The 43,723-nt window shown below is 71.1% G+C and carries 44 protein-coding genes and 1 tRNA gene; 18 read left to right on the forward strand and 27 right to left on the reverse strand.

The window, feature by feature from the left end; genetic code table 11:
- Nucleotides 1–72: 72 nt before the first annotated feature.
- Both ITJ69_RS18215 and ITJ69_RS18220 read right to left on the reverse strand, forming a co-directional pair.
- Nucleotides 73–537: a hypothetical protein gene (locus ITJ69_RS18215; RefSeq protein WP_194673592.1), complete on the reverse strand. Its 465-nt coding sequence runs from the start codon at nucleotides 535–537 to the stop codon at nucleotides 73–75.
- Between the two features lie 66 nt (nucleotides 538–603).
- A complete protein-coding gene (locus ITJ69_RS18220) occupies nucleotides 604–1,041 on the reverse strand; it encodes an NUDIX hydrolase (RefSeq protein ID WP_194673593.1) in 438 nt (145 codons plus the stop codon).
- Between the two features lie 42 nt (nucleotides 1,042–1,083).
- On the opposite strand from ITJ69_RS18220, the gene ITJ69_RS18225 reads away from it, so the two are divergent.
- Entirely contained in the window at nucleotides 1,084–1,314 is a 231-nt protein-coding gene (locus ITJ69_RS18225; protein ID WP_194673594.1) for a hypothetical protein, read from the forward strand.
- Here ITJ69_RS18225 and ITJ69_RS18230 read toward each other — a convergent pair.
- Nucleotides 1,311–2,267 carry a phosphotransferase gene (locus ITJ69_RS18230; protein WP_194673595.1) on the reverse strand — a complete coding sequence of 319 codons (957 nt, stop codon included), beginning with the start codon at nucleotides 2,265–2,267 and terminating at the stop codon, nucleotides 1,311–1,313. The two genes, ITJ69_RS18225 and ITJ69_RS18230, sit on opposite strands and share 4 nt — an antisense overlap.
- Before the next feature lie 62 nt (nucleotides 2,268–2,329).
- Between ITJ69_RS18230 and ITJ69_RS18235 the strand changes: the two genes are divergently transcribed.
- Nucleotides 2,330–2,569, forward strand: a complete 240-nt coding sequence (locus tag ITJ69_RS18235) for a hypothetical protein (protein ID WP_123291904.1) — start codon at nucleotides 2,330–2,332, stop codon at nucleotides 2,567–2,569.
- 4 nt (nucleotides 2,570–2,573) lie between these two features.
- Here ITJ69_RS18235 and ITJ69_RS18240 read toward each other — a convergent pair whose 3' ends face one another.
- On the reverse strand, nucleotides 2,574–2,822 hold the full coding sequence (locus ITJ69_RS18240; protein ID WP_123291903.1) for a hypothetical protein: 249 nt from the start codon (nucleotides 2,820–2,822) through the stop codon (nucleotides 2,574–2,576).
- Entirely contained in the window at nucleotides 2,819–3,325 is a 507-nt protein-coding gene (locus tag ITJ69_RS18245; protein WP_194673596.1) for a MarR family winged helix-turn-helix transcriptional regulator, read from the reverse strand. The genes ITJ69_RS18240 and ITJ69_RS18245 overlap by 4 nt, the downstream gene beginning before the upstream one ends.
- A gap of 92 nt (nucleotides 3,326–3,417) precedes the next feature.
- On the opposite strand from ITJ69_RS18245, the gene ITJ69_RS18250 reads away from it, so the two are divergent.
- A complete protein-coding gene (locus ITJ69_RS18250) occupies nucleotides 3,418–4,347 on the forward strand; it encodes an NADP-dependent oxidoreductase (protein WP_194673597.1) in 930 nt (309 codons plus the stop codon).
- A gap of 14 nt (nucleotides 4,348–4,361) precedes the next feature.
- Here ITJ69_RS18250 and ITJ69_RS18255 read toward each other — a convergent pair whose 3' ends face one another.
- The 6 genes from ITJ69_RS18255 to ITJ69_RS18275 form a co-directional block, all read right to left on the reverse strand.
- A complete protein-coding gene (locus tag ITJ69_RS18255) occupies nucleotides 4,362–5,225 on the reverse strand; it encodes a pentapeptide repeat-containing protein (RefSeq protein WP_194673598.1) in 864 nt (287 codons plus the stop codon).
- Between the two features lie 187 nt (nucleotides 5,226–5,412).
- Nucleotides 5,413–6,618: an acyl-CoA dehydrogenase family protein gene (locus ITJ69_RS18260; protein WP_194673599.1), complete on the reverse strand. Its 1,206-nt coding sequence runs from the start codon at nucleotides 6,616–6,618 to the stop codon at nucleotides 5,413–5,415.
- A complete protein-coding gene (locus tag ITJ69_RS18265; protein ID WP_323743150.1) occupies nucleotides 6,615–8,333 on the reverse strand; it encodes an ABC transporter ATP-binding protein in 1,719 nt (572 codons plus the stop codon). Before ITJ69_RS18265 ends, ITJ69_RS18260 begins: the two co-directional genes overlap by 4 nt.
- Entirely contained in the window at nucleotides 8,330–9,238 is a 909-nt protein-coding gene (locus tag ITJ69_RS20605; RefSeq protein WP_228506099.1) for an ABC transporter permease, read from the reverse strand. Before ITJ69_RS20605 ends, ITJ69_RS18265 begins: the two co-directional genes overlap by 4 nt.
- Nucleotides 9,235–10,173 (reverse strand): ABC transporter permease, encoded by a 939-nt coding sequence (locus ITJ69_RS18270; RefSeq protein WP_131880592.1) that lies wholly within the window; start codon nucleotides 10,171–10,173, stop codon nucleotides 9,235–9,237. The genes ITJ69_RS20605 and ITJ69_RS18270 overlap by 4 nt, the downstream gene beginning before the upstream one ends.
- Nucleotides 10,173–11,834, reverse strand: a complete 1,662-nt coding sequence (locus ITJ69_RS18275) for an ABC transporter substrate-binding protein (RefSeq protein WP_194673601.1) — start codon at nucleotides 11,832–11,834, stop codon at nucleotides 10,173–10,175. Before ITJ69_RS18275 ends, ITJ69_RS18270 begins: the two co-directional genes overlap by 1 nt.
- Before the next feature lie 174 nt (nucleotides 11,835–12,008).
- On the opposite strand from ITJ69_RS18275, the gene ITJ69_RS18280 reads away from it, so the two are divergent.
- Complete coding sequence (locus ITJ69_RS18280) at nucleotides 12,009–13,379, forward strand: NtaA/DmoA family FMN-dependent monooxygenase (RefSeq protein WP_131880588.1); 1,371 nt, start codon at nucleotides 12,009–12,011, stop codon at nucleotides 13,377–13,379.
- 56 nt (nucleotides 13,380–13,435) lie between these two features.
- Complete coding sequence (locus tag ITJ69_RS18285; protein WP_123938330.1) at nucleotides 13,436–13,627, forward strand: hypothetical protein; 192 nt, start codon at nucleotides 13,436–13,438, stop codon at nucleotides 13,625–13,627.
- Here ITJ69_RS18285 and ITJ69_RS18290 read toward each other — a convergent pair.
- Genes ITJ69_RS18290 through ITJ69_RS18305 form a run of 4 tightly spaced genes read right to left on the reverse strand, consistent with a single transcriptional unit; the run spans nucleotide 13,624 to nucleotide 17,334 of the window.
- Nucleotides 13,624–14,280: a response regulator gene (locus ITJ69_RS18290; RefSeq protein ID WP_123938331.1), complete on the reverse strand. Its 657-nt coding sequence runs from the start codon at nucleotides 14,278–14,280 to the stop codon at nucleotides 13,624–13,626. The two genes, ITJ69_RS18285 and ITJ69_RS18290, sit on opposite strands and share 4 nt — an antisense overlap.
- Nucleotides 14,277–15,563, reverse strand: a complete 1,287-nt coding sequence (locus ITJ69_RS18295) for a sensor histidine kinase (RefSeq protein WP_194673602.1) — start codon at nucleotides 15,561–15,563, stop codon at nucleotides 14,277–14,279. The genes ITJ69_RS18290 and ITJ69_RS18295 overlap by 4 nt, the downstream gene beginning before the upstream one ends.
- Nucleotides 15,560–16,426, reverse strand: a complete 867-nt coding sequence (locus ITJ69_RS18300; protein WP_194673603.1) for an ABC transporter permease subunit — start codon at nucleotides 16,424–16,426, stop codon at nucleotides 15,560–15,562. Before ITJ69_RS18300 ends, ITJ69_RS18295 begins: the two co-directional genes overlap by 4 nt.
- Complete coding sequence (locus tag ITJ69_RS18305; protein ID WP_131880578.1) at nucleotides 16,423–17,334, reverse strand: ABC transporter ATP-binding protein; 912 nt, start codon at nucleotides 17,332–17,334, stop codon at nucleotides 16,423–16,425. Before ITJ69_RS18305 ends, ITJ69_RS18300 begins: the two co-directional genes overlap by 4 nt.
- A gap of 113 nt (nucleotides 17,335–17,447) precedes the next feature.
- Between ITJ69_RS18305 and ITJ69_RS18310 the strand changes: the two genes are divergently transcribed.
- Nucleotides 17,448–18,443 carry an alpha/beta hydrolase gene (locus tag ITJ69_RS18310; RefSeq protein WP_159572306.1) on the forward strand — a complete coding sequence of 332 codons (996 nt, stop codon included), beginning with the start codon at nucleotides 17,448–17,450 and terminating at the stop codon, nucleotides 18,441–18,443.
- A gap of 9 nt (nucleotides 18,444–18,452) precedes the next feature.
- Nucleotides 18,453–19,019 (forward strand): GNAT family N-acetyltransferase, encoded by a 567-nt coding sequence (locus ITJ69_RS18315; RefSeq protein WP_194673604.1) that lies wholly within the window; start codon nucleotides 18,453–18,455, stop codon nucleotides 19,017–19,019.
- 105 nt (nucleotides 19,020–19,124) lie between these two features.
- Here the strand turns inward: ITJ69_RS18315 and ITJ69_RS18320 are convergent, their stop codons facing one another.
- From ITJ69_RS18320 to ITJ69_RS18345, 6 genes are all read right to left on the reverse strand, one after another.
- A complete protein-coding gene (locus tag ITJ69_RS18320) occupies nucleotides 19,125–19,685 on the reverse strand; it encodes a TetR family transcriptional regulator (RefSeq protein WP_194673605.1) in 561 nt (186 codons plus the stop codon).
- Nucleotides 19,682–20,533, reverse strand: a complete 852-nt coding sequence (locus ITJ69_RS18325) for an MBL fold metallo-hydrolase (RefSeq protein ID WP_194673606.1) — start codon at nucleotides 20,531–20,533, stop codon at nucleotides 19,682–19,684. Before ITJ69_RS18325 ends, ITJ69_RS18320 begins: the two co-directional genes overlap by 4 nt.
- Nucleotides 20,530–21,258, reverse strand: coding sequence for an alpha/beta fold hydrolase (locus ITJ69_RS18330; RefSeq protein WP_194673607.1), 729 nt, complete (start codon nucleotides 21,256–21,258; stop codon nucleotides 20,530–20,532). Before ITJ69_RS18330 ends, ITJ69_RS18325 begins: the two co-directional genes overlap by 4 nt.
- Before the next feature lie 38 nt (nucleotides 21,259–21,296).
- Nucleotides 21,297–21,668 carry a VOC family protein gene (locus ITJ69_RS18335; RefSeq protein WP_131921502.1) on the reverse strand — a complete coding sequence of 124 codons (372 nt, stop codon included), beginning with the start codon at nucleotides 21,666–21,668 and terminating at the stop codon, nucleotides 21,297–21,299.
- A 107-nt stretch (nucleotides 21,669–21,775) separates the two neighbouring features.
- Nucleotides 21,776–22,483, reverse strand: a complete 708-nt coding sequence (locus tag ITJ69_RS18340; protein WP_194673608.1) for a helix-turn-helix transcriptional regulator — start codon at nucleotides 22,481–22,483, stop codon at nucleotides 21,776–21,778.
- 108 nt (nucleotides 22,484–22,591) lie between these two features.
- Nucleotides 22,592–24,073 carry a mannitol dehydrogenase family protein gene (locus ITJ69_RS18345; RefSeq protein ID WP_194673619.1) on the reverse strand — a complete coding sequence of 494 codons (1,482 nt, stop codon included), beginning with the start codon at nucleotides 24,071–24,073 and terminating at the stop codon, nucleotides 22,592–22,594.
- Between the two features lie 184 nt (nucleotides 24,074–24,257).
- Between ITJ69_RS18345 and ITJ69_RS18350 the strand changes: the two genes are divergently transcribed.
- The 6 genes from ITJ69_RS18350 (at nucleotide 24,258) to ITJ69_RS18375 (ending at nucleotide 30,360) form a co-directional block, all read left to right on the forward strand.
- On the forward strand, nucleotides 24,258–24,896 hold the full coding sequence (locus tag ITJ69_RS18350) for a TetR/AcrR family transcriptional regulator (protein ID WP_194673609.1): 639 nt from the start codon (nucleotides 24,258–24,260) through the stop codon (nucleotides 24,894–24,896).
- Nucleotides 24,897–24,971: 75 nt separating this feature from the next.
- Complete coding sequence (locus tag ITJ69_RS18355) at nucleotides 24,972–27,674, forward strand: MMPL family transporter (protein WP_194673610.1); 2,703 nt, start codon at nucleotides 24,972–24,974, stop codon at nucleotides 27,672–27,674.
- A 295-nt stretch (nucleotides 27,675–27,969) separates the two neighbouring features.
- Nucleotides 27,970–28,410, forward strand: coding sequence for a MarR family winged helix-turn-helix transcriptional regulator (locus tag ITJ69_RS18360; protein WP_111086213.1), 441 nt, complete (start codon nucleotides 27,970–27,972; stop codon nucleotides 28,408–28,410).
- 52 nt (nucleotides 28,411–28,462) lie between these two features.
- Entirely contained in the window at nucleotides 28,463–28,675 is a 213-nt protein-coding gene (locus ITJ69_RS18365; protein WP_173169183.1) for a hypothetical protein, read from the forward strand.
- A 41-nt stretch (nucleotides 28,676–28,716) separates the two neighbouring features.
- Complete coding sequence (locus ITJ69_RS18370; protein WP_194673611.1) at nucleotides 28,717–29,805, forward strand: alkene reductase; 1,089 nt, start codon at nucleotides 28,717–28,719, stop codon at nucleotides 29,803–29,805.
- 396 nt (nucleotides 29,806–30,201) lie between these two features.
- Nucleotides 30,202–30,360 carry a hypothetical protein gene (locus tag ITJ69_RS18375; RefSeq protein WP_165918777.1) on the forward strand — a complete coding sequence of 53 codons (159 nt, stop codon included), beginning with the start codon at nucleotides 30,202–30,204 and terminating at the stop codon, nucleotides 30,358–30,360.
- 97 nt (nucleotides 30,361–30,457) lie between these two features.
- On the opposite strand, the gene ITJ69_RS18380 is transcribed toward ITJ69_RS18375, so the two are convergent.
- From ITJ69_RS18380 to ITJ69_RS18390, 3 genes are all read right to left on the reverse strand, one after another.
- Nucleotides 30,458–30,530 (reverse strand) — tRNA-Arg (locus tag ITJ69_RS18380).
- A 110-nt stretch (nucleotides 30,531–30,640) separates the two neighbouring features.
- Nucleotides 30,641–31,426 carry a dienelactone hydrolase family protein gene (locus tag ITJ69_RS18385; RefSeq protein WP_194673612.1) on the reverse strand — a complete coding sequence of 262 codons (786 nt, stop codon included), beginning with the start codon at nucleotides 31,424–31,426 and terminating at the stop codon, nucleotides 30,641–30,643.
- Nucleotides 31,427–31,454: 28 nt separating this feature from the next.
- A complete protein-coding gene (locus ITJ69_RS18390) occupies nucleotides 31,455–32,876 on the reverse strand; it encodes a glucose-6-phosphate dehydrogenase (RefSeq protein WP_194673613.1) in 1,422 nt (473 codons plus the stop codon).
- Between the two features lie 76 nt (nucleotides 32,877–32,952).
- On the opposite strand from ITJ69_RS18390, the gene ITJ69_RS18395 reads away from it, so the two are divergent.
- From ITJ69_RS18395 to ITJ69_RS18405, 3 genes are all read left to right on the forward strand, one after another.
- Nucleotides 32,953–34,110: a Gfo/Idh/MocA family protein gene (locus ITJ69_RS18395; protein WP_173169152.1), complete on the forward strand. Its 1,158-nt coding sequence runs from the start codon at nucleotides 32,953–32,955 to the stop codon at nucleotides 34,108–34,110.
- Nucleotides 34,107–35,030 (forward strand): sugar phosphate isomerase/epimerase family protein, encoded by a 924-nt coding sequence (locus ITJ69_RS18400; protein ID WP_194673614.1) that lies wholly within the window; start codon nucleotides 34,107–34,109, stop codon nucleotides 35,028–35,030. Before ITJ69_RS18395 ends, ITJ69_RS18400 begins: the two co-directional genes overlap by 4 nt.
- Before the next feature lie 111 nt (nucleotides 35,031–35,141).
- Entirely contained in the window at nucleotides 35,142–37,502 is a 2,361-nt protein-coding gene (locus tag ITJ69_RS18405; protein WP_194673615.1) for a bifunctional metallophosphatase/5'-nucleotidase, read from the forward strand.
- 329 nt (nucleotides 37,503–37,831) lie between these two features.
- On the opposite strand, the gene efeB is transcribed toward ITJ69_RS18405, so the two are convergent.
- From efeB to efeU, 3 genes are read right to left on the reverse strand one after another with little or no spacing between them, the layout of a single operon-like run.
- Nucleotides 37,832–39,133, reverse strand: a complete 1,302-nt coding sequence (gene efeB / locus ITJ69_RS18410; protein WP_194673616.1) for an iron uptake transporter deferrochelatase/peroxidase subunit — start codon at nucleotides 39,131–39,133, stop codon at nucleotides 37,832–37,834.
- The gene (gene efeO / locus ITJ69_RS18415; protein WP_194673617.1) at nucleotides 39,130–40,350 is read right to left on the reverse strand and encodes an iron uptake system protein EfeO; all 1,221 of its coding nucleotides are present in this window, start codon (nucleotides 40,348–40,350) and stop codon (nucleotides 39,130–39,132) included. Before efeO ends, efeB begins: the two co-directional genes overlap by 4 nt.
- Nucleotides 40,337–41,932, reverse strand: coding sequence for an iron uptake transporter permease EfeU (efeU, locus tag ITJ69_RS18420; protein WP_194673618.1), 1,596 nt, complete (start codon nucleotides 41,930–41,932; stop codon nucleotides 40,337–40,339). Before efeU ends, efeO begins: the two co-directional genes overlap by 14 nt.
- Nucleotides 41,933–42,001: 69 nt before the next feature.
- On the opposite strand from efeU, the gene ITJ69_RS18425 reads away from it, so the two are divergent.
- Nucleotides 42,002–42,787, forward strand: a complete 786-nt coding sequence (locus ITJ69_RS18425; RefSeq protein ID WP_123291876.1) for a trimeric intracellular cation channel family protein — start codon at nucleotides 42,002–42,004, stop codon at nucleotides 42,785–42,787.
- Between the two features lie 258 nt (nucleotides 42,788–43,045).
- Nucleotides 43,046–43,654 carry a TetR/AcrR family transcriptional regulator gene (locus ITJ69_RS18430; RefSeq protein ID WP_159573171.1) on the forward strand — a complete coding sequence of 203 codons (609 nt, stop codon included), beginning with the start codon at nucleotides 43,046–43,048 and terminating at the stop codon, nucleotides 43,652–43,654.
- The last annotated feature ends 69 nt before the right edge of the window (nucleotides 43,655–43,723 follow it).

Here is a 43,723-nt window from a genome sequence, read left to right on the forward strand (position 1 = left end):
GAACTCCTCCGGATAGGGCTTGGCCATGATCGACATCCTTCCACCGAGGACCAAGTCCTCAGAGGTCAGGAGTCAACCCAACCTGCAGCAGTCCCGGTTGTACCAACGTTGCCCGAACTTCACGAGCCCGGTGGCGATGTCATCGATGCCGGCCTTGAACGTGAACGGGTTGGAGGGGAGTCCGTCGCCGCCGCCGTCGTAGCTGACGGTTTCGGTACCGTACGGGTCGTAGGAGTGGGAGAACGCGGCTGCGTCGTCGACGAGGAGCGCGAACGGGTTCCCGGTCCCGTCGTAGGCGTACAAGCCGGTGACGTAGGACGGGGTTGCCAGGGCGATGGGTTGCCCGGTCTTGGCGTCGTTGACGATGTTCGACCGCTGCCCGTTCCGGGTGGAGGTGACCAGCGTCGGATTCCCGTTCTGGTCCGCGCTGCCGTACATGTACGTGCGGGTGGTTCCGCCGGCGGTGGACAGGGACAGCAGCGACTTCTGGTCAGCGCCGGCGTACCTGTACGTCGTCGTCTGGGATCCGTTGTGCACGGCGGAGGTCATCTGCTCGGCGGCGTTGTAGGTGAACGTGTACTCGGGTGCTGCGGTCTCGTGACATCAGCTGGCCGAGGACTTCATCGGGACGGTACCCGCGAGCAGATCGAGCACGCCGACCGGGAACACCGGCGCGTCCGTCTCGACGGGCACCCAGCGCACCGGGCTGCCCTCGTCCAGCACCACGAGTTCGGCGTCGAGCGGCACTTCGTCCAGATCGGCCGACCGGACGGCGAACACGTGGACGTACTCGTGCCCGGGCTGCCCCTCGTACTCGAACAGGTTCTCGAGGACGCCGAGCAGCCGGACCTCGTCGAGTGCGACGTCGAGCTCCTCGCGGAACTCGCGACGGAGCGCCTGGACGGCGGTCTCCCCAAACTCGATGCCGCCGCCGACCGCGCGGTGGAAGCGCAGGCCGCGCGTCTGGTCGAACGACTCGGACAGCAGCACGTGGCCGTCCTTGGTCGGCAGCCCGACCGAGATGTTCCGGATGCTCCCCATCACGCCACTCTGCCACCGGCGCGGGTTCGGTCGGTTCAGACCGTGCAACACATCCGCTCCATCGTCACCCTCGCGGTCGTCTTCCTCGGTCTGGGCTTCCTGCTCACAGCCGGTGGTTCGGTCTGGACGATCCTCACCCCGGACGGCACCGGCGTGAACTTCGCCGCGGGGTTCATGTACATGGGCGGCATGGTCGTCGGTATCGCCGGGATCGCACTCGGGGTCGCCGCGCTCGTGGCCGTCGCCCGGGCGGCGAAGCGCTTCGGCCGCTAACCGGCGAGCGCCTCGGCAGCAGCACCCCACCCGGTGGGGTCGTCCCCCGGCGGGATGAACAGCATCGTGTTCCAGAGCACCAGGACGTCCCACCACACGAGCTCGTCGGCAGTGAGCGCGCTCACCGAGCGGTAGCCGTCGAGCAGCTGCCGATGGACGGCTTCGGGGACCGGCCCCCATTCGTGGAAGAGCGTCCCGAGCAGGACGGCCGACCGCGCCAGTTCGACGATGCGGTGGTCGCGGCGCAGGTCCTCGAAGTCGATGACGGCGACAACGTCCGCGTCAGCGCACAGGACGTTCGCCGCCCGGTAGTCCCCGTGCACGATCTGGACCGGCAGGTCGTCGGACGGCGCGGCCGTCAGCAACCGTCGCAGCTCCACCCGGGCACGGTCCGGCACGTGCGTCGTCGCACCGTCGAGCCAGTCCTCGACCTGCTGCAGGAGCGGGGCCGGCGGCGGGCGCACACCGGCTGCGCGCTCCCGATCGGGGCTGTCGCGCAGGGCGTCGTGGAAGCGGGCGAGCGTCGCACCGGCGGCGCGGACCTGTGCCGGTTCACGGACGTCCAGCAGTGTTCCGTCGATGACGCGCTGGAGCCCCATCGAGACCCCGTCGTCCTCGACCTGCACCCGTCCGTCGGGCGTCGGCACCGGGGCGGAAACGGGCAGGCCGCGCTCCGCGAGCCACGTCGTGAGGTCCGCCGCGAACGCCAAGCGCTCGAACCCCTCCGGTGCGATGGACCACTTCAGGAGCATCCGGCCGTCAGCGGTCGACACCCAGGCGAGCGCGTTGTGGTCACTCATCACGATGCGCTCGCACACGACGACGTGCACGTTCCACCACCGGTCGAGCGTCCGGATGACCCAGTCCTCGGCAGCGGCGACGTCCGTGAACCCGAAGCGGCTCCGCAGCACCTGGGCGGGATCGGCACGTTCCCAGAGCATCTCGAGGGTCATCGCTCCACCCTCGCAGGTCGCGCTACCATCCGGTACCGGTCCACCCACGGAAGCGAGCCGCCATGACCTCCCAGAGCACGAGGGTCCTGCACGTGATGTGCACGGTGTTCCTGTTGGGCGCCTTCCTGTCGGTCGGGATCGGTGGGTGGTCGCTCGCGAACGACACCGGGGGCGGTGCGAACATCGGCGGCGGCATCCTGATGCTGTTCGGTTACCTGCTCGGCCTGATCGGGATCGCGCTCGGGGTCGCCACACTCGTCGTCGACACCGTGTCGCGGCGACGGTCACGCACGCGCAGCTGACGCCTCAGCGGCGGCGAGCGCGGAGCCGCTGCACGCCCACCCATCCGGCGACCGCGAAGCAGCCGAGCGCGAGGACGTACGAGACGAGCAGGTCGGCCCACGTGCGCGGGTTGATCGATCCGTCGGGCAACCGCTCCTGGAGTTGGAACGACGTCGGGAACAGCCAGTACGACGTCGCGTAGACGGTCAGCGCCAGTCCGACGACGACCGAGCCGACGATGATCCACCGAGCAGCGCGCGCTCCGACGGTCACGCGGACGCCCCCTTCACGGATCGTCGCGACGCCGACCGCGGTGGGTTCGCTCGCAGGTGTTCGCTGATGCGTCCGAGGATCCGGCCGAGGTCGGTCGCGTCGTCGTCCGTGATCGGTGCGAACAGGAGTTCGTGCACGGTGCCGATGTGGCCGGGGAACACCTCGGCAAGGACCTCGCGCCCCGCGTCGGTGATCGCGACGACGGTGCTGCGCTCGTCGTCCGGCGACGGGGACCTCGTGACGAGCCCGCGCTGTTCGAGCAGTTGCGCCTGGTAGGTCAGCCCGCTGCGGCTGTACACGACACCGTCGGCCAGGTCCGTCATGCGCAGGTGCCCCTCCGGAGCGTCACCCAAGCGCGCCAGGAGCTGGAACTGCACGGTGCTCAACCCGCCGACGTCGCGGAGCTGCTTCTCGACCGCGGGGCGCAGGAGTGCACTCACCTCGGTCAGCGCGAAGTAGGCGCCGAGCTGTGTCGGGGTCAGTGCGGTGGGGGTGTCGCTCATGCAGCCATCCTACCTGTTGCTTCGAGTTCGAAGCAGTGCTAACGTCTCCGACAAGCGCTTCGAATTCGAAGCAACTACGAGAGGGCAGCATCATGAAGGCAGTGCAGTTCCACGAAGTCGGCGGGCCCGAGGTCCTCCAGTACGGCGAGGTCGAGCAGCCGACCCCGGCAGCGGGTCAGGTGCGGCTCCGCGTCGCGGCGTCCGCGTACAACGCCGCAGACAACGGCATGCGGGCCGGCTTCCTGCCGATCCCGATCCAGCTGCCGCACGTCCCCGGCTACGACGTCTCCGGCACGGTCGACGCGATCGGCGAGGGGGTGACCGGGTTGACCGTGGGCGACGCGGTCATCGCGTTCCTGCCGATGGACCGCGACGGCGGGGCAGCCGAGTACGTCATCGCACCGGCGGACGCCGTGGTCGCAGCGCCGACGAGCATCCCACTGGCCGACGCGGCCGCGCTGCCGTCCGTCGCGCTGACCGCCTGGCAGGCCCTGTTCGACGACGGCCGGCTCACCGCCGGACAGCGGCTGCTCGTCGTGGGTGCCGGCGGGGTCGTCGGCAAGTACGCCGTCCAGCTCGCCAAGCGCGCCGGAGCACACGTCATCGCGACCGCCAGCCCCCGCAGTGCTGATGCCGTGCGCGCGGCCGGTGCCGACCAGGTCATCGACCACACCGACGTCGACCTGCTCGACGCCCTCGACGGTCAGGTCGACGTGCTGCTCAACCTGGCGCCGATCGAGCCCGAGCAGTTCGCGGCGGACGTCGCAGCGGTCCGCGACGGCGGGGTCGTCGTGAGCACCACGGCGTTCATGGCCACCCCGGGTGACGAGTCCCGAGACGTGCGCGCAGCGACCGTGTTCGTCCTGCCGAACCGCGAACGCCTGACGGAGCTCGTCGCGTTGGTCGACGACGGTGCACTGACGGTCGAGGTCACGCGGCGCATCCCGCTCGCCGAGCTCCCCGCACTGCACGCCGAGGGCGCAGCCGGGAGGATCGCCGGCAAGGTCATCGTTCTGCCCTGACCCGGATCACCGGATCACCGGAGCGACCAGTGTGACGGGCGGTCCAGGTCGTCGGGCAGCACCGTGGATGCGTCACCCTGGGCGGCGTTCACCTGCGGCTGGGTGAGGAACAGCGCGTTCGACAGGTCCGCTCCCCCGAGCCGGGCATCGCGCAGGTCCGCCCCGAGCAGGTCCACGCCAGACAGGTCGCCTCCCCGCAGGTCCGCGGCGATCAGGACCGCACCGCGCAGATCGGCGCCGACCCGGACGCGAGATCGCAGGTCGCGGCCGGCCAGGTCAGCCGACGGGTGCAGGTCACCGACCGCCTCACCGGCGGCGGGGTACCCAGCTCGAGCCTCGGCGCTGACGTCGATCAGGACGGAACGAACGTCGAACCGGAGCGACTCGACGTCCACCGCGATGACGTCGGCCAGCTCGCCGTCGAGGACCTGCTGAATGCGGCGCCCGAGCACGGTCGGTGCTTCCGCAGACCCCAGAACGGTCGATCGGGACACCGCCTCGGCCAGGTACCAGAGCATCTCGTGGAGCTGCCGGGCGACGGCGAAGGCCCGGAACATCTCGGGCTTCGAGTCGGGTTCGTCGACCCAGCTCGTGCCGTCGAACAGGACCTGCGAGACGTACTGGCCGGCCCCGAAGCAGTCGAAGGTGGTGCATCCGGTGAACCCCCGTGGACGGAGGGCCTGGTGGATCGTGCAGGAGAAGTCGTCGGCCAGGTTGCGGCACGGAGTCCCTGCGGCCTTGTCGATCGGGAAGTCGCTGGACCGCTGGAACCCGAAGGCGGTGCAGCAGAGCGCGAAGCAGTCACCGCACGAAGCGCGGAGGGCCGAGCGTTCGGCGGGAGAAGAGGGAGGAGGAAAAGAAGAAGAAGACGATGACATGGACGAACGGTCTCTCTGGAGTGGTCTCGACAGGGCGCCGGGGCGCTGGGGAACTCCGTCGGGAGTCCCCGTTCCGGGCGCACGAGACCACCGCCCCTCGTCCGAGGAGCGAACCGGTGCCGCTGGGTGTGCGGGAGGACGTGTCACTGTCCGCCAGCGTAGCTCCGCACGATGTCGGCCGGCGTGATCACCCGGTCTCACCCGTGGCCCAGAAGTAGGTCAGCGGGGAGCCGTTGACCAGGTGGTCGCCGATCACCCGTTGCTGGAACACCACCGGGTTGTGCGACGACAGGGTCCGCGCGTTCCGCCAGTGCCGGTCGAGGGAACGGTCACGGTCGGTGGCGCTGGCCCCGCCGACCTCGAAGAGCGTGGTCGCCGCCCGGAGCACGATCTCGACCACCACTCCCTGGAGGGCGATCGTCCGGAGTTCGGCCGCATCGATCAGCGCGTCGGCTCCGTCATCACCGGACTCGATCGCGCCGTGCGCAGCGTCGATGGCCGCGGCGGCGTCCAGGACGAGGGCCTCGGCGGCGATCGCGTCCGATGCGATGCGGCCGACGACGGACTGCACGAGCGGGTCCGTGGCCGCGGTCGCCCCGACTCCGTGCTGGTAGTGCCGGGTCCGTGACCGTACGAACGATGCGGCGTCGCGGGCGGCCGCGGCGCCGACCCCGGCGAGCGACGCCAGCAGCACGGTCTGCAGGAACGCCGGCAGCACGGTTCGCCGCTCCGCACGCTCGGGTCGGAGTTGCCAGAGCTCCACGCGGACGCCGTCGAACCTCGTCGTGCCGCTGCCGGTCAGCCGCTGCCCGAAGCCGTTCCAGTCGTCGCGGACCTCCACACCGGGGTCGTCGACCCGCACGGTGACCCCGACGGTGTGCCCGTCCGGTGTGCGCGCGGAGACGGTCGTCCAGTCGGCGAAGATCGTGCCGGTGCTGTAGTGCTTCTCACCGTGCAGGCGCCAGCCGTCGCCGTCGGGCACGATGTGCGTCGACAGGGATCCGACCGCGGCGGTCGAGCGCTCGTGGCTGGCGTTGCCGAAGACCTCGCCCGCGGCGATGCGGGTGAACCACTCGTCACGGCGGACGACGTCGGGTTCGAGCAGCAGTTCCTCGACGAACGCGAAGTGCGCGCGGAGGAGCTGCGGGATGTTCGAGTCGGCCTCCGCGAGACGGATGAGCAGCGCGAAGAGGTCGGTCGCCGACGCACCCGCGCCGCCGGAGGACGTCGGCACCGTCACGGCTGTGAAGCCCGAATCCGCCAGCCACCTGACCGCTTCGTGCGGCAGGGAACGGCTCTGCTCGCGCTCCACCGCCCCGGCCGCGATCCGCTCGAACACCGGCGCGAAGCGCTCCAGCAGGGAGGTGCGGGTGGGCAGTGTCGTGGTGGTCATGATTCCTCCTGGAACTTCCGGTGGGCGCTGACGCCCGGGATCGCGTCGAGCAGCCCCTGCGTGTACGGGTCGCGCGGCGAGCGGAACACCTGGTCGGCCGTTCCCTCCTCGACGACACGACCGTCGCGCAGCACGAGCACGCGATCGCTGACGTGGTGGATCACACCGAGGTCGTGCGAGATGAAGAGCGCAGCGGTTCCGTATTCCTGCTGGATGTCGGCGAGCAGGTCGAGCACCTGCGCCTGGACGGACACGTCGAGCGCGCTGACGGCCTCGTCGAGGACGAGCACGTCTGGATCGGTGGCGAGCGCGCGGGCGATGGCGACGCGCTGTCGCTGCCCGCCGGACAGCGTCGACGGGTGCCGGCGTGCGATGGACGGGTCGAGTCCGACGCCGGTGAGCAGCTCCTCCGTGCGAGCGGTGTCGGAACGACCGTCCTCGGGTTCGCCACGGGCGGCTCGCGCCCCGGTGAGCGCCGAACGGATCAGCTCACCCACGCTGCGGCGCGGGTCGAACGACGACAGGGGGTCCTGCGACACCGTTGCGATCCGCGGTCGATCACCGCGACGAGCACGCTCCGACAGTGCCGACCAGGGCCGTCCCTCCAACGTGACGGAGCCCGAGGACGGCGCGGTCAGCGCGAGGGCGATGGCAGCCGTCGTGGACTTCCCGGAGCCGGACTCCCCCACGATCCCGAGCGTCTCCCCTGCGCGCAGGTCGAACGACACGTCGTCGACCACGGTCCGGACGACCCGGTCGGGGCCGCGGTAGCGCTTGCTGACGTGCGAGACGGAGAGCACCACCGATCCGGCGACGGGCACCGGCCGCGAGGCCGGCCGCGGCGCGAGGGTGGCACGGGGAGCGTCGGACAACCGTGTGCCCGGCGCGTGCGCTGCGGGGATCGCCGAGAGCAGCCGCTTCGTGTACGGGTCCTTCGGGTCTCCGAGGACGGCGCCGACCGGCCCCTGCTCGACGACGACACCGTGCTGCATCACCACGACGTCGTCCGCGAGTCGTTCGACGACGCCGAGGTCGTGGCTGATGAGCACGAGCCCGGTCCCGCCTGCACGGAGCTCGTCGAGGAGAGCGAGGATCTGCGCCTGCACGGTGGTGTCGAGCGCCGTCGTCGGCTCGTCGGCGATGAGCACCGCGGGGTCGAGGGCGATCGCCGCGGCGATGAGCGCGCGCTGCCGGAGCCCGCCGGACAGTTCCGAGGGCAGCTGCCGCGCACGCAACGACGGCGACGGGATCCCGACGCGCTCGAGCAGCGAGAGCACCTGCCGTTCGCGCTCCGCCCGCGGTCCGACGCCGTGCACCCGGAGCGCGTCGGCGACGGACGCCCCGACCTTCCGGAGCGGATCGAGCGAGACGAGGGCGTCCTGCAGCACGTACCCGGCCTCCTTCCCGCGCACCTTCCGCCACGAGGCGTCGGACAGGTCGCGCAGGTCGCGTCCGCCGAGCGACAGCGTCGAGGCCGTGGTCGTCGACGTCGGACCGTTCAGCCCGAGCAGCGACCGGGCCGTGACGCTCTTGCCGGAGCCGGATTCACCGACGATCGCCACGCAGCGTCCGGCCTCGAGCGTGAAGGAGACGTCCTGCACGACGGTGCGGCCGCCGAAGGCGACGGAGAGACCTCGGACGTCGACGACGGGATCGTCGCCACCACGGAACGGGACGGACGCCGTGGCGGACGTGAGCTGCGATGCGGTGGTCACCGGGGGCCTCCAGGCTGGGTCAGGGTCTGCAGGGCGCGACCGACGGCGGTCAGTGACAGCGCGAGCAGGACGATCACGACGCCCGGCCAGAAGTCGAGCCACCACGCCTGCTGCAGGTAGTTCCGGCCGGCGTTGAGCATCGCGCCCCACTCCGGGGCGGGCGGCTGCACGCCCATGCCGAGGAACCCGAGCGCGGACGCCCAGACGATCGCCTGCCCGATGCCGAGCGTGACGAGCACGGTGAGCGGCCGGAAGGCATTGGGCAGCAGCGTCCGGAACAGCACGTGCGCCGAGGAGTGCCCGAGCGCGCGTTCGGCCTGCACGTACGCGGCCCCGCGGACCGCGAGCACCTGCCCACGCACCATCCGGGCGTACCCCGGGATCGTCGCGATGCCGACGGCCAGGATCTGTGTCCCGGCACTCGACCCGAAGACGGCGATCAGGATGAGCGCGAGCAGGATGCCCGGGAACGCGTAGAGCACCTCGATGACACGCGTCACCACGGCGTCGACCGCTCGGCCGCCGAGTCCGCCGAGGACGCCGAGGAGGACGGCCCCGGCGAGGCCGAGCGCGGTCGCGCCGACCCCGATCAGGACCGACTGGCCGGCCCCGTGCACGACACGCGAGTAGACGTCCCGGCCGGACTGGTCGGTCCCGAAGACGTGCTGCGCACTGGGTGCGTCGAAGCTCTTGCCCAGGTCGATGGCGAGTGGGTCCTGTGGTGCGAGCAGGGACGGCCAGAGGGCCGCCGTCGCGACGAGCGCGATGAAGGCGGCGGCCACCCAGAACGAGACGCGGCGCAACGGGTGGGAGGCTCGACGCACCGTGCGGACACCGGCCTCGGCCGGTGCCGGGTCTGGTTGCAGGGCACGGGGTTCGCTGGGTGCGATCGTTGCGGTGGTCATGCTGCGGCTCCGCTCGTGTGGCGCAGTCTCGGGTCCACCAGGACGTACGCGATGTCGGTCAGGATGTTCGCCACGACGTAGACGAGTGCCACGACGAAGGTGATGCCGATGACGAGCGGCAGGTCCTGCGCGCTCACGGCCGTGACCAGGACCTGCCCGATGCCCTGGCGGGCGAAGACGACCTCGGCGATGACGGCTCCCGAGACCAACGATCCGAGCCCCCAGCCGGACAGCGTGACTCCGGGGAGCGCCGCGTGCCGGAGTACGTACTTCCCGCGGATCGCACGGTCGGACAGACCACGGCTGCGGGCGGAGAGGACGAACGGCTGCTGCTGCTTGTCCTCGAACTCGTCGCGGGTGACCTGCCCGAGGAACCCGGCGAGCGGGATGGCCAGGGTCAGCGCCGGCAGGACGATGCCGAGCACGCCCGACCCGATGACCGGGAACCAGTGCAGCTGGACCGCGAAGACCAGCAGCAGCACGAGGCCGAGCCAGAACTGCGGGAGTCCGGCCGCGACCGTCTCGACGACCGAGCCGAGGCGTCCGACCATTCCGGGACGTCCGGCAGTGACGAGCGTCGAGGCGATGGAGAGCAACCATGCGATGACGAGCGCGGACACCGTCAGCGCCAGGGTCGGACCGATCTGTCCCGCGACGACGGTCGTGACGGACTGCTTCAGTGTGTAGGACTCCCCGAAGTCGAGCCGGAACAGCCCGCCGAGGAAGTCGCCGTACTGCACGATGAGCGGCCGGTCGAAACCGTACTGCTCCGTGACGGCGGCGACGGCTTCCTTCGTGGGGTGAGCGGCGGCACCACCGAGGATCGCGACCGCCGGGTCACCGGGCACCGCGTGTTCGAGGAAGAACACGATGGTGCCGACGGCGAGGAGCAGGACCACCGCCTCGACGAGGCGCCGTGTGACTCGGACGACCATCACTTGCCTCCGTCGATCAAGTAGGCGTCGGAGAGGACGGGCTCGCCCTCACTCGGCTCGATCCACACGCCGCTGACGCGCTCGGAGATCCCGAGGCGGGTCTGGATCGGGTAGAGCGGCAGCGACCAGGCCTTGGACGACAGCAGTGCCTGCGCCTTCGAGTACGCGGTCGCCTGCTTCGCCGGGTCGGTCGTCGCCGTGCCCTCGATGAGCAGCCGGTCGAGTTCGTCGTCGTAGGCGAAGGCCGAGTTCTGCCCGTTGTCGACGTCGTAGGTCGCCTTCGAGTACTTGATGTACATGACGTGCGGGGTCGGGCTGTTCCAGTAGTTCCCGAGCAGGTCGTAGGCCTTCGGGTCGCCCCACACGGCGTTCATCGAGGAGGAGTCGAGCGCCTGCAGCACGACCTTGATCCCGACGCGTTTCTCCATCGCCTGGATGTCCTGCAGGATCGTGACGTCCGCCGGTGGGGTCTCGGCGGAGTCCGCGTTGTACGGCAGCTTCACCGTGAGCGTCCGTCCGTCCTTCGTCCGGTAGCCGTCGGCGTCACGGCCGTTCCAGCCAGCGTCGTCGAGGAGTTCCTTCGCCGCTGCCGGGTCGTACGGGAAGGGCTCGTGGTGCGCGGCGTCGTAGTGCGGTGTGCCCGAGGAGACGTTGTTGCCCTCGTACGGGAACACGCCGTTGTAGGCGCTCTCGACGGCCTCCTTCGCGTCCGAGGCGTGCACGAACGCCTTGCGGACGCGGATGTCGCTGAAGACCGCGCTCTGCGTGTTGATGTCCAGGCTGAACGGCGATCCCGAGTGCACGAACGACTGCAGCTCGATCGACGGATCCGACTTCGCCAGGCCCTCGCTCTCCGGCGGCACGTTGAAGATGACGTCCGCCTCGCCCGAGCTGAGTGCGCCGTACCGGGTGGTGTTGTCCTTCAGGAACTTCCACGTGATACCGTCCAGGTACGCGGGGCCCTGGTGCTTCGCGTCGTCCGGCGCGCTGTTGTACGTGTCGTTCCGGACCAGTTCGACGTCCCGCTCGTGGTTCCACTTCGTGACCTCGAACGGCCCGGTACCGACCGGCGACTCGCAGTTCGCGGCGAGTCCCCGTGCCATGGCCTTCGGCGACTCCATGCCGAAGAACGCCTGCGACAGCGCGGCGAGGAGCGGGGAGTACGGCCGCTTCAGGGAGACCCGGACGACGTGGTCACTGATCGCGGTGGCCTTGTCGAAGTACCCCGTCAAGTACAGCAGATCGGTCGAGGACTGCGTCGCCGGGTCGAGGATCTGCGTGAAGTTGTCCACCACGGCCTGGGCGTCGAACGGGGTGCCGTCGGTGAACCGCACGCCCTGCTTCAGTGTGAAGTCGTACTGCTTGCCGTCGTCCGAGATCGTCCAACTGGACGCGAGCCACGGCTGCACGCTGCCGTCCTCCTGCAGCGACACGAGCGAGTCCAGGTACTGCCTGGCGATGTACGTCTGCGGCATGTCCCCGGAGTTGTGCGGGTCGAGGCAGGTCGGTTCGCGGTCGGTGGCGTACACGAGCGTGCCGCCGCGGACCGGGCCCCGGTCGCGGCCCGCGCCGGTCGACCCGTCGGCGCAGCCCGCGACCAGCGTCACGACGGCGACCACCGAGGCCGCGACCACGAACGGTCGGAGTGAGAGACGAACCATGGGGAAGGACGGTACGGCCGGGGTCCGTCGGCCGCGAGCGCCGGGCAACACTCCGCAACGGACGGACATCCGGCGTCACACCTGGTCCGCTCTGTGCCGTCGGATGACGTCGCCACGCACGTAGCACTCCGTCACGAACACCGGGGATCCGGCGTCGGTTCCTACGCTCGGGGGATGCCGAAACGCCTGCTGCTCAACGTGTTCGAGATGAACTGCGTCGGCCACATCACCCACGGGTTGTGGCGCCTGCCCGGCAACAACCGGCAGCGCTACACGGACATCCGGTACTGGACCGAGCTGGCGCGCACCGCCGAGGCCGGGCAGTTCGACGCGGTGTTCATCGCCGACGTCCTCGGGGCCTACGACGTGTACGGCGGTTCCGCTGCACCGGCGCTGCGCGAGGGGTTGCAGATCCCGAACAACGACCCGATGCTCGTGGTCCCGGCGATGGCGGCCGTGACGGAGCACCTCGGCTTCGGCATCACCTTCTCGACCAGCTACGAGCCACCGTTCGCGTTCGCGCGACGGATGTCGACGCTCGATCACCTGACGAACGGCCGCGTCGGCTGGAACGTCGTCACGAGCTACCTCCCGAACGCGGCCAGCAACTTCGGCCTGGCGACCGAGATCCCGCACGACACCCGGTACGAGATCGCTGACGAGTACCTCGAGGTGCTGTACCAGCTGTGGGAGGGCTCCTGGGAGGACGGCGCCGTCCTGCGGGACGCCGAACGCGGGATCTACACCGACCCCGCGAAGGTCCACCGGATCGACCACGTCGGTGAGCACTTCCGGGTCGCCGGCCCGCACCTGTCCGAGCCGTCGCCGCAGCGCACCCCGACCCTGTTCCTGGCGACCGGTTCGCCGGCCGGCATCGCCCGAGCGGGCCGGCACGCCGAGGTCGTCTTCACCGGCGGGCACGGCGTCGAGCGCACCGCTGACGCCGTCCGGGCCGCCGCCGAGTCGGCGGGCCGTGACCGTGACGACGTCAAGTTCGTGACGCAGGCCGCCGTGATCACCGCGCCGACGCAGCGCGACGTCGACGACAAGGTCGCCCAGTACCGCGCGTTCCAGAGCGAGGAAGGCCCCCTCATCCACGGGAGCGTGCCCTTCGACGCCCTCGCGCACCCGCGCACCCGCTCCGTCCGGGACGCACTCGATGCCGAAGGGGTGGAGGGCGGCGAGCGGCTGGTCGGCCGCGTTGCCCTGGACCAGACCGTGGGAGAGCTCCTGGACCGGGTGAACGAGGCCTGGCACGGCGCCTTCTGGGCCGCCGGTGTCCCCGAGGCCGTCACCGAACAGATCGAAGGCTGGCTGGACGACGACGGGATCGACGGCATCAACCTGCGGCAGTACCACTCGTTCGACACCGTGCGCGACTTCGCGACCCACGTCACCCCACTGCTGCGGGAACGCGGCCGACTGCCCGAGCGGTACACCGACGGTGAGACGCTTCGCCAGCGCGTTCAGGGCGGCGGGCCGGCACGACTGCCGAGCCGCCACCCTGCGGCACGGCACCGCCGCGGAGTCGACGCCCGAGCCTGATCGCCGGGCGCATCGGCGTCCCGCCCGTCCGCAGTCCCGACGCGTACGGTGCACCTGTGACCAGAACCCACCCGGCAAGACCGCACCGCCTCGTGCTGATCGCCGCCGCCGTCGTGCTGGTGATCGGCATCGTGCTCCTGTTCACACCGTGGGACGGCTTGATCCCCGTGCTCGCCTGGGTGCTGATCGTCGCGTCCATCGCCCTCGGCGCGATCACCCTGTTCTTCGCGAGGGCCCCGCGCAGCTAGGACCGCGGCACGAGACCGTGCTCGTAGGCGAAGATCACCGCATGCACCCGGTCGCGCAGGCCCAGTTTGCCGAGCACCCGCCCGACGTGGGTCTTGACCGTGGACTCGCTCGTCACCAGGTGTGCGGCGATCTCGGGGTTCGACAACCCGCGGGCCATCGCGAGCAGCACCTCGCGCTCCCGCGGGGTCAGGGGCTCCAGCGGGTCCGGACCCGCTGGCCGGTCGTCCGGCAGCACGGAGCCGAAGAGCTCGAGCATCCGCTGCGTCACCCGCGGTGAGACCGCGGCCTCGCCCGCTGCCACGGACCGGACGGCGTCGAGGAGCTGCGCGGCACTGACGTCCTTGAGCAGGAACCCGCTCGCCCCGGCACGCAGGCCACCGAACGCGTACTCGTCCAGGTCGAAGGTCGTCAGCACGAGCACCCGGGTCTCGGGGACCTGCTCGACGATCGCGGCCGTCGCCGTGACGCCGTCGACGTGGGGCATCCGGACGTCCATCAGCACGACGTCCGGACGCAGGGCACGCACGAGCCGAACACCCGCACCGCCGTCGCCGGCCTCACCGACGACCTCGATGTCGGACTGTGCCTCGAGCAGCAGTCGGAACCCCGTCCGGATGAGCTGCTGGTCGTCGACGATCGCCACGCGGATCACCGGTCCTCCGTCCTGACCGGGATCGTCGCCCGGATCTGCCAACCATCGGTGCCGTCGCGGGAGCCCGCGCGCACCTGCCCACCCAGCGCACGGATGCGCTCGTCGATCCCGATGAGCCCTCGACCCGACCCCGCTGGGGCGTGGGCCGATCCGCCCGGCCGAGTCGGGCCTCCTGTCCGTCCGTCGTCGGTGACGACCACGGTGACCTCGGTGGCGGACGCGGCCACGCGGACGTCGACCGATCGGACGTGCTGCGCGTGCCGGGCGGTGTTGGTGAGGCCCTCCTGCACGACCCGGTACACGGCGAGCTGCAGGGCGTCGTCGTCGGGGACGACGCCGACCAGTTCGAGGGCGACGGGGGCGCCCAGCGCGCGGAACCGGTCGACGAGCTGCGGGACGTCGTGGATGCCCGGTTGCGGCGCGAGCGCGGGTTCGCCGTCGCCTCCGAGCACCCCGAGCATGCGGCGCATGTCGCCCATCGCGCCACGGCCGACGTCGGCGACACCGCGCATGGCAGCGGCAGCGGACCCCGCCGAACCGGCGGGTGCACCAGCGGACGCCCCGGCCGCCGCGCCCTCGGCCAGCCGCACCATCACCGTGAGCGAGTGCGACACGATGTCGTGCATCTCCCGCGCGATCCGGGCCCGCTCCGCGGCGGTGGCGAGCTGCGCCTGCTGGTCACGCTCCCGGGCCAGCTGGTGCGCGCGGTCGATGAGCGCCTGCGTGTAGCGACGGCGGTTCGACACGTTGACCCCGATCAGGACCGCTGCCAGCAGGAACGTCGTGGGCTGCGGGTACAGGACGTCCGCGAGTCCTCCGGACCCCGGCGCGACCACGAAGACGCGCAGCGCCGTCGCCCCCGCCGCCAGCACGACGGCGACCGCGCCCGTCCACCACCCGGCGGCACGCGACCACCACGCGGTCGCGGCGTACACGGTGAAGAGCACCGGCGAGTACCCCGCTTCCGTCCACGTCATCGCGACGACGGACGCGAGCCCGAGCACCGCCGTCACCGCGGGGTGCGTGCGCCGGAGCGGGATGCCGGAGACGGCGATGACCACGAGGACGACGACCGTGCCCCGCGCGGCGGGGCTCCCGTCGACCTGCCACGCACTCCGGAACGCGACGACGACCTCGATCGCACCCCAGAAGACCATGAGCAGCGCGTCGGTCATGACCGGGTGGCGTGCCCAGAACCGCCGGAGCCGGCCGGGTGCGTCGGGCAGGGCGATGCCCCCGGCACCGTCCTGGACGGCACCGGGGGCGAGGTCGGCAGGGGTCACGCGTCCCGCTTCTCGACCAGGGCGAGCGCCGTCACCGAGGCGACGACCACCCAGGCCAGCAGTACCGCGAATCCGCTCCATCCCCCCAAGGCTAGGACGCCGTCGTGCCACCCCGACGTCACCTCGGTGCCGAACTGCATGAGCGGTTGGCCCGCGTTCTGCGGCAGCAGGTTGGTCAGCGTGCCGAGCCAGTCCGCCCCGGTGAACGACTGCACCAGCTGCACGACGACCGGGGCGACCAGCATCAGGCCGAGGACCCCGGCGATCGCGCCAGCTGTGGAGCGCAGGACCACGCCGACCGCGAAGGCCAGCAGCGCGATGAGCGTCAGGTAGACGGAGGCGCCCAGCAGCGGCATCGCGACGCTCGCGTCCAGCGACGCCTCGACGTTCCGTCCCGCGGCGATGGGCAGGGTGGTGAACGCGGTGGCCCAGACGCTCACGGCACTCGTGACGAAGACGGCCACGGCGAGGACGATCGCCTTCGCCGCCAGCGCGACCGACCGCCGTGGGACCGCCGCGAACGAGGAGCGGATCATGCCGGTGCCGTACTCGCCGGTGACGACGAGGGCGCCGATCACCGCGACGATCAGCGACGAGAGCATCGTGCCGCTCGTGCTGTAGAGGACGAACGCGTTCCGAGCCGCGTCACCCGAGAGCCCCTGACCGCCGTTGTCCGCGAAGGCCGCCAGGAGCACACCGATGCCGATCGGCAGGACGAGCACCAGCAGGAAGCTCCACGCCGTCGACCGCAGCGAGCGGAGCTTGATCCACTCCGAGCGCAGGACGCCGGAGAAGTGGACGCCGGACGTGTGGCTGCCGGCTCCGTCGTGCCGGGGCAGGGTGTCGCTCGTGACCGCGCTCACCGGGCCACCTCCGATCGGTACTCGACCTGGTCGTGCGTGAGTTCGAGGTAGGCCTGCTCCAGGCTCGCCTCGGTGGTGGCCAGCTGGTGCAGGACGATCCCCGCAGCACCCGCCGCCTCGCCGATCTGCTCGGCGCCGAGGCCACGGACCTGCAGCGACCCGTCGCCCTCGTAGCCGATGGTGACGTCCGGTCCGGCGATCGCGTCGAGGAGCCGCTCGGGCTCCGGCGTCCGCACGGTGACCGACCGCTCCGTGGCGGCGGCGACCAGGTCCGCGATGTCCATGTCCGCGAGCACCCTCCCGCGACCCATCACGACGATGCGGTCGGCGGTCAGGGCCATCTCGCTCATCAGGTGGCTCGAGATGAACACCGCACGCCCCTCGGCGGCCAGGCTGCGGGCGAGTCGACGCACCCACACGACGCCCTCGGGGTCGAGGCCGTTGACCGGCTCGTCGAGGATCAGCGTCTGCGGATCGCCGAGCAGTGCCGCCGCGATCCCGAGCCGCTGCCCCATGCCGAGCGAGAACCCGCCGACGCGCTTCTTCGCGACGTTCTCGAGACCGGTCATCCCGATGACCTCGTGCACCCGGGCCGTCGGGATCCGGTGCGTCGCGGCGAGCGCCGACAGGTGGTCGAAGGCGCTGCGTCCCTTGTGGACCGCCTTGGCCTCGAGCAGTGCGCCGACGCGACGCAGCGGGTCGCGCAGCTCGCGGTAGGGGCGTCCGTCGACGTGGGCGGTGCCCGAGGTCGGCCGGTCGAGTCCGACGACGGCGCGCATCGTGGTGGACTTGCCCGCGCCGTTCGGACCGAGGAAGCCGGTGACGACGCCGGGGCGCACCGTGAAGGACACGTCGTCGACGGCGACCTTCTCGCCGTAGCGCTTGGAGAGGTTCTGGATCTCGATCATGCGGCAACGGTACGGAGACGGCCGGGTCCGCCACATCGCCGTCGCAGACGATCTCCGCGGAGCGACCGTGGTACCCCGGTACCACCCGCAGCGGTGCCGGATACGGTGGGGTCATGGTCGTCCAGCGGTGGCACGAGGACGTCCTCGGAGCGCCCTACGAGCGACTCGAACTGCCGCTCGGCTCCGACTCCGAGGGGCCGGTCGTCGCCACCCTCGTCCGTCGTCGGCACACCCCGACGGACCTGCTGCTGCACGGGCGCGGGCCGCTGCACGGCGCTGACGTGCTGTACGTGCACGGGTGGTCGGACTACTTCTTCCAGACCGAGCTGGCGGAGCGGATCGAACGGCTCGGGGCCCGCTTCCACGCGCTGGACCTGCGGAAGTACGGCCGGAGCCTCCGCCCCCACCAGACCCCGGGCAACGTCGACGACCTGGCGGTGTACGACGAGGACATCGCCGCAGCGCTCGACGCCGTCTCGGCCGAGCACCCCGGCCCCGGCGAGCGGCGGCTCGTGCTGATGGGGCACTCCACCGGGGGGCTGACGCTGTCGCTGTGGGCTGCGCGCCACCCCGAACTCGTCGACGGCATCGTCCTGAACAGTCCGTGGCTCGAGTTCCAGGCGACCGCCGTGGGCCGGGCGATCGTCGCACCCGTCATCAAGCTCGGCGCCAAGCGGAACCCCCTCGCCCCGATGCCCGCCGTCGATCCCGGCTTCTACACGCGCACCGTGTCGGCCGCGGGCGAGGGCTCGTGGACGTACGACCAGCAGTGGCGGCCGGAACGCGGGTTCCCCCTGCACCCCGGTTGGCTCGCGGCGGTCTTCGCGGGGCAGGAGACGGTCGAGCACGGGCTCGACATCCAGGTCCCCGTCCTGGTCATGCTCAGCGACAAGAGCATGTTGCAACCCCGGTGGGACCCCGGCATGGCACACGCCGACGTCGCGCTGAACGTCGACACGGTGGCCCACCGAGCCCTGTCACTCGGCAACGAGGTGACGGTCCGCCGACTGCCGGGAGCCGTGCACGACGTGGTGCTGTCCGCGCCCGACGTGCGGGAGCAGGCGTACGACGCGATCGGACGCTGGGCCACCACGCTGCAGCCCCGCTAGCGTGGCGCGATGACCGACCGCTCCGTCCGGCTGACCCGGCTCGACCCGATCGGGATCGACCACGATGCCCTCGTCGACTTCCTGTCGACCGAGGACTTCCCCTTCCACGTGCGGCGGTCGTGGACCCGTGCGGAGGCCGTCGAGGCCGTGGCGTCCGGCTCCTACCGCGACGACGAGCACGACTCGTACTGGGTCGACCACACGGAGCACGGCCGAATCGGGTTCGTCCGGCTGGAGGATCTGGAAGACCCGGTCCCGCTCTTCGACCTGCGCATCGCCGGCGCGTTCCGCGGCCGCGGACTCGGCGTCCCGACGCTTCGCGCGGTCACCGACCACGTCTTCGGCATTCTGCCGTCGGTGACCCGCTTCGAGGGCCAGACCCGCGAGGACAACACGGCCATGCGCCGGGTCTTCGTGCGTGCCGGCTGGGTGAAGGAGGCGCACTACCGCGAGGGATGGCCGATCGAGGGCGGCCGCGCGGTGGCGTCGGTCGGCTACGGGATCCTGCGCCACGACTGGGAGACGGGCGAGACGACGCCGGTGCCGTGGGACGACGACGTGCTTCCTGACGACTGACGCGGCGCGGCGCGCGTCACGGTCCAGAGCGGACGGGAGGCTCGGGTCACGCCCGCCACGGGCCTCCCGTCCGCCTGGTGGCTGCGTCCACGGCATGACGCGCGATCAGCCGCCAGTCGCCGCCCTCCGCAGCGCGGCGCAGGTCCGACGGAACGCCGCGCTGAGCGACTCCCCCGCGCGGCGCTCCGCCCACTCGTCGAACGCGGCGCGCAGCGCGAGCAGGGCCAACGGCACCGCGAACCGATCGGCGCCGCCCCACGCACGGTGCAGCTCCAGCGTCTGCGCGGCGTCCCGTTCGAGGACCGCGGACAGCAGCACCGGATCGGCGACGAGCAGCGCGCGCACCCGGACCAGGCGGTCGAGGTCGTCGGGGCGGTCGCGTTCGAACGTCACGAGCACCTCGGCGATCACCTCGGTCAACGCATCGAACGGCACCGGGGCGGTCACGGCGGCGGTGACGGCGTCGTGGACGTCGCGCGAGACGAACAGGAACGCGTCGACCTTCGAAGCGCAGTACCGGAAGAACGTGCGCTCGGTGATGCCGGCCGCGGTCGCGATCTCGGCCCCGGTGACGACGTCGAACCCGCGCGCGCCGACCAGCGCGACCGCGGCGTCCTCGACGGCACGCTCCGTCGCCCGGCGGTTCTGCGCCCGGACCCCGGTCACGACGCCGACCGCGCGGAGACGGTCTCGCGCTGCCAGAGCTCCGGCAGCCGGAGGTCGACACCGTCGGCGTCCGCCAGGCGTGTGAACGCGCGCATCGTGACGTCGAGGCGGTCGAGCTTCTTCGGCAGCGGCCTGAGCGGACGGGTCAACGGACGCCAGAACGCGTCCCAGTGCACCGGTCGGACGACGCTCGGCCGCAGGGCGCCGACGGTCTCCTGCCAGTACTGCTCGATCCAGGCCGTCGGCTTCGCACCGGCGGCGCCCGCACCCAGGTAGACGGTGTCGGCGTGGAGCCCCGCGAACGCTCCGGGGATGAAGTTCGCCGTCGGGTGGACCAGCACCGATCCGTCCGGGTGCTCGAACAGGAACGAGGAGCACCCGCCGGTACGGAAGTCGCGCATCCGGGCCGGCAGGGTGACCGGCTCGGTGATCTCGCCCGGCACCGCATCGCCGTCGCTGTGCAGCGCGTGCAGCGGCGTGACCGTGAAGGCCCCCACCGCGAACGACTCGCGGTCGTGGAGCTCCCGGAAGGGCACGCGGTCGAGCCCGTACCCGGTGGCGATCATCCGGGTGGACGCCGAGCCGCCGAGTTCGGCCCCGGTCCGGTCCGCGACCACGGGCGCGTCGAGGGCGTGGTCGGCGTGCGAGTGCGAGACGAGCACGGCATCGAGGTGGTCGACGTCGAACCGTGCGAGTGCGTCCTCGATCCGGGTGACGTCCGGTCGGAGCCGGCCGAGCATCAGCCGTGGGAACGAGGGACGACTGAAGAAGCCGTCCACGAGCAGCGAGGTCGTGCCGTCGGAGACGAGGACGTTGGACACCCCGCCGAACACCGTGGTGACGCTCATGCGTGCGCCCCGCCGAGCACGTCGTCGAGGAGCCGCATCGTGCGCGCGGCGTCCTCCATCGCGAGGTCGTGGTGCACGCCGTGCACCCGTTCGACGTCCCACCCGAGGCGCTCGTAGACCGGCACCTCGGCCGCGGGCACGACGTGTCGACCGTCGTCGGTGAGCACGAGCGTCGACGGCACGAACGGGGCCGCCGGAGCGACCGGTGTCGTCGCGACCGCTCGCAGGACGTCGCGCAGCATCGTGCGGTCCCAGTGCCGATGGCTCTCCTCGGCCCGGGCGACGTTCGCCGGCCCCCACCGCGGATCGGTGCGGTCGTAGGCCTGCACGAGCAACGGCTGCAGCCCGGGCAGCGCCCAGAACGCCCGCCCGAGCACGCTCCGCCCCGGTGCCCGCAGGTGGAAGCCGGGGTCGAGGTACACCGCGCGGGCCGGGCGCAACCGGTCGACGGCGTCGAACAGCACCCGCCCGCCGAGCGAGTGTCCCACGACGGCGTCGAGCCCCTGCGGCAGCGTCTCGGCGAGGTCGTCGGCGAACGCGGCGAGTGTGCACGACGCCGCGCGGTCGCTCTCGCCGTGACCCCGCAGGTCCGGCACGAGGAACGTGTACCGGTCCGGATCGGCGTGGGACACGAGGTCGCGCCACACCAGCGCCGAACCGAGGATGCCGTGCACGAGTCCGACCCGGACCGGGCCGTGACCGTGGGTCTCGACGTGGAGCTGCATGTGCACTCGATTCTGTCAGTGACTGACAGAATACACGGTCAAGCGGGGCGGCTGAAGAGGTTCACGAGGTTGCCGTCAGGGTCACGGAACAGCGCCGACCGGTTGCCCCAAGGCATCGTCGTCGGCGGCAGCACCACGTCGTCGATGGCACCACGCAACCCCGCGAACGCGGCGTCGACGTCGTCCACCACGAACTCGAGGAACACCCCGCCGTTCGTGCGGGGCTCCGGCGCGGCCGGTCCGAGCATCGCCACGGTCGCCGGGGTCGCGAGGGCGAGCACGGCGCCGCCGGTCACGATCTCGGCGAAGACGGGTGCGGGCCGCCGCGCCTCGGTCCCGGTGACGCGTTCGTAGAACCGCACCATCCCGTCGAGGTCGTCGGTGATGATCCGGATGGATGCGAACTGCATGGGAAGCCCTCCTGGCCGGCCACCGTGACCGGACTCGTCGAGCATGCGCGACCACCGCGACACCGTCCTGTCGGTGTTTCGGCGAGTGAGCAGGCGGATCTGGCGGTTCAGTCCCCGAGCAGGTCTCCGAGCACGGGGCGCAGGACGCCGTGCGGGATGTCGAGTTCGTCGAGGTGGACCACCCGGGGCGGAGCCTGTTCGTCGGTCTCCTCGACCGCCAGCACCCGGTCTCCGCGGAAGGCCCGGACGCCGTCGCGCAACCGGCACCACGCGACCAGGTACCAGTCCTCGCCCTTCCCGATGTACCCGAGCGGCTCGACGACGCGATCGGTCTCCGCGCCCGCTGCGTCGCGGTACCGCATCCGGACGACGCGCCCGCCCGTCAGCGCACCGGCGAGCGCCGTGGGAGCCGGCGTGCGCTCCCCCGACTCGAGCAGGTGCACGCGGCTCGCAAGTCGCGCTGCCCGTCGGGCGTCGTCCTCGGCGAGCACCGCGGTGACCTTGCGGGCAGCGCTGCGCGCCGCGTCGCGGAACGGGCTGGAGCCGAGCGTGCCGAGGCCGATCGCCACCGCGAGCGCTTCGTCAGCGGTCAGTCCAAGCGGCGGGAGCGTCGCACGGACGTCGATCGTGTACCCGCCGGTCCGCCCCGGCTCGGCCCAGATCGGCACCCCGGCTTGCTGCAGGGACAGCAGGTCCCGCTCGACCGTGCGCACACTGACTCCGAACCGCTCGGCGAGTCGTCGCGCGCTCCGCAGCGCGGGCGCCGCGGCGCGGAGCTCCTCGACGAGCGCGTACAGGCGGTCGGTCCGGTTCACGACGCGACCCTAGCCCGTGACGCGACCGGGCACCGGACGGGAGGCGCGGTGCCAGCTGGCACCGGGCCTCCCGTCCGCCGTCTGGTCACGCGCAGGGCGCGACTCGCGTCAGGAACGCGACAAGCGTTCGACCGTGGCGTGGGCGCCGTCGGCGATGAGCCCGTCGAGGGCGTCGCGGTACGCCGCGACGAACCGGTCGTCGTCGATCAGGTCGCCGAAGACCTGCCGGTTCGCGATGAAGGCGAGCCGGTCGTCGCGCTGGGTGAGGGCGATGCGGTGCAGCGGTTCGGCCAGGCGGTCGACGATCTGGATCGGCTCGCCGGACTCGTCCGTGCCCTCGTCGTAGCGCGCCCACGACGCGACGATGCCGGCGGACAGCGTGACGGGCCGGCCGGCGGCGAGGTTGTCGCGGACCACCGGCAGCAGCCACTTCGGGATCCGGTCGCTCGACTCGGCACAGAGCCGGGCCAGGGTGTCGCGGACCTCGGGGTTCTGGAAGCGCTCGATGAGGGTGGACTTGTAGTCCTCGAGGTCGATGCCGGGCACGGGGTGCAGGGTCGGCGAGCCCTCTTCGTCCATGTAGCGGCGCAGGAACGTGGCGATCGCCGGGTCCTGCGTGGCCTCGTGCGCGTAGCGGTACCCCGAGAGGTACCCGAAGTAGCACAGGCCCTGGTGCGAGGCGTTGAGCAACCGGAGCTTCATCAGCTCGTACGGCTCGACGTCCTCGACGATCTGCACGTCGGCGTCCTGGTACGGCGGACGGCCGGCGGGGTGGTCGTCCTCGAGCACCCACTGGAAGAACGGTTCGGCGACGACGGGCCAGGCGTCCTCGATACCGAGCTCGTCGCGGACCCAGGCGCGGTCCTCGTCGGCGGTGACCGGGGTGATGCGGTCGACCATCGAGTTCGGGAACGACACGTGCTCGTCCATCCAGTCGGCGAACGTCGGGTCCTGCAGGCGTGCGTAGGCGGTGAACATGTCGCGGGCGACGTGGCCGTTGCCCTGGATGTTGTCGCAGGACATCACGGTGAACGGCTGCTCGCCGCGGTCACGCCGTCGGCGCAGGGCTTCGACGACCAGGCCGAACACCGTGCGGGGCGGTCCGTCGCCGCGCAGGTCGGCCGCGACGCCGGGCTCGTCCGCGACGAACTCGCCGGTGACGTGGTCGAAGTTGTAGCCACCCTCGGTGATGGTCAGGCTGACGATCCTGGTGTCCGGGTGCGCCATCTTCTCGACGACGGCGTCCGGGTCGTCGACGGCGAGCAGGTAGTCGACGATGCTGCCGACGACGCGGGACTCGCGGGTGCCGTCGGGGTGTTTGAGGACGAGCGTGTAGAGCCCGCCCTGCTCCGCCATGGCCGTGGCCATCCGGCGGTCCTGCTCGAGGACACCGACGCCGCAGATGCCGTACTCGCGCGCCTCGCCCTGCTGGAGCAGCCGGTCGATCACCATCGCCTGGTGCGCGCGGTGGAAGCCGCCGACGCCGAAGTGCACGATGCCGGCGGTGATCCCGCTGCGGTCGTAGGTCGGGACGGCGACACCGCTCGCGGCGATCTCGTCGAGGGTCTCCGGGGACAGGCGGACGGGCATCGGGTACTCCTTCGTACGGCGGTCGTTCTGGTGGTCGCGCCGCCGGTCGCACCGGCGGTCGTGCTGGGTGCAGTCAACCATGCGCACATCTGTTCAGAACCGAGTTTCCACCGCGGGGTACGAACCTGAAGATGTACTCCTGGTCGTTGCACCGAGTGCATCGATGCACCTAGTGTTCTCATTCGTGACCCTCACGACCGACCGCCGCGCCGCCCTCAAGGCGAAGCACCGTGCGGCGATCCTGCAGGCCGCACGCGACCTGGTCGACGAACGCGGCGGCCGTGAGTTCAGCGTCGACGACCTGGCAGCACGGGCCGACATCGCGCGGCGGACGGTGTTCAACCACTTCGCCTCGCTCGACGAGGTCCTGCTGGCCGTGTGCGAGCAGGAACTGTCCGTGATCATCGACCGGTTCCTGGTCGACATGGCGCGGACGCCGATCGGTGACGGCAGCCGGGCCTCGATGTTCGACGAGCTCGAGTCCGCCGCACGCGGAGCCGACCTGGCAGCCGCGATCTCGAGCATGTACCGGATCCTCGGCGACCCGGGCAAGGACGACCCGAAGGCCGCGGTCCTCACCCAGACGGCGTTCTCGCGGGTCACCGAACGACTCCGCGACGAGGTCGCACGCCGCTACCCGGCGGCGGATCCCCTCGACGCCGCCCTGCTCGTCGAGTCGCTCATGAGCGGCATCGTCGTGATCGCGGAACACTGGCTGGCCACCTCCGGCCCCGCGATCGACGAGCAGTCCGTCGCCGACTGGGACGCCCTGCTGGCACGACTCGTGCACAGCGTCCGCAGCGGCTACATGCCCACCGACTGACACTTCCCTCCCCAGGGGTCCACCGGCGCACCCCGCTCCACACAGCACCTGCAACGAAAGGAACGGGGCAACCGCATGGCCGGTCTCCTCTACCGTCTCGGACGGTTCTCCGCACGACGCCACTGGCTCGTGATCATCACCTGGGTGGTGATCATGGCCGTCGCCGGCGTCACCTACAGCCTGTTCTCGGGCACGATCTCGTCGGCGATCTCGATCCCGAACACCAAGACCAGTCAGGTGCAGGACGAGCTCGCCGACAAGTTCCCGTCGGCGAACGGCGGCAACGGCACGATCGTCTTCGAGACGACGAACGGCAAGGCGTTCACCGACGCGCAGAAGTCGGAGGTCGCGGACTTCCTGACCAAGGTCGAGAAGCTCGACGGCGTCAAGGGCGCGACGAGCGGCTTCGACACCCAGGACCAGCTCGACGAGCAGCGCCAGAAGATCGTCGACGGCCGCAAGGAGATCACCGACGGCCGCGCGAAGCTCGAGACCGGCCAGGACCAGCTCGACGCCCAGAAGGCGCAGCTGACCTCCGGCAAGCAGCAGATCGAGGACGCCCAGGCGCAGCTCGACGCCCAGAAGGCCCAGGGCGAGGCCGCCGGCGCAGCGCTCCCCGCAGCGCAGGCGCAGGCCGCAGCGGCGCAGCTCCAGCAGGCGCAGGCCCAGATCGACGCCCAGCAGGCGCAGATCGACGCCGGTGAGCAGCAGATCGCCGACGCGCAGAAGACGATCGACGCCAACACGAAGAAGCTCGACGACAGCGCCGACGAGCTGGAGCAGGGCTCGAAGCTCCTCGACCTGTCGAAGGACGTCCGCTTCGTGTCGTCGAACGGCAGCGCCGCCATCGGCACGGTCCAGTTCACGAAGTCGACCTACGAGGTCCCCGCCGACACGAAGACCGCCATCGCGGACGACGCCGACTCGGCCGACATCAGCGGTGTGAACGTCTACGTGTCGAACGACATCGCGCAGGGCGTGCCGTCGATCCTCGGCCCGGGCGAGATCGTCGGCGTCATCATCGCCGCGCTCGTGCTCTTCCTGATGCTCCGCACCGTCATCGGTGCGGCGATCCCGCTCGTCAGCGCCGTGCTCGGCGTCGGCGTGGCGTCACTTGCCTCGCTGTCGTTCTCCGGCCTGGTCGAGTTCATCTCGGTCACGCCGGTGCTGGGGGTGATGTTGGGCCTGGCGGTCGGCATCGACTACTCGCTCTTCATCCTGAACCGACACCGCACCCAGCTGAAGCAGGGCATGCAGGTGCACGAGTCCATCGGCCTCGCGAACGGCACCTCGGGCAACGCCGTGGTGTTCGCCGGTGCGACCGTCATCGTCGCGCTGCTCGCGCTGAACATCACCGGCATCCCGTTCCTCGGGCTCATGGGCACGGTCGGTGCGGTCGCGGTGTTCTTCGCGATCCTCATCGCCACCTCGTTCACCCCGGCGCTGCTCTCCCTGATCGGGATGCGGATCCTGCGGAAGAAGGAGCGCGCGAAGATCGGCAACACCGGCTCGACCCGGGTGCCGAACAAGCCGATGAAGACCTGGCGCGCGATCGTCACGCTCGTCGCCGGTGTCGCCGTGCTCGGTGTCATCGCACTCCCGGCGACGCAGATGCGCCTCGGCCTGCCGACCGGTGCGTCCGAGTCCGTCGACTCGAGCCAGTACAAGGCGTACAAGGCCCTCGACGAGGAGTTCGGTGCCGGCCAGAACGGCCCGCTGCTCGTCGTCGCGACCCTGCCGGAGTCGATCAGCAAGTCCGACGTCACCGCGACCGAGGTCACCATCGGCGAGGCCCTGGCGAAGAACGACGACGTCAAGGCCGTCCTGCCGATCGGTACCTCGTCGGACCGCGACATCATCGCATTCCAGGTGAAGCCCGGCGGCGGTCCCGACAGCATCTCCACCGAGAGCCTGGTCAAGGACCTGCGCGAGCAGACCGTCACGACCGACGACGGCACGGTCACGCTCGGTGTCGCGGGCAACGCGTCCGCCAACATCGACGTGTCCGAGAAGCTGTCGAACGTCCTGCCGCTCTACCTCGTGGTGGTCGTCGGCCTGTCGCTCATCATCCTGATCATCGTGTTCCGGTCCTTCCTGGTCCCGATCACGGCGACGGCGGGCTTCATCCTGTCCGTGATGGCGTCGTTCGGTGGCCTGACCGCGATCTACCAGTGGGGCTGGCTCGGCTCCGTGTTCGGCGTGCACGACCCGGCGCCGATCCTGAGCTTCCTGCCCATCATCGAGATCGGCATCCTGTTCGGTCTGGCGATGGACTACCAGCTGTTCCTGGTGTCCGGCATGCGTGAGGCCTACGCCCACGGCGCCTCGGCGAAGGTCGCGGTCCAGCGCGGGCTGCACGCCGGTCGCGCGGTGGTCACGGCAGCGGCGATCATCATGATCTCGGTGTTCGCGGGCTTCATCTTCTCGGACTCCTCCACCATCAAGCCGATCGGCTTCGGGCTGGCGTTCGGTGTGCTCATCGACGCGTTCGTCGTCCGCATGCTGCTGATCCCGGCCGCGATGCACCTGCTCGGCCAGAGCGCGTGGTGGTTCCCGAAGTGGCTCGACCGGATCGTGCCGGACGTCGACGTCGAGGGCGCGAAGCTCGAGCGGTCGCACCCGGTCGCCGGTCAGCCGGGCCAGCCGGGCCAGCCCGGCCAGCCCGGCCAGCCCGGTCAGCCCGGCCACGAGGAGGCCCACACGGGGTCGCACGCCCTTCCCGTGGCGCCGGATGCCAACGCGCACGAGTCGGGGCACCCGCCCGCGCACCGCGCGTAGTCGACGCACCCAGCCTGGAGGCCCGGGGCCGGTCCACGAGACCGGCCCCGGGCCTCCCGTGCGTGCGCCCACCCCGCGCGACCGGACGCATGCGTCCGCACCTTCCGACGATCCACCCGTTGATCGACGCGTGGAACGTCGGAACATGCGCACGCACCTGATGTGTCAGCATGGTGCGACAGAACACGCGTTGATCGACTGGTGTTCTGTCGGATCCTGCTCACGCATGGAAGCGCCCGCGCGGCATCGTGAGAGGACCCCGGAACACTTCGTGGGCGAACGGTATCGTGGGCGCATGACCTCCGCACCCGACCCGCTCGCGCTCGACCGGCAGCTCTGCTTCGCCCTCGCGGCCACGAGCCGGAGCGTCATCGGGCTGTACCGCGACCTGCTCGAACCGATGGGCCTGACGCATCCGCAGTACCTCGTGATGCTCGCACTCTGGGAGCAGGACCCCCGGTCGGTGCGCGAGATCGCCGGCGAACTGCGGCTCGACTCGGCCACCCTCAGCCCATTGCTCAAGCGACTCGAGGCCTCCGGCTACGTCCGCCGGACCCGCAGCGCCGCCGACGAACGGCAGCTCGAGGTCTCGCTCACCACGGCCGGGCGGGCCCTGCGCGACCGCGCACGAGCGGTCCCCCTGGCGGTCGCGGACCGGCTCGGATGGCCACTGGAACGCCTCGAAGCGCTCAAGGACGACCTGACGGAACTGCTGGAGCGGGTCGACCAGGTGTGATCCCGGGGCCGATGGTGCCATAATGGTTCGTGCACGAACGAAAGGACGCACCGTGGGGCGCTTCGGCAAGTGGTACGAACGGTGGAACACGACGCTCATCAACAAGATGGGACCGTCGCAGATCGGCGCCGGACACCCCGAGGGGGTCGACGACCGGTCAGTGGACCGCGGCTGCCCGATCTGCGGCAAGCCCCTCTCCCTGCACCAGGTGATCCGCCCCGAGGGCCAGGTCCGTTCGTCGACCCTGGTCTGCCCGCGCGACTGACGGCGGGAATTGCACCGAGCAACACGACGTTCCACTCCCTCGTGAAGCTCTTCGAACCCACCTCCTTCGGCGCCCTGCGCCTGTCGAACCGCGTCGTCATGGCCCCCCTCACGCGCACCCGCGCCGGTGAGCACGGCATCCCGAACGACCTGCTCGTCGAGCACTACCGTCAGCGTGCGGGCCTCGGCATGATCATCACCGAGGGCACCTGGCCCGTGCAGGAAGGCCGCTCCTACCCCGGGCAGCCGGGCATCGAGACCGACGAGCAGATCGCCGGCTGGCGCCGCGTCGCCGACGCCGTGCACGCCGAGGGCGGCACCATCGTGATGCAGCTCATGCACGGTGGCCGTGTCTCGCACCCCGACATCTCGCAGACGCCGCGCATCGTCGCCCCGAGCGCCATCGCCGCCCCCGGTCAGACCCACACCGCGACCGGCAAGGCCGACATGCCCGTCCCCCACGAGCTGACCACCGCCGAGGTGCAGGACGCCGTGCAGGGCTTCGCGCAGGCCGCCCGCAACGCCATCGCCGCCGGACTCGACGGCGTCGAGGTCCACGGCGCCAACGGCTACCTGGTGCACGAGTTCATGTCCCCGGTGTCGAACACCCGCACCGACCAGTACGGCGGCTCCCCCGAGAACCGCGCCCGCTTCGCGATCGAGGTCACGACCGCCGTCGCCGAAGCCGTCGGCGCGGACCGCACCGGCATCCGCCTGTCGCCCGAGCACGGCATCCAGGGCGTCATCGAGGACGACGCGGCCGACGTCCGCGCGACCTACACCGCGATCGCCGAGGGCCTCGCGCCGCTCGGACTCGCCTTCATCGACGTCCTGCACGCCGAGCCGACCGGCGATCTAGTGCAGCACGTCCGCCGCACCGCGGGTGCACCGTTCGTGGTCAACTCCGGCTTCTCGGCGCTGACCACACGCGACGAGGCCATCGCACTCGTCGACGCCGACCACGCCGACGCCGTCGCCGCTGGCCGCCCGGCCATCGCGAACCCGGACCTCGCCCACCGCTGGGAGCAGGACGCGGAGCTGAACGAGCCCCGCCCCGAGCTCTTCTACGGCGCGGGCGCCGAGGGCTACACCGACTACCCGTCGCTGGCCGAGGTGCGCGCGACCGTCTGACGCTGCGCGCGGATCCACGACACGCGGCGCGCTGCGCGTCGAGGTTCCACGACACCCCGCGTGCGTTCCGTCGAGGTTCCGATCAGGACGGCGCGTGCCCGCGAGGTTCCGAGATCTCGGAACCCCACGGGGTGGGGGCGAGCGAACGACGGACGGGAGGCCCGTGGCGAGACCGCCACGGGCCTCCCGTCCGTCCCGGGGATGGTTCCGATGCGTGACGTGCTTCTCGCAGGATCGTGGCAGTGCCGCGCGCTTCGTGAGCAGAAATGGTCGGGTCCCGCCGACGAACCCGACCATTTCTGCTCACGAAGTCGGCCCGACTGATCAGCAGCGCCACCAGCGGGTGCGCACCGAGGGCCGCGAACACCGACCTCGTCGTCGTGCTTCACTCGGACCATGACCACGACCACCGTCCTCGCCTCCTGTGCCGTGGGAACCGTCGAGTGCCACGACACCGCGTCGATCGACCTGCTTCCCCTGCTCGCCGTCGTCGGGCTCGTCGTCGTGGCGCTGGTCGTACTGGGGATCGCGCTGCTCGGGCGTCAGCGCCGGTGAAACACGACTCGCGCACGAACCACCAACGACGAAGGGCCCCGGCGGAATCCGCCGGGGCCCTTCGTCTGTTCGGTGTCATGCCGTTCAACCGGCACTGTGCGCTCGAAGGGACTCGAACCCCCAACCTTCTGATCCGTAGTCAGATGCTCTATCCATTGAGCTACGAGCGCGTGGCCTTGCGGCCGTGGAAGACTCTACAACAGCTCCGGCCCGGGCGCCAATCGAGGCCGCCCGGCGGCTCCACCCGGCGTGTCGCGAGGGGACAGCCGAGCCCCCGACGTCACAGCGCCGCGGCCTCCTCGCCGAACACCTCGGCCAGGAACACCCGCAGCGCCTGCCACGATCGGCGATCGGCGCGCTCCTGGTACTGGGCGCCGTGGTCGGGCGCGTCGGTCCCCGGCACGGCGAACGCGTGCATGGCACCCGCGTAGGTGACGACCTGCCAGTCGACGCTGGGCTCGGTGCGCATCTCGTCCTGCCAGGCGTGCACGGCGTCGTCGGGCACGACCGGGTCTGCTCCCCCGGTCAGCACGAGCAACTTCGCCTGGATCGCCGAGGCGTCGGCGGGGTCGTGCGTGATGAGGCCGCCGTGGAACGACACCGCACCGACGAGGTCCGCTCCGGTTCGCGCGAGCTCGATCGCGGTGGAGCCGCCGAAGCAGTAGCCGATGACGACGATGCGGGCGAGGTCGACGTCGGGGTCCTGTCGCAGCCGCTCGAGTCCGGCGGTCGCACGTGCCCGGAGCAGCGGCAGGTCCTGGTAGTACGACCCGGCGACCTGGCCGGCGGTGTCGTCTCCGGGCCGCACGCCGGCACCGTAGATGTCCGCGCCGAACGCCACGTAGCCGAGGCGGGCGAGCATCGTCACGCGCGCTTCGACGTGCTCGTTCACGCCGTGCCAGTCGTGCACGACCAGGACGGCCGGGCGGGGTCCGGCCACGGCAGCGTCCTTCGCGAGCACGCCGAGCAGGTCGGTGCCCTCGTGGTCGTAGTGGACGGGCTCGACACGGATGTCGGTGCCGGCGGGTTCGGGAACGGTCTGCAGGACGTCGTCGATGGTGGTCACGTCGTCCGACGCTACGCCGCCGTCCGGCTCAGGCGTCGATGTTGTCCCAGTCCGCAGGACCGCTCGACCCGGCCGGGTACTCGTCGAGCGGCGTCGTGCCGGCCTTCCACGCCTCGAGGAACGGTCCGACGACCTTCCAGCCCTGCACGGCACTGTCACCGCGGACCGACAGCGTCGCATCGCCCTCGAGCACACCGGCCAGGACCTCGCCGTAGGCGCTGAGTCGTCCGGGGTTGAACGTCGTCTCGAGACTCGTGCGGTCGATCGTGTACGGGTCGCCGGGGCCGTTGACGTTGAGCTCGAGCTGCATCTCGTCCGGGGCGATCCAGATCCGGAGCCGGTCCGGGTGGGCGGCGCCGGACAGGCCGACGGGCACCTGCGGGGAGTCCTTGAACGTGATGACGATCTCGCGGCGCTGCTTCGCGAGCGCCTTGCCGGAACGCAGCGTGAAGGGGACGCCGGCCCATCGCCAGTTCGCGATCTCGAGGGTCAGCTGGGCCAGGGTCTCGGTGCCGAGCGACGGGTCGACCCCGTCCTCGTCGGCGTACGACGGCAGCTTGCGGTCGCCGACCGTGCCCGCGGTGTACCGGGCGCGCTTGCCGGCGGCGACGACGTCCCCGCCCCACGGCCGCACGGCGCGCAGCACGAGTTCCTTCTGGGTCCGCAGGTCGTCGGCGTCGATCGACGCCGGCGCCTCCATGGCCACGACGGCCATGACCTGGAGCAGGTGGCTCTGGATCATGTCGGTGAGGGCGCCGGCCTTGTCGTAGTAGCGGGCGCGTCCCTCGAGCCCGAGGGTCTCGTCGTACACGATGTCGACGCGTTCGACGTGCTGCGAGGACAGCAGGGGCTCGATGATGCGGTTCGCGAAGCGCAGCCCGATCAGGTTGAGCACCGTCGAACGCCCGAGGAAGTGGTCGACCCGGTGGATCCGCTCCTCGGGGATGAACGAGTGCAGCAGGTCGTTCAGGTGCTCGGCGCTGGCGGCGTCGGTACCGAACGGCTTCTCGAGCGCCAGGCGGGTGCGCTTCGGCAGGTCGAGGTGGGCGAGCTGTTCGCAGCTCTTCTCGGTCACGGCCGGGGGCAGCGCGAAGTAGATCGCGGGGTCGTGGTCGCAGGCCCCGAGCAGCGCGCGCAGGTCGTCGGCGCTCGTGACGTCGGCCTTGCGGTACGAGGACGCGTCGATCACGGCCTGCAGCCGCTCCGACAGCGACGACTCGCCCTCCGCCCCTTCGTCGCCCTCGTTCTTCGACGCCTGCGCGTTCTCGAAGGACTCGCGCACCTGCGCCTTCCAGTCGGCGTCGGAGAGCTCCTCGACACCCGCCCCGATGAGCTGGACGTCCCAGTCGTCCTTGACCTCGAGCAGGGTCGCGAGACCCGGCAGGAGCAGGCGCTTGGACAGGTCGCCGCTGGCTCCGAGGATGAGCAGGCTGGTCTGGAGGCTCGACATGCCTCCGACCGTACTCATCGGCCCCGGTGGACGGCCGGGCCGCTACGGTGGTGACAGTTCGGCGCGAGGGAGCACCATGAGCAGTGGGTACGAAGGACGACGCCTCCGCGTCGTCGTGATCGGCACCGGCATGATCGCGGGGGTCCACGCCCGCGCGGCCCGGGCCGCTGGTGCCGAGGTGCTCGGGGTGCTCGGCCGGAACGCATCGCGCTCCGAGCAGGTCGCGGCGCAACTCGACCTGCCTCGTGGGTACGCCTCGCTCGACGACGTCATCGCGGACGCCCCCGACGTCGTGCACATCTGCACGCCGAACGACCAGCACCACCCGCAGGCGATGGCGGTCATCGCCGCGGGCATCCACGTGGTGTGCGAGAAGCCCCTCGCGATCGACCCGGCGCAGGCCGCCGAACTCGTCGCCGCGGCGGCGGACGCCGGTGTCGTCGCCACGGTGCCGTTCGTGTACCGCTACCACCCGATGATCCGTGAGATCCGCGCGCGCATCGCCGACGGCGACCTCGGTCGACTGCTCGCCGTGCACGGCCACTACCTGCAGGACTGGATGCTCGACGAGGACGCCTCGAGCTGGCGGGTCGACCCGACCTCGAGCGGGTTGTCCCGCGCGTTCGCCGACATCGGCTCGCACTGGTGCGACCTGGTCGAGTTCGTCACCGGTGAGCGCTTCGCCTCGGTGTCCGCGGCGACCGACATCGTCTACCCGACCCGCCCCGCGGCCTCGGGGCCGTCGTTCTCCGGCTCGCCGGACCCCGACCCGGTCGCCGACGCCGCGGAACGGGCCGAGGTCACCACCGAGGACACCGCGGTCGCGACGTTCCGCACCGGCACCGGGCGCATCGGCAACGTGGTGATCTCGCAGGTGGCGTCCGGTCGGAAGAACCGCCTGTGGTTCGAGGTCGACGGCACCCGGGGCAGCGCCGCCTTCGACCAGGAACAGCCCGAGTCCGCGTGGTTCGGCAACGAGCGTGGTGCGCAGATCGTCGTGCGCGACCCGTCGCAGGGGTACCCGGACCAGCGGCGTCTGGCGATCGTGCCGTCCGGGCACCCGCAGGGCTACCTCGACGCCTTCGCCGCGTTCGTCGCCGACACCTACACCGCGGTCCGCACCGGTGTGGCCCCCGACGGCCTGCCGACCTTCGCGGACGGCGCACGTTCCGCCGACATCATCGACGCCGTGATCACCAGCGCGGCCGAGACCACGTGGCGGGAGATCCGGTGAAGCTCGGCATGCTGACGGCCTGCCTGCCCGGCTGGACCCTCGACCGCATCGCGGCCTTCGCTGCCGAGCAAGGGTACGAGCGGCTCGAGGTCGGCGTGTGGCCCGGCACTGGTGGCCGCGACTTCGAGGCGGCGCACCTGCCGGTGGCGACGTTCACCGACGAGGACGCTGCGGCGACCCGTGACCTGCTCGACCGCACCGGTCTCGAGATCTCGGCGCTCGCGTACTACGAGAACAACCTGCACCAGGACCTCGACCGCCGCGAGGAGATCCGCACCCACCTCAAGCACGCGATCGATGCCGCACAGGTGCTCGGCGTGCCGTACGTCGGCACGTTCATCGGCCGTGACATGAGCCGCAGCGTCGTCGACAACATGCGGATCGGCGACCGAGTGCTCCCCGAGCTCGTCGACTACGCCGGCGAGCGCGGCGTGCGGTTGATCATCGAGAACTGCGTGATGGAGGGCTGGCACCCGGACGGCTACCCCGGCAACCTGGCGTACTCCCCCGAGCTCTGGGGTTGGGTCACCGGCCTCGGCTTCGGTCTGAACTGGGACCCGTCGCACCTGACCTGGATCGGCATCGACCCGGTCGAGACGATCCTGCCGTTCGCCGAGCACATCGTGCACGCGCAGGCGAAGGACCTCGAGCTGTTCCCCCGGGAGCGCAACGAGTACGGCTTCTTCGGCAAGGTCGACAAGGGCGGCGACCCGTGGGACATGGGCTGGTGGCGCTTCCGGGTGCCGGGCCGTGGCGTCGTGGACTGGCCGCACGTCGTCGACCGCCTGTACGAAGCGGGGTTCGACGGCACCCTGTCGGTCGAGCACGAGGACCCGCTCTGGGGCGGCACCGACGAGAAGGTCCTCGAGGGGCTGCGCATCGCCCACCGCACGCTCCGCCCCCTCATCGCCGCGGAGTGACGGCACGTCGAGCAGCACGCAGCACGACGGGTGTTGCTCATGTGAACGTCGTGTGACGACTTCGACCCGACACTGGCGGGTCGGCTGTGCGTCCTCATAGGTTCTCCGACGATGAACCTCCACTCCTCTCCGCGCCGCCGACGGCGCATCATCAGCGGCGCGGCCTTCGCCACCGCGGGTGTGCTCGTCGCACTGTCCGTCCCCTCCACCGCCGTCGCCGCCGAGGGCGACACGACGATCGACATCATCGACGTCAACGACTTCCACGGCCGCATCGAGTCCGAGGGCACCGCCGTCGACAAGGCCGCCGGTGCCGCCGAGCTCGCCGGTGTCGTGCAGTCGTACCGCGAGGCCAACCCGAACACGATCTTCGCCAGCGTCGGCGACAACGTCGGTGCCTCGACGTTCACCTCGCTGATCCAGCAGGACGCCCCGACGATCGATGCGCTCAATGCCATGGACCTCGACGTCAGCGCGATCGGCAACCACGAGCTCGACAAGGGCCAGGACGACCTGACCGGGCGCATCGAGGACCGGGCCGACTGGCCCTACGTCTCGGCGAACATCGTCAAGCAGGGCACGACCGACCCCGCGTTCGAGCCGTACTCCATCGTGGAGAAGGGCGGCGTGAAGGTGGGCTTCATCGGCGCGACCACCGAGGACCTCATCCCGGGGCTCGTCAGCCCCGGCGGTGTCGAGGGCCTCGCGATGGCCCCGATCGTCAGCCAGGTCAACAAGTACGCCGACCAGCTCACCGACGGTGTCGACGGCAACGGCGAGGCCGACGTGCTCGTCCTGCTGGTGCACGAGGGTGCTCCCACGAACGCCCTCGCCGACGCGACCGGGTCCGGCGTGTTCGGCACGATCACCTCGGGCGTCTCGTCGAAGGTGTCCGCGATCGTCTCCGCACACACCCACGCGACCTACAACCACCAGATCGCGGGTCCCGACGGTACGACCCGCCCGGTGATCCAGACCGGTTCCTACGGCGTGAACTACGGACACCTGCAGCTCACCGTCGACGCCGACAAGCAGCTCACCGGCATCACGTCCGAGGTCAAGTCGGTCAACGGTGAGAACCGCGTGCCGGCCGACTCCACCTCGGTGGACGCGGTGGCCGACATCGTGACGGCTGCGAAGGCCGTCGCCGACGTCGAGGGCAGCAAGAAGCTCGGCGAGATCACCGGCGACCTGCGTCGTGCGGTGCAGTCGGACCGCACGACCGAGAACCGCGGCGGCGAGTCCGTCCTGGGCAACTCCATCGCCGAGGTGCAGCGCTCCGCGACCGAGCGCAACGGCTCGCAGATCGCCTTCATGAACCCCGGCGGGCTGCGCACGGACATGGTCTACGCGTCGAGCGGTGCCGGCGACCCGGACGGCACGGTGACCTACAAGGAGGCCGCGCTCGTCCAGCCGTTCGCGAACACCCTCGTCACCGAGGACATGACCGGCCAGCAGATCAAGGACGCCCTCGAGCAGCAGTGGCAGCCGGACGGCCTGCCGCGTCCGTTCCTCAAGCTCGGCGTCTCGGACGGCTTCGCGTACACCTACGACCCCGCGAAGGGCCGTGGCGAGCGCATCACCGGCATGACCTTGAACGGCGAGTCGATCGCCCTCGACGACACCCTCAAGGTGACGGTCAACTCGTTCCTGTCGACCGGTGGCGACAACTTCGCCGCCTTCGCGACCGGCGCGAACATCGCCGACTCGGGCCAGGTCGACCTGCAGGCGCAGGTGGACTACTTCCTGGACAACCCGACGGTCACCCCGCCGTCCGACCAGCGTGCCGTCGGCACCACGGTCACGCCGACCCCCGAGGGCGGGTTCCAGCCCGGCGACGAGATCACGATCGACCTGTCGTCGCTCGTGTTCAGCAGCGACGACCCCGCTGCAGCCGGCACCGTGTCGGTGAGCGCCGGTGACGTCGAGCTCGCCACCGCCGAGATCGACCCGACGATCGTCGACACGAACGACGAGCAGGGTCGTGCGACGCTGACCTTCGCCGTGCCGACCGTCGAGTCGTCCGCCGACGCAGCGACGGTCCGGACGGCTGCACGTGCCGCCGCGACGACGGACGAGCCCCTCGTCGTCACCCTGCCGGGCGGCCAGACGATCACGCTCGCCGTGACCATCCCGCTCGCCGCGGCCGTCGACCCGACGGACCCGACCGAGCCCACGGACCCGACCGACCCCACGGACCCGGCTGACCCGGGCGCGGGCAACGGGGACGCCCCGGGTGCCGGCAACGGCAACGGCAACGGCAACGCTCCGGGAACGGACACGGGCACCGGCACGGACCTGGCGGGCGACCCGTCCGACTCGACGAACGCCGGCGGTGACCTCGCCTACACGGGCGCGGACCTGACGGTGCCGGGGATCGCAGCGGGTCTGCTCCTGCTGGCGGGCATCACCGCACTCGTCGCCGTGCGTCGGAAGCGCGCACGGACCGACGCGAGCGTCCAGACGGACTGACACCGCGCCTCCCGTCCGACACGAACGGGCCGTCTCACCACCGTGAGGCGGCCCGTTCCGTCACGCCGGGAGGCACGGATCGCGTCCGGCGCGCACCGCGCGCCGATCCGCTGCCGCGCTCCCTGTCCCATAGCGGCGCTCGCACTGCGGATCCGGGGACCGGCGGGGTACTCTCGGGGCTGTCGCATCGCGACGCGTCGCGCCGGGTCGCCTCTCAGGTCGGCGGTGGTTCCGTTCGACGAGACCCCGCGGCGCGGGTGCCCTCCGCCTCCAGGGAAACGGCGGAGGGCGCCCTCTCCCCCAGCGGCGTCAGCGCGCTCCGGACACCGTCAGCGGAACAGCTGCTCGCCGATGTACGACCCCTTGCGCGGTGCCGGCGGGATCGCGAACACCGCGGACCCGATGTGCGAGATGTACTCGTTCAACCGGTCCGAGGCGCCGAGCTTCCGCTGCAGCCGGGTGAAGTGCTCCGGGTCGTTCATGTACGCCAGGAACAGCAGCCCGGCGTCGAGCTGGCCGTACTCGTTGAGGCCGTCGGTGTAGTTGTACGGACGACGCAGGATCTTCACGCCGCCGTTCGCCTCGTGGGCGGCCAGGGCGATGTGGGACGTCGCGTCGATCTTCGTGGCACCGTCGCCGTCGGTCGCCGCGAAGTCCGGCGTCGTGTGCTCGGTCCCACCGGACAACGGTGCGCCCTCGATCTTGGTCCGACCGAACACGCGCTGCTGGTCGCTGACGACGTCGGCGTCCCAGATCTCGATGTTCATCCGGATCTTCCGCACCACCTGGTAGGTGCCGCCGGTCATCCACGCCGCACCGTCGCCCGGGTCGTCGACCCACACGAAGCGGTCGTGGTCCTCGTCCGTCGTGATGTTCCTGGTGCCGTCCTTGAAGCCCATCAGGTTGCGCGGCGTCGTCTGGTGCGGGCCGGCCGACGCACGACCGAAGCCGAGCACGGTCCACCGCACGGTCGCCGTCCCCCGCGCCATCCGGGCCAGGTCGCGGACCGCGTGGTACGCCACCTGCGGGTCGTCGGCGCAGGCCTGCAACGACAGGTCGCCGCCGGTTAGTCCGGCCTGCAGGTTGTCGCTCGGCAGCCGAGGCACGTCGGCGAGGTCCGCCGGACGCTTGTCGGCCAGACCGAAGCGTTCGTCGAACACGCCGGGGCCGAACCCCACCGTGACCGTCAGGGACGCCGGGCCGAGGTCGAGCGCCTCACCGGTGTCCGCGCCGACGCCGTCACCGTGCGCGGGCTCGACGCTGCCGACGGTCTTGCCCGCCTGCAGCTGCGCGATCGCCGCGGACCAGCGGGCGAGGAGCACCTGCAGCTCGGTCGCGACGCTGGTGGACAGGTCGAAGGTCATGAACACGCAGTACCGCTGGGGGGCGGTCTGCACCCCGCCCTGCGGCTGCCGTGCGGCGGTCGCGTAGAACGGGTGGCTCTGGGACAGGTCGATGGACTCGTCACCGTTGGCGGCCGCCGTGAACGGGTTGACCCCCGTCGCGACCGTCGCGCCGCCGATGCCGACCGCGGCGCCCGCCCCGGCTCCGGCCGCGGCGAGTCCCGCGCCGAACAGCCCGCGCCGGGAGACCCCGGTACGGGCTGCGCGGTCGTCGTCGGGCTGCGTCACGCGGTGGCGACCTTCTCGGCGAGGCGGGACAGCGGGTCCTGCAGGGCCTGGATCTGCTGCGAGATGCGGTTCGCGTCGGACTTCTTGGTCGCCGCGTCCCACGTGTCGAAGCCGCCGAGGTCGTCGGCGTTGCGGTAGCCGTCCATCATCGTGTTCGTCGCGTCGAACTGCTTCGCGATCTGATTCGTCAGGGTCGGGTCGAGCTTCGTCAGGCCCGGCTTGAGGTACGCGAAGGCCTGACGGGCACCCTCGACGTTGGCGGCGAGGTCGACGAGGTCGATGTGGCTGTACGCCTCTTCCTCACCGGTGACCTTGTTCGACTGGACCTCCTCGAGCAGGCCGGCGGCGCCGTTCGCCAGGTCCTCGGGCTTGTAGTCGAGCGTCGGGACGAGCTTCGCGAGCAGCTGCACGTTCTCGGTCAGGTCGGCCGCGGTCTTCTTGGTCGACGCGGTGATCTCCCCCGCCTGGAACAGGTCCTTCTCGACGGCGTGGAACCCGCTCCAGCCGACGGCCGGGTCGAGGTTCGAGGCGCGCATGTCGATCAGGTAGTCGAGGTTGCCGGCGTTGTCGGTCGCCTTGTGGCCCTTCTTGACGAAGCCGTCGACGTCGCTCTCGACGTGCTCGTAGAACGGGCGGGCGTTCGCGTAGTCGGTCTTCGCGGCGTCGAGGTCGCCGGCGTCGACGTCCTTCTGCAGGAGTTCGACCGCGGTGACCATGTCGGTGACCTGGCCGTCGACGTAGTCGGCGTAGCCCTTCGTGCCCTCGTCGAGCAGGGTGGCGGCGCTGCTGTTCGCGGTCGAGGTGACCTTGCCCGTGACCGTGAAGTCGGTGAGCTCGGTGTCGGCCCCGGGGCAGTACACCTGGTACTTCCCACCGGTCAGGGTCGCGGTGAACTGCACGGCGTCGAGGCCGGGTGCGAGGTTCTCCTTCTCGCCCAGGATCCGCTGGTCCTGCAGCAGTTCGACCTCGGTGATGGCGGTCGAGGACTCGTTCTTCACCGAGAACGTGACCGGCCCGGCGGGGACCTTCGTCTCGGAGACCTTGCACTGGTCCGAGCCGTCGTTCGTCAGGGTGATGGTGACGCGCGAGACCTTCGCGGCGTCGGTGGAGCTGTCGGAGGCACCGTAGGAGCTCGCGCAACCGGTCAGTGCGAGGGCGGTGACGACGCCGAGGGCGCCGAGGGTGATCAGGGGTCGAACGGGCTTACCGAACGGCATAGTCGTTGCTCCTTGCAGGGTCCCCGGCGGGTGGGCCGCGTGTCGGGACGGTTTCGGGGGTGGGGTTCACGGGTGCCGTCCGACGACGGCGGTCACGGAGCGCGAGCAGCGCCTGGGCGGCGGCTGCGACGCCGAGGGCGATCGGCAACCATGCCTTCCAGAGCAGCAGCTCGGCAGCCCGCGTGTCCGCGGTCGCCACCGCAGTGGCGGACCGCTCGACGCGGGAGTCGGGGACGGACCACACGGAGCGGTCCAGGGTCGTGGTGCGGGCGGACGGGAGGCCCCCACCGCTCAGCGTCAGCACGGTGCGTTCGTCGCGGGTGGCGTCCAGGACCCCACCACGGACCGTCCAGAGGGTCACGGTGTCGCGCACCGCCCAGCGGGCGGTGAACGGACCGGGGTTCGTCGACGGCGAGACGCCGACGGGGATCCGGCCGAACAGGTCGACGAGGTCGTCGAGCGTCAGCGTCGCCGGGCGGTCCGCGGCGGTGGCCGACGTGCGGATCCGCCACCGGTCGGCGGCCACGCCCGCGCGGGTCACGCGGCGGTGGGCCGATGTCGGCAACGTCAGCCGTGCCTCCTGGCCGGTGGTGGTGCCGGCGACGCGCAGGACGCCGGACGCGCCGTGGACGTCCGCCGAGACGGAAGTGGCGTCCCCGCTGACCGCAGCGGTGCGCGGCAGGTCGACCCCGCCCGTCGGCACGGCGATCGCCAGTGCTGCGGCGGCGACCGCGAGCGCACCGGCGACCGTCGCGCGGATCGCGGGGACGCGTGCAGCCAACGGACGCCAGGCGCGGGGCCAGAGCGTCAGGGCGAGGACGGGCACGACGTAGAGGACCCAGCCGAGCACCTCGATCACCCGGGGATCCGGCGGGATGCCGAGCACGCCCGTGACGAGCGCACCCTGCACCGAGCCGTTCGGGGCGAGCCAGGACAGGTCGACGGTCCGCTGCTGCCCGATGACGATCCACCCGGCCTCGTGCGCGCGCCGGAGCACCGTCAGCACGAGCCCGCCGGCGACGAACACCAGGAAGACGCCGGTGCCGGTGAAGAACTTCGACAGGTTCAGCCGGACGCCGCCGGTGTAGATGCCGTAGCCGATGACGACGGCGCCCGCGATGCCGATGACCGCGCCGAGGGCGGCGAGACCGGTGTCCGACGACGCCTGGAAGGTGGCGAGGAGGAAGACCGCGGTCTCGAAGCCCTCCTTGAGCACGGCGAGGAAGGCCATGCCGGCCAGTGCCCACGCGGTACCGCGGCCGAGCGCCTCGGTCGCGCTCGCCTCGAGTTCCTTGGTCAGGGTGCGCGCGTGGGTGCGCATCCAGACGATCATGCCGGTGACGAAGACCACGGCGACGATGCCGATGATCGCCTCCATGCCCTCCTGCTGCGCCTGCGGCAGGGCCTGCTCGACGACCTGCAGGCCGAACCCGACGCCGATGCTGAGCACGACGGCGACCCCGACGCCGAACCACATGGGGGCGAGGGGGACACGGTTGCGACGCAGGAACGCGGCGATGATGCCGACGATGAGCGTCGCTTCGAGGCCTTCACGGAGGCCGATGACGAGAGTGGCGAGCATGACGTAGGTGAGGCTAACCTAACCGCCGTTCGGCCCGCCAGTCGTTCGGCGTGGGGTTTGATGGTTCTCATGAACCTGCTGTCCGTCGATGGCCTGGCGTCGGTCACGAACGTGCTCGACCTCGCCGGGGTGTTCGCGTCCGCCCTCCTCGGTGGATCGATCGCCCGCGCGATGGACTTCGACCTGTTCGGGTTCCTGGTCGTCGGCTTCGTCTCGGGGCTCGGCGGCGGCATGCTGCGCGACACCCTGCTGCAGAACGGCCCCCCGGTCGCACTCGTCGACCCGCTCTACGTGCCGGTCGCCCTGGCCGGGGCACTCATCGCCTTCTTCGTGTCGTTCTCCGAGATCACCTGGGACCGGTTGTTCACCGTGCTCGACGCCGCGGTGATCGGGTTCTGGGCGGTGGTCGGGGTGCAGCGCACCTACGACGCCGGCTTGGAGTGGCCCGCCGCGATCATCATGGGGACGATCACCGCGGTGGGCGGCGGCGCGATGCGGGACCTGCTGCTGCGCCGGGTGCCCGCGGTGTTCGGTGGGAACGCGCTGTACGCCACCGTGGCCGTCGCGGCGTCGGTGGTCATGGTCGTCGCGTCCGCCCTCGGGTCGCCGTCGATCGGGATCGTGGCCGCGATCGCGCTGTCGCTCGGTCTGCGCTGGGGTGCGGTCCGCCGCGGCTGGGGACTGCCCAACGGTCGTGACTGGCAGCCGAAGTCGACGCTCGGCTCGCTGCTGCGGCGCGGGCGGAGCCTGCGACCCGACGCGCTCCGGCTGCTCCGACGCCCCGGACGGCGGACGGGAGCGGGCAGTGTCCGCGAAGAACACGACACGGCAACGGATTCCTCGTTCGACGACTGAGGGGTGTCATCTGTCGGTGCTCCGGCGTAGCATCCCTACCGTCGGGTATCGACCCGGCTCATGTCGTCCGCACCGAACCGACGCGACCCGAACGCGCCGGTTCCGCGCAGACGTGGTGATGGGGGCTTCGCTGATGCCGCGCGTGATCAGACGCGCGGCGCGGCAGGTCTCCCACCCCAAACTCGCCCGCCCCAAGCTCGCCCGCCCCCAGCTCGCCCGCCCGGGTTCCAGCCCCGGTGCCCCGCCCCGGCAGGAACGATGAACGACGACGTCTCCGACTCCCCCACGCCGCGGACACCACGGGCCGAGGTCCGAGAACGTCTGCTCATCGCCGGCGCTGCCGTCTTCGCCGAACAGGGCGTGCACGGAGCCCGTCTCGACGAGGTCGCCGCACGCGCCGGGTTCAGCAAGGGCGCGGTCTACTCGAACTTCTCGTCGAAGGAGGACCTGCTCGCGCAGGTCATGCAGCGCGGGACGAACCTGGTGCTCGGGTCGCTGCAGGAGCTCATCCGTGCCGACATCGCCGCGGCGGACATCGCGGACGTCGTGCGGGCAGCCTTCGGACGGCACGACCAGCGCGCGCAGTTCGCCCTGCTGTCGGAGTTCCGCGCCTACGCGATCCGACACACCGATCTGCTGCCCGAGTTCGTGCGGCAGCGACGGGTGCTGCAGGACGGCGTGCACGAGCTGGTGCGACTGTGGTTCGGGGCGCACCCGGAGGTCGACGCCGGCATGCCGCTCGACGCCTTCGCCACGGCGCTCGTCGCCGCCAACGTCGGGGTCGTGTTCGACGGGCCTGCGCTGCCGGGGGTCGACCCCGGCGAGGTCATCGCCGCCCTGGTCGAGGCGGTCGTCCGCCGCCGCTGACCGGGCGCGGCGCGGCGCGGCGGCGCACGGCGCGGCGCGGCGCGGCGGCGCACGGCGCGGCGCGGCGCG

It is taken from the genome of Curtobacterium sp. VKM Ac-2887 (assembly GCF_015350935.1).
GTDB lineage: Bacteria > Actinomycetota > Actinomycetes > Actinomycetales > Microbacteriaceae > Curtobacterium.

What these genes read in the sequence shown, in the direction of transcription:
- ITJ69_RS18220 (WP_194673593.1), bottom strand. Translation starts at nt 1,041, where the DNA reads ATGGGGAGCATCCGGAACATCTCGGTCGGGCTGCCGACCAAGGACGGC.
- ITJ69_RS18230 (WP_194673595.1), bottom strand. Translation starts at nt 2,267, where the DNA reads ATGACCCTCGAGATGCTCTGGGAACGTGCCGATCCCGCCCAGGTGCTG.
- ITJ69_RS18235 (WP_123291904.1), top strand. Translation starts at nt 2,330, where the DNA reads ATGACCTCCCAGAGCACGAGGGTCCTGCACGTGATGTGCACGGTGTTC.
- ITJ69_RS18245 (WP_194673596.1), bottom strand. Translation starts at nt 3,325, where the DNA reads ATGAGCGACACCCCCACCGCACTGACCCCGACACAGCTCGGCGCCTAC.
- ITJ69_RS18250 (WP_194673597.1), top strand. Translation starts at nt 3,418, where the DNA reads ATGAAGGCAGTGCAGTTCCACGAAGTCGGCGGGCCCGAGGTCCTCCAG.
- ITJ69_RS18255 (WP_194673598.1), bottom strand. Translation starts at nt 5,225, where the DNA reads ATGTCATCGTCTTCTTCTTCTTTTCCTCCTCCCTCTTCTCCCGCCGAA.
- ITJ69_RS18260 (WP_194673599.1), bottom strand. Translation starts at nt 6,618, where the DNA reads ATGACCACCACGACACTGCCCACCCGCACCTCCCTGCTGGAGCGCTTC.
- ITJ69_RS20605 (WP_228506099.1), bottom strand. Translation starts at nt 9,238, where the DNA reads ATGACCACCGCAACGATCGCACCCAGCGAACCCCGTGCCCTGCAACCA.
- ITJ69_RS18270 (WP_131880592.1), bottom strand. Translation starts at nt 10,173, where the DNA reads ATGGTCGTCCGAGTCACACGGCGCCTCGTCGAGGCGGTGGTCCTGCTC.
- ITJ69_RS18275 (WP_194673601.1), bottom strand. Translation starts at nt 11,834, where the DNA reads ATGGTTCGTCTCTCACTCCGACCGTTCGTGGTCGCGGCCTCGGTGGTC.
- ITJ69_RS18280 (WP_131880588.1), top strand. Translation starts at nt 12,009, where the DNA reads ATGCCGAAACGCCTGCTGCTCAACGTGTTCGAGATGAACTGCGTCGGC.
- ITJ69_RS18305 (WP_131880578.1), bottom strand. Translation starts at nt 17,334, where the DNA reads ATGATCGAGATCCAGAACCTCTCCAAGCGCTACGGCGAGAAGGTCGCC.
- ITJ69_RS18310 (WP_159572306.1), top strand. Translation starts at nt 17,448, where the DNA reads ATGGTCGTCCAGCGGTGGCACGAGGACGTCCTCGGAGCGCCCTACGAG.
- ITJ69_RS18315 (WP_194673604.1), top strand. Translation starts at nt 18,453, where the DNA reads ATGACCGACCGCTCCGTCCGGCTGACCCGGCTCGACCCGATCGGGATC.
- ITJ69_RS18325 (WP_194673606.1), bottom strand. Translation starts at nt 20,533, where the DNA reads ATGAGCGTCACCACGGTGTTCGGCGGGGTGTCCAACGTCCTCGTCTCC.
- ITJ69_RS18330 (WP_194673607.1), bottom strand. Translation starts at nt 21,258, where the DNA reads ATGCAGCTCCACGTCGAGACCCACGGTCACGGCCCGGTCCGGGTCGGA.
- ITJ69_RS18335 (WP_131921502.1), bottom strand. Translation starts at nt 21,668, where the DNA reads ATGCAGTTCGCATCCATCCGGATCATCACCGACGACCTCGACGGGATG.
- ITJ69_RS18345 (WP_194673619.1), bottom strand. Translation starts at nt 24,073, where the DNA reads ATGCCCGTCCGCCTGTCCCCGGAGACCCTCGACGAGATCGCCGCGAGC.
- ITJ69_RS18355 (WP_194673610.1), top strand. Translation starts at nt 24,972, where the DNA reads ATGGCCGGTCTCCTCTACCGTCTCGGACGGTTCTCCGCACGACGCCAC.
- ITJ69_RS18360 (WP_111086213.1), top strand. Translation starts at nt 27,970, where the DNA reads ATGACCTCCGCACCCGACCCGCTCGCGCTCGACCGGCAGCTCTGCTTC.
- ITJ69_RS18375 (WP_165918777.1), top strand. Translation starts at nt 30,202, where the DNA reads ATGACCACGACCACCGTCCTCGCCTCCTGTGCCGTGGGAACCGTCGAG.
- ITJ69_RS18390 (WP_194673613.1), bottom strand. Translation starts at nt 32,876, where the DNA reads ATGTCGAGCCTCCAGACCAGCCTGCTCATCCTCGGAGCCAGCGGCGAC.
- ITJ69_RS18395 (WP_173169152.1), top strand. Translation starts at nt 32,953, where the DNA reads ATGAGCAGTGGGTACGAAGGACGACGCCTCCGCGTCGTCGTGATCGGC.
- ITJ69_RS18405 (WP_194673615.1), top strand. Translation starts at nt 35,142, where the DNA reads ATGAACCTCCACTCCTCTCCGCGCCGCCGACGGCGCATCATCAGCGGC.
- efeO (WP_194673617.1), bottom strand. Translation starts at nt 40,350, where the DNA reads ATGCCGTTCGGTAAGCCCGTTCGACCCCTGATCACCCTCGGCGCCCTC.
- efeU (WP_194673618.1), bottom strand. Translation starts at nt 41,932, where the DNA reads ATGCTCGCCACTCTCGTCATCGGCCTCCGTGAAGGCCTCGAAGCGACG.
- ITJ69_RS18425 (WP_123291876.1), top strand. Translation starts at nt 42,002, where the DNA reads ATGAACCTGCTGTCCGTCGATGGCCTGGCGTCGGTCACGAACGTGCTC.
- ITJ69_RS18430 (WP_159573171.1), top strand. Translation starts at nt 43,046, where the DNA reads ATGAACGACGACGTCTCCGACTCCCCCACGCCGCGGACACCACGGGCC.